This window comes from Brevibacillus brevis (assembly GCF_001039275.2).
GTDB classification, from domain to species: Bacteria; Bacillota; Bacilli; order Brevibacillales; family Brevibacillaceae; genus Brevibacillus; species Brevibacillus brevis_C.
Map to the genome: position 1 here is coordinate 4,372,501 of NZ_CP030117.1, position 57,671 is coordinate 4,430,171.

The 57,671-nt window shown below is 48.3% G+C and carries 57 protein-coding genes (2 of these 57 only partly in view); 20 read left to right on the plus strand and 37 right to left on the minus strand.

Translation table 11 applies throughout. The annotated features are described in order from the left end of the window. Window positions 1–1,044: the 5' portion of a tRNA uracil 4-sulfurtransferase ThiI gene (thiI, locus tag AB432_RS21205; protein ID WP_048033961.1), read on the minus strand. Its footprint begins 156 nt before the window's first position; only the first 1,044 of its 1,200 coding nucleotides appear in the window; the start codon lies at window positions 1,042–1,044; the stop codon falls past the left edge of the window. Window positions 1,045–1,069: 25 nt separating this feature from the next. Then, on the minus strand, window positions 1,070–2,239 hold the full coding sequence (locus AB432_RS21210; protein WP_082195968.1) for a cysteine desulfurase family protein: 1,170 nt from the start codon (window positions 2,237–2,239) through the stop codon (window positions 1,070–1,072). Window positions 2,240–2,515: 276 nt separating this feature from the next. Between AB432_RS21210 and AB432_RS30875 the strand changes: the two genes are divergently transcribed. Then, complete coding sequence (locus AB432_RS30875) at window positions 2,516–2,662, plus strand: hypothetical protein (RefSeq protein ID WP_173630927.1); 147 nt, start codon at window positions 2,516–2,518, stop codon at window positions 2,660–2,662. A 114-nt stretch (window positions 2,663–2,776) separates the two neighbouring features. On the opposite strand, the gene dapF is transcribed toward AB432_RS30875, so the two are convergent. After that, a complete protein-coding gene (gene dapF / locus AB432_RS21215) occupies window positions 2,777–3,637 on the minus strand; it encodes a diaminopimelate epimerase (protein WP_048033962.1) in 861 nt (286 codons plus the stop codon). A gap of 141 nt (window positions 3,638–3,778) precedes the next feature. Here dapF and AB432_RS21220 point away from each other — a divergent pair, with 141 nt between their 5' ends. Then, window positions 3,779–4,309 carry a DUF84 family protein gene (locus AB432_RS21220; protein ID WP_082195969.1) on the plus strand — a complete coding sequence of 177 codons (531 nt, stop codon included), beginning with the start codon at window positions 3,779–3,781 and terminating at the stop codon, window positions 4,307–4,309. Window positions 4,310–4,373: 64 nt separating this feature from the next. Here the strand turns inward: AB432_RS21220 and AB432_RS21225 are convergent, their stop codons facing one another. Beyond that, the gene (locus AB432_RS21225; RefSeq protein WP_048033963.1) at window positions 4,374–4,955 is read right to left on the minus strand and encodes a DUF1700 domain-containing protein; all 582 of its coding nucleotides are present in this window, start codon (window positions 4,953–4,955) and stop codon (window positions 4,374–4,376) included. A 97-nt stretch (window positions 4,956–5,052) separates the two neighbouring features. Here AB432_RS21225 and AB432_RS21230 point away from each other — a divergent pair, with 97 nt between their 5' ends. Then, window positions 5,053–5,643: a 5' nucleotidase, NT5C type gene (locus tag AB432_RS21230; RefSeq protein WP_048033964.1), complete on the plus strand. Its 591-nt coding sequence runs from the start codon at window positions 5,053–5,055 to the stop codon at window positions 5,641–5,643. A 58-nt stretch (window positions 5,644–5,701) separates the two neighbouring features. Here the strand turns inward: AB432_RS21230 and AB432_RS21235 are convergent, their stop codons facing one another. Then, complete coding sequence (locus tag AB432_RS21235) at window positions 5,702–5,926, minus strand: DUF1540 domain-containing protein (RefSeq protein ID WP_048033965.1); 225 nt, start codon at window positions 5,924–5,926, stop codon at window positions 5,702–5,704. A 52-nt stretch (window positions 5,927–5,978) separates the two neighbouring features. Between AB432_RS21235 and AB432_RS21240 the strand changes: the two genes are divergently transcribed. Continuing rightward, window positions 5,979–6,809 carry an SDR family NAD(P)-dependent oxidoreductase gene (locus AB432_RS21240; RefSeq protein WP_082195970.1) on the plus strand — a complete coding sequence of 277 codons (831 nt, stop codon included), beginning with the start codon at window positions 5,979–5,981 and terminating at the stop codon, window positions 6,807–6,809. Here the strand turns inward: AB432_RS21240 and AB432_RS21245 are convergent. Next, a complete protein-coding gene (locus tag AB432_RS21245) occupies window positions 6,786–8,042 on the minus strand; it encodes an MFS transporter (RefSeq protein ID WP_048033966.1) in 1,257 nt (418 codons plus the stop codon). The genes AB432_RS21240 and AB432_RS21245 overlap by 24 nt on opposite strands. Before the next feature lie 121 nt (window positions 8,043–8,163). Continuing rightward, window positions 8,164–9,387 (minus strand): MFS transporter, encoded by a 1,224-nt coding sequence (locus AB432_RS21250; RefSeq protein ID WP_082195971.1) that lies wholly within the window; start codon window positions 9,385–9,387, stop codon window positions 8,164–8,166. Between the two features lie 164 nt (window positions 9,388–9,551). On the opposite strand from AB432_RS21250, the gene AB432_RS21255 reads away from it, so the two are divergent. Together AB432_RS21255 and AB432_RS21260 are read left to right on the plus strand one after the other, a co-directional pair. After that, on the plus strand, window positions 9,552–10,286 hold the full coding sequence (locus AB432_RS21255; RefSeq protein WP_048033967.1) for a transcriptional regulator: 735 nt from the start codon (window positions 9,552–9,554) through the stop codon (window positions 10,284–10,286). Further along, window positions 10,258–11,577 carry an MFS transporter gene (locus AB432_RS21260; RefSeq protein WP_048033968.1) on the plus strand — a complete coding sequence of 440 codons (1,320 nt, stop codon included), beginning with the start codon at window positions 10,258–10,260 and terminating at the stop codon, window positions 11,575–11,577. The genes AB432_RS21255 and AB432_RS21260 overlap by 29 nt, the downstream gene beginning before the upstream one ends. A gap of 68 nt (window positions 11,578–11,645) precedes the next feature. Here AB432_RS21260 and AB432_RS21265 read toward each other — a convergent pair whose 3' ends face one another. The 14 genes from AB432_RS21265 to AB432_RS21330 form a co-directional block, all read right to left on the minus strand. Next, the gene (locus AB432_RS21265; RefSeq protein ID WP_048033969.1) at window positions 11,646–13,082 is read right to left on the minus strand and encodes a serine hydrolase domain-containing protein; all 1,437 of its coding nucleotides are present in this window, start codon (window positions 13,080–13,082) and stop codon (window positions 11,646–11,648) included. A gap of 26 nt (window positions 13,083–13,108) precedes the next feature. Next, the gene (menC, locus tag AB432_RS21270) at window positions 13,109–14,221 is read right to left on the minus strand and encodes an o-succinylbenzoate synthase (protein WP_048033970.1); all 1,113 of its coding nucleotides are present in this window, start codon (window positions 14,219–14,221) and stop codon (window positions 13,109–13,111) included. Further along, window positions 14,202–15,209: an ABC transporter ATP-binding protein gene (locus AB432_RS21275; RefSeq protein WP_048033971.1), complete on the minus strand. Its 1,008-nt coding sequence runs from the start codon at window positions 15,207–15,209 to the stop codon at window positions 14,202–14,204. Before AB432_RS21275 ends, menC begins: the two co-directional genes overlap by 20 nt. Beyond that, entirely contained in the window at window positions 15,206–16,195 is a 990-nt protein-coding gene (locus tag AB432_RS21280) for an ABC transporter ATP-binding protein (protein WP_048033972.1), read from the minus strand. The genes AB432_RS21275 and AB432_RS21280 overlap by 4 nt, the downstream gene beginning before the upstream one ends. Window positions 16,196–16,217: 22 nt before the next feature. After that, the gene (locus AB432_RS21285) at window positions 16,218–17,072 is read right to left on the minus strand and encodes an ABC transporter permease (RefSeq protein WP_048033973.1); all 855 of its coding nucleotides are present in this window, start codon (window positions 17,070–17,072) and stop codon (window positions 16,218–16,220) included. 15 nt (window positions 17,073–17,087) lie between these two features. Further along, window positions 17,088–18,008, minus strand: coding sequence for an ABC transporter permease (locus tag AB432_RS21290; RefSeq protein ID WP_048033974.1), 921 nt, complete (start codon window positions 18,006–18,008; stop codon window positions 17,088–17,090). Between the two features lie 17 nt (window positions 18,009–18,025). Next, complete coding sequence (locus tag AB432_RS21295; RefSeq protein ID WP_048033975.1) at window positions 18,026–19,624, minus strand: ABC transporter substrate-binding protein; 1,599 nt, start codon at window positions 19,622–19,624, stop codon at window positions 18,026–18,028. Window positions 19,625–19,649: 25 nt separating this feature from the next. Next, entirely contained in the window at window positions 19,650–20,528 is an 879-nt protein-coding gene (locus AB432_RS21300) for a MurR/RpiR family transcriptional regulator (RefSeq protein ID WP_053079611.1), read from the minus strand. After that, window positions 20,529–22,022, minus strand: a complete 1,494-nt coding sequence (locus tag AB432_RS21305) for a M81 family metallopeptidase (protein ID WP_048033977.1) — start codon at window positions 22,020–22,022, stop codon at window positions 20,529–20,531. It lies immediately after the preceding gene. A gap of 203 nt (window positions 22,023–22,225) precedes the next feature. Next, complete coding sequence (codY, locus tag AB432_RS21310; RefSeq protein ID WP_048033978.1) at window positions 22,226–23,002, minus strand: GTP-sensing pleiotropic transcriptional regulator CodY; 777 nt, start codon at window positions 23,000–23,002, stop codon at window positions 22,226–22,228. A gap of 235 nt (window positions 23,003–23,237) precedes the next feature. Continuing rightward, window positions 23,238–24,014 carry a sporulation protein gene (locus tag AB432_RS21315; protein WP_048033979.1) on the minus strand — a complete coding sequence of 259 codons (777 nt, stop codon included), beginning with the start codon at window positions 24,012–24,014 and terminating at the stop codon, window positions 23,238–23,240. Window positions 24,015–24,070: 56 nt separating this feature from the next. After that, complete coding sequence (locus AB432_RS21320) at window positions 24,071–24,574, minus strand: sporulation membrane protein YtrI (protein ID WP_235617519.1); 504 nt, start codon at window positions 24,572–24,574, stop codon at window positions 24,071–24,073. A 38-nt stretch (window positions 24,575–24,612) separates the two neighbouring features. Then, entirely contained in the window at window positions 24,613–24,924 is a 312-nt protein-coding gene (locus tag AB432_RS21325; protein WP_007720892.1) for a YtrH family sporulation protein, read from the minus strand. A 132-nt stretch (window positions 24,925–25,056) separates the two neighbouring features. Beyond that, complete coding sequence (locus tag AB432_RS21330) at window positions 25,057–25,281, minus strand: hypothetical protein (RefSeq protein WP_048033980.1); 225 nt, start codon at window positions 25,279–25,281, stop codon at window positions 25,057–25,059. Window positions 25,282–25,613: 332 nt separating this feature from the next. Between AB432_RS21330 and AB432_RS21335 the strand changes: the two genes are divergently transcribed. Genes AB432_RS21335 through AB432_RS30885 form a run of 3 tightly spaced genes read left to right on the plus strand, consistent with a single transcriptional unit; the run spans window position 25,614 to window position 27,162 of the window. Next, a complete protein-coding gene (locus AB432_RS21335; protein ID WP_048033981.1) occupies window positions 25,614–26,861 on the plus strand; it encodes an MFS transporter in 1,248 nt (415 codons plus the stop codon). Then, window positions 26,858–27,028, plus strand: a complete 171-nt coding sequence (locus AB432_RS30575; RefSeq protein WP_162630224.1) for a hypothetical protein — start codon at window positions 26,858–26,860, stop codon at window positions 27,026–27,028. The genes AB432_RS21335 and AB432_RS30575 overlap by 4 nt, the downstream gene beginning before the upstream one ends. Beyond that, the gene (locus AB432_RS30885; RefSeq protein ID WP_173630650.1) at window positions 27,025–27,162 is read left to right on the plus strand and encodes a hypothetical protein; all 138 of its coding nucleotides are present in this window, start codon (window positions 27,025–27,027) and stop codon (window positions 27,160–27,162) included. Before AB432_RS30575 ends, AB432_RS30885 begins: the two co-directional genes overlap by 4 nt. Before the next feature lie 70 nt (window positions 27,163–27,232). Here AB432_RS30885 and AB432_RS21340 read toward each other — a convergent pair whose 3' ends face one another. Together AB432_RS21340 and AB432_RS21345 are read right to left on the minus strand one after the other, a co-directional pair. After that, the gene (locus AB432_RS21340; RefSeq protein ID WP_082196053.1) at window positions 27,233–27,748 is read right to left on the minus strand and encodes a hypothetical protein; all 516 of its coding nucleotides are present in this window, start codon (window positions 27,746–27,748) and stop codon (window positions 27,233–27,235) included. A gap of 41 nt (window positions 27,749–27,789) precedes the next feature. Continuing rightward, entirely contained in the window at window positions 27,790–28,869 is a 1,080-nt protein-coding gene (locus AB432_RS21345) for a M42 family metallopeptidase (RefSeq protein ID WP_048033982.1), read from the minus strand. 153 nt (window positions 28,870–29,022) lie between these two features. On the opposite strand from AB432_RS21345, the gene AB432_RS21350 reads away from it, so the two are divergent. Together AB432_RS21350 and AB432_RS21355 are read left to right on the plus strand one after the other, a co-directional pair. Continuing rightward, window positions 29,023–29,862, plus strand: coding sequence for a GNAT family N-acetyltransferase (locus AB432_RS21350; RefSeq protein WP_048033983.1), 840 nt, complete (start codon window positions 29,023–29,025; stop codon window positions 29,860–29,862). 79 nt (window positions 29,863–29,941) lie between these two features. Further along, complete coding sequence (locus AB432_RS21355; RefSeq protein ID WP_048033984.1) at window positions 29,942–31,243, plus strand: BaiN/RdsA family NAD(P)/FAD-dependent oxidoreductase; 1,302 nt, start codon at window positions 29,942–29,944, stop codon at window positions 31,241–31,243. A 238-nt stretch (window positions 31,244–31,481) separates the two neighbouring features. Here AB432_RS21355 and AB432_RS21360 read toward each other — a convergent pair whose 3' ends face one another. From AB432_RS21360 to AB432_RS21395, 7 genes are all read right to left on the minus strand, one after another. Further along, a complete protein-coding gene (locus AB432_RS21360) occupies window positions 31,482–31,691 on the minus strand; it encodes a hypothetical protein (RefSeq protein ID WP_048033985.1) in 210 nt (69 codons plus the stop codon). Beyond that, complete coding sequence (locus AB432_RS21365; RefSeq protein WP_048033986.1) at window positions 31,688–34,138, minus strand: septation ring formation regulator EzrA; 2,451 nt, start codon at window positions 34,136–34,138, stop codon at window positions 31,688–31,690. The genes AB432_RS21360 and AB432_RS21365 overlap by 4 nt, the downstream gene beginning before the upstream one ends. Before the next feature lie 47 nt (window positions 34,139–34,185). Beyond that, on the minus strand, window positions 34,186–34,788 hold the full coding sequence (gene refZ, locus AB432_RS21370) for a forespore capture DNA-binding protein RefZ (RefSeq protein WP_048033987.1): 603 nt from the start codon (window positions 34,786–34,788) through the stop codon (window positions 34,186–34,188). Window positions 34,789–35,045: 257 nt separating this feature from the next. Continuing rightward, window positions 35,046–35,954, minus strand: a complete 909-nt coding sequence (locus AB432_RS21380) for a DUF6612 family protein (protein WP_048033989.1) — start codon at window positions 35,952–35,954, stop codon at window positions 35,046–35,048. A 127-nt stretch (window positions 35,955–36,081) separates the two neighbouring features. Then, entirely contained in the window at window positions 36,082–37,080 is a 999-nt protein-coding gene (locus tag AB432_RS21385) for an MBL fold metallo-hydrolase (RefSeq protein WP_048033990.1), read from the minus strand. A 66-nt stretch (window positions 37,081–37,146) separates the two neighbouring features. After that, window positions 37,147–39,387 (minus strand): sensor domain-containing diguanylate cyclase, encoded by a 2,241-nt coding sequence (locus AB432_RS21390; RefSeq protein WP_048035910.1) that lies wholly within the window; start codon window positions 39,385–39,387, stop codon window positions 37,147–37,149. A 38-nt stretch (window positions 39,388–39,425) separates the two neighbouring features. Continuing rightward, window positions 39,426–40,007, minus strand: coding sequence for a histidine phosphatase family protein (locus AB432_RS21395; protein ID WP_048033991.1), 582 nt, complete (start codon window positions 40,005–40,007; stop codon window positions 39,426–39,428). A gap of 228 nt (window positions 40,008–40,235) precedes the next feature. On the opposite strand from AB432_RS21395, the gene AB432_RS21400 reads away from it, so the two are divergent. From AB432_RS21400 to AB432_RS21425, 6 genes are all read left to right on the plus strand, one after another. Continuing rightward, entirely contained in the window at window positions 40,236–42,524 is a 2,289-nt protein-coding gene (locus AB432_RS21400; protein ID WP_048033992.1) for a YcdB/YcdC domain-containing protein, read from the plus strand. A 292-nt stretch (window positions 42,525–42,816) separates the two neighbouring features. Next, on the plus strand, window positions 42,817–43,416 hold the full coding sequence (rpsD, locus tag AB432_RS21405; protein WP_048033993.1) for a 30S ribosomal protein S4: 600 nt from the start codon (window positions 42,817–42,819) through the stop codon (window positions 43,414–43,416). A 180-nt stretch (window positions 43,417–43,596) separates the two neighbouring features. Then, window positions 43,597–46,737, plus strand: a complete 3,141-nt coding sequence (locus tag AB432_RS21410) for a penicillin-binding protein 1A (protein WP_048033994.1) — start codon at window positions 43,597–43,599, stop codon at window positions 46,735–46,737. Window positions 46,738–46,808: 71 nt separating this feature from the next. Further along, window positions 46,809–47,441, plus strand: a complete 633-nt coding sequence (locus AB432_RS21415; protein WP_047071930.1) for a hypothetical protein — start codon at window positions 46,809–46,811, stop codon at window positions 47,439–47,441. A 34-nt stretch (window positions 47,442–47,475) separates the two neighbouring features. Then, the gene (locus AB432_RS21420; RefSeq protein WP_048033995.1) at window positions 47,476–48,120 is read left to right on the plus strand and encodes a CBS and ACT domain-containing protein; all 645 of its coding nucleotides are present in this window, start codon (window positions 47,476–47,478) and stop codon (window positions 48,118–48,120) included. Continuing rightward, complete coding sequence (locus AB432_RS21425; RefSeq protein ID WP_048033996.1) at window positions 48,117–49,265, plus strand: acetoin utilization protein AcuC; 1,149 nt, start codon at window positions 48,117–48,119, stop codon at window positions 49,263–49,265. Before AB432_RS21420 ends, AB432_RS21425 begins: the two co-directional genes overlap by 4 nt. A gap of 68 nt (window positions 49,266–49,333) precedes the next feature. On the opposite strand, the gene AB432_RS21430 is transcribed toward AB432_RS21425, so the two are convergent. From AB432_RS21430 to AB432_RS21445, 4 genes are all read right to left on the minus strand, one after another. Then, window positions 49,334–50,266 carry a 5'-methylthioadenosine/adenosylhomocysteine nucleosidase gene (locus AB432_RS21430; protein WP_048033997.1) on the minus strand — a complete coding sequence of 311 codons (933 nt, stop codon included), beginning with the start codon at window positions 50,264–50,266 and terminating at the stop codon, window positions 49,334–49,336. Window positions 50,267–50,310: 44 nt separating this feature from the next. Then, window positions 50,311–51,321, minus strand: coding sequence for a catabolite control protein A (ccpA, locus tag AB432_RS21435; protein ID WP_017250448.1), 1,011 nt, complete (start codon window positions 51,319–51,321; stop codon window positions 50,311–50,313). A gap of 116 nt (window positions 51,322–51,437) precedes the next feature. Next, window positions 51,438–51,746 (minus strand): metal-sensitive transcriptional regulator, encoded by a 309-nt coding sequence (locus AB432_RS21440; protein WP_007720961.1) that lies wholly within the window; start codon window positions 51,744–51,746, stop codon window positions 51,438–51,440. Between the two features lie 126 nt (window positions 51,747–51,872). Continuing rightward, window positions 51,873–52,970, minus strand: coding sequence for a bifunctional 3-deoxy-7-phosphoheptulonate synthase/chorismate mutase (locus AB432_RS21445; RefSeq protein WP_048033998.1), 1,098 nt, complete (start codon window positions 52,968–52,970; stop codon window positions 51,873–51,875). Between the two features lie 314 nt (window positions 52,971–53,284). On the opposite strand from AB432_RS21445, the gene AB432_RS21450 reads away from it, so the two are divergent. Beyond that, entirely contained in the window at window positions 53,285–55,441 is a 2,157-nt protein-coding gene (locus AB432_RS21450) for a cell division protein FtsA (protein WP_048033999.1), read from the plus strand. Window positions 55,442–55,513: 72 nt separating this feature from the next. On the opposite strand, the gene ytxJ is transcribed toward AB432_RS21450, so the two are convergent. From ytxJ to AB432_RS21470, 3 genes are all read right to left on the minus strand, one after another. Then, window positions 55,514–55,840, minus strand: coding sequence for a bacillithiol system redox-active protein YtxJ (ytxJ, locus tag AB432_RS21455; protein WP_048034000.1), 327 nt, complete (start codon window positions 55,838–55,840; stop codon window positions 55,514–55,516). A gap of 123 nt (window positions 55,841–55,963) precedes the next feature. Continuing rightward, window positions 55,964–56,362 (minus strand): hypothetical protein, encoded by a 399-nt coding sequence (locus AB432_RS21460; RefSeq protein ID WP_082195972.1) that lies wholly within the window; start codon window positions 56,360–56,362, stop codon window positions 55,964–55,966. Between the two features lie 471 nt (window positions 56,363–56,833). Next, window positions 56,834–57,067, minus strand: coding sequence for a hypothetical protein (locus AB432_RS21470; protein WP_047071914.1), 234 nt, complete (start codon window positions 57,065–57,067; stop codon window positions 56,834–56,836). A 226-nt stretch (window positions 57,068–57,293) separates the two neighbouring features. Between AB432_RS21470 and AB432_RS21475 the strand changes: the two genes are divergently transcribed. Together AB432_RS21475 and AB432_RS21480 are read left to right on the plus strand one after the other, a co-directional pair. Beyond that, window positions 57,294–57,386 (plus strand): YjcZ family sporulation protein, encoded by a 93-nt coding sequence (locus AB432_RS21475; protein ID WP_017250455.1) that lies wholly within the window; start codon window positions 57,294–57,296, stop codon window positions 57,384–57,386. Between the two features lie 173 nt (window positions 57,387–57,559). After that, on the plus strand, window positions 57,560–57,671 hold the 5' portion of the coding sequence (locus AB432_RS21480) for an aminopeptidase (RefSeq protein ID WP_048034002.1). Its footprint extends 1,001 nt past the window's final position; 112 of the gene's 1,113 nt are visible here — the first part of the coding sequence; it begins with the start codon at window positions 57,560–57,562; its stop codon lies beyond the right edge, outside the window.

Sequence of the window (57,671 nt, forward strand, 5' to 3'; positions counted from 1 at the left end):
AAACACTGTGCAGCAGTCTTCATACGGCAAAATAGACAGCTCGTACGTATCGATTTGGCGAGAAATATCCACAATGTCTACCTTGTCCATGGCGACGAGCGGTCGCAGGATTGGAATCGAAATCACCTTGTTTATCGTGTCCATGCTTTCCAAGGTTTGCGACGCGACTTGACCGAGGCTTTCCCCTGTTGCGAGTGCCTTGGCATTGGTATTTTCCGCAACACGCTCCGAAATGCGCATCATGAAGCGACGCATGATGGTGATCAAATAGTCTTCTGGACATTTTTCACGAATTGCGGTCTGAATTTCTGTAAACGGTACGACATGGAGACGGACAGTTCCTCCCCATTTCGTCAGCTTATGAGCCAAGTCACGTACTTTTTGCAAAGCGCGCTCGCTCGTAAACGGATAGCTGTGGAAATGGATCGCTTCAAGCGTCACACCACGCTTTAACATCATCCAGCCAGCTACAGGACTGTCGATACCCCCAGATAGAAGCAGCAGTACTTTTCCGCTCACCCCAACTGGCAAGCCACCTAGTCCCTGAATGGTTTCACAGCTAATGTAAGTACCCTCCGTGCGAATTTCTACATTCACGATGGTATCTGGCTCGTGCAAGTCTACACTAATCGCTGGCAGTGCGCGCAAGATATGCGTTGCCACCATTCGGTTAACTTCCATAGAAGGAATCGGATAACGCTTATCCGCGCGACGGGAAACCACCCGGAACGTACGTGGCTGTGGATTCAATTGACGAACCAACTCCAGCGCTTTTTCCTTGATCGTTTCAATATCAGGATCTACCTGGATCGTCGGACTAAACGAAGAAATACCAAAAACGCGCTTCAAACGCTCCATAACCGCATAAGCGTCCTCACCGTGCAGCTCCACATACATCCGACCGTAATTGCGTCGAACTTTTACTTTAAAAAACGAGCGCAATACGTTTCTCACACTTTTTACAAGTGTCTCTTCGAATTGATCGCGGTTTTTCCCTTTAAGCGCCAACTCACCATAACGAATTAAAATAACATCGTAGTTCATGTTTATCTCCTTTTAGTTGTCCACACTATTTTCTATGAGCGGGGGCAGGTTGTTGTTTTATATAAGTACGAAGCACACTGACGCATTCCTCTAACGCCTTCACAAACTGCTGAATATCCTCCGCTGTATTTTCCCGGCCCAGACTGACCCGCAGAGACGATAACGCGCAATCCCGCTCGATGCCGATCGCAGTCAGAACTCTGCTCGGCTCATTGACTTTGGATGAGCATGCGGACTTGGTGGATATCAGAAAGCCTTTTTCCTCCAAAGCATGCAACAGGACTTCCGCTTTTACTCCTGGTACTGACAAGTTCATAATATGGGGAGCCGTATTCGCTTCCGGAGTATTCACTATACAGCCTTCAATTGTTGCAATCCCTTCACGAAGCTGTTGATTCAAGGTTTGCAGCCTGATCATCTCGACGCTGCCCAGTTCTTCTAGAATCCGGATTGCTTTTGCCATACCAGCGATGGCTGGGAGGTTTTCCGTTCCTGAGCGAACACCGGCTTCTTGACCTCCACCCATCATCAACGGGTGAATGATCAAGCCTTCCCGTTTATACAAAATACCGACTCCTCTGGGGCCATAAAACTTGTGAGCAGAGACGCTCAACAGATCGATCCCAGAATCCTTGATGCGCAAAGGAACTTTCCCAATTCCTTGGACTGCATCGACGTGAAACAAGACTTTCGGGAATTGCTTCAACCATTGTCCGATTTCCAAGATCGGTTGAATGGTTCCTAGCTCGTTGTTCACATGCATGACCGAAACGAGAATCGTATCCGGACGCATTGCTTTCTGAACAGCTTCTACCGATACGCGGCCTTCACGATCGACCGGCAGATACGTCACAGTAAACCCAAGACCTTCCAACTGTTTGCAAACATCGTAAACAGCCGGATGCTCTACCTGCGTCGTAATAATATGTTTCCCTCTGTTTTGATATTGAAAGGCTATACCCTTGATCGCCGTATTATTGCTTTCCGTGCCACCTGAAGTAAAAATAACTTCACTTTCTTTACAGCCCAAATACTGAGCGGCAACCTTTCGCGCCTGCTTTAGTACATTTTCCGCCTCTACACCTTTTTGATGCAAAGAAGACGGGTTTCCATAGTAGCTTTCCATCGCGCGTCTAACGGTTTCAATCACTTGAGGATGAGGCCGGGTAGTCGCACTGTTGTCCAAGTAAATCACCAGTACACACCTTCCTAAGGGCAAGATGCCCGAATACTACGCTTCATCATAACATGACTTTTCGTAAAGAACATACAAAGTATTACACTTCTCGACCTTATTTTTCCCCGAGTGCGTTGCTCTCAAAAGACCAAATTAGACAATCTGAACAACCGTTCACAGAGTATTCACGGATAAAGCGCTTACATCCAGATATAGGCTATTTACATTGTTTTGGCCTTTCGTTAGAATAGTCAATAAATTTAGATAAAAAACGACAACAAGGAGAGAACCACCATGACAGCACAAGCTATGCAAGAAGAAATCAAGAAGATGGAAGCAGAATTGAAAAGACTGCAAGCGGAACTGGCGAAGATGAGCAAAAATACCCCTCAGTATGATCGCACAGATGTCGCATACCTAAATGAGGTGTACAACGCGTGACACTTATTCGAATTCGATAGCGTGGTGACGGCATGATGGATTCGCCGTGACCACGCTATTTTTTGTAAAAAAATACCGCTCCTGTCGATCTCGACGGAACGGTTTTGGTTTCTGTTATTTAAATGGGATCTCCCCCAAATACTTACCAGAAAAAACTTCAGTAGCCGGCCCCGTCATATAGACGCGGTTATCCGCTTCCTTCCATTCAATAAAGAGATCGCCTCCTGCCAGGTGAACAGTGACTTTTCTACCGGTCTTTCCACTTAAGTGGGAAGCTACTGCAGCAGCGCAAGCTCCTGTCCCACAGGCAAGCGTGACACCTGATCCCCTCTCCCATACACGGAAAAGAATTTCCTCCTGATTCAATATTTGGATAAATTCGACGTTGGTTCGTTCAGGAAACCATTCATGATACTCGATCATCGGTCCGTAGTGACGAACATCTTCTTCCTTCACTTCATCCACGAAAAAGATAGCATGAGGATTACCCATCGAAACAGCAGTCATCGTAAACGCAGTTCCACCAACTTCGATTACCTCTTCTCGCACTTGCTCTTCTGGAATGCCTGTCATCGGAATTGCTGCTCGCTCAAAACGAGGCTCTCCCATATCTATCGTTATTTGATCGACCTTACCGTCTGTTCCAAGCGATACGACAGGAGTAACGTTCCCTCCCAACGTCTCCACGGTAAACGTTGTTTGCTGAGTCAAACCGTGATCGTATACGTACTTACTCACACAACGCAATCCGTTTCCGCAATTTTTTGCTTCGCTGCCATCATTGTTAAATACCCGCATGCGAAAGTCTGCTCGCTCAGATGGCATAATGAGGATCAGTCCATCGCCCCCAATGCCAAAATTCCGATCGCTCACCCTTCTTGCCAATTCGGGTAAATCTACACCCGACAAGTCTTCCTCAAAACAGTTGACGTAAACGTAATCATTACCCAAGCCATGCAGCTTTGTAAATTTCATCGTCCACTCCTCTTTCTCTTTCGTATGCTAGGTCTGACTCTTTTCTATGCATTATCTTATCACAACCTGGAGAATCGCGGTCGAATCAAAAGGTGGTATACTACCACTAGCATTGATGATGGAAAGAGGTGGAACAAACCGTTGGATTATCATATTTTTCGCTATGCACTCGGAACGAAAAATGAAGCAAAACGTCTCGCTGTACAAAAAGCAACCGGAACGGAACCTTTCTGCATATCTGTCCCCTCGGGCGTAGCGGCTCAGCCGATGAGTGAAGAAGAAACGATTACAGGAGCGATCAATCGAGCAAAAGCTGCACGTAGTCAAACCCCAGAAGCAGACATTGGGTTAGGCTTGGAAGGCGGACTGATGTACGATGAGCAGTTTACAAAGCAGTGGTATTTGATTTCTATCTGCACAGCCTGGAATGGAAGTGAGCTATTTATTGGAAAGGGGTTGGCGTTTCCCATCCCGAATCAAGCCGTTCACCGAATCCAGCAGGAGCAAATTGAGCTCAGTACCATCATAGATGAATGGGGGGAAACCGTCGGCAGTAATCATCGCGGCGGCGCCTATTCCCTCTTAACGGATAATCGTGTTCGTCGTTCCGATGTGTTTTGTGACGCCGTTATCGCAGCGATTACGCCTTTCGTCTCCTCCTTGTATAAATAGCAGTGGTGAAAACATAAAAACCTCTCCGGCTGAATGAACCGGAGAGGTTTTGCGGTTTGATGCTTTAGCGAGCCGTATAGTACGGGTAGATGACTAATGCGCCCAAAATGGCAATAGCCCCTACGATCATCGCCCAGGCACCCAGTGTCTTCGAGTTGCGTCGATACGCCAGGTAGCCGAGCACCATACCAATTGGTGCCACCAAGTACGGCATGAGAAACAGGGACAGGATCGATAAGCCCAAGCCAGTCATCCCAATACCGGTGGCCCCGTTTTCCCGGCTGTCCTCGTCTGTGTCGATCTCACTGGCAGCACGACTTGTCGGAAACGGCTCGGCGATTTCCGCCGCTGCCTCAATGTCGTCATCTCTGACTTTGGCGACCGGAGAACGATCCTCTTTTGTCAGGACAACGCCATCCAAACGCTCCGAAAAGTCGTTTCTCTCCTCATCCAGTTCGCCTGTATAGCGCTCTGTCAAGGAATGGGGGTCATAGTGAATCCTGCGCCTCGACCGCTCTTCCTCTTCGTCAAAGACGGCCTGTGTCCAAGTATTCGCTGCAAACTCCCTGTCGTGCTGATCAACCGTCTCGGAAAAACCGGTATCTTCCTTCCGCTTCGCATCATTACGTTCGCGTCGATCCAACATAGCATGCTCAGCCCCTTTTTTGGTAAAGGATTAATTAAGTGAAGGAAGTAGCCTTATTGTCTGCCTACGTTGTACAATTTAAACGGGAGGCGAGAGAATGAAACCAGACAAAATCCTAACCATTGGCATTGATATTGACGGTACAGTCACATCACCTAGCAGTATTGTTCCGTTGATGAATGAAAGCTTTGGAAGAGATTTACGATATGAAGATTGTGTGGAGTACAATTTAGCCAACGTGTATCAAATCACGGAGGCAGAGTTTGAAATGTGGCTGGATCAAAACGGGGAGCGCCTTTATGATGGTGCGCCTGTTCACGGAATTGCCGATCAGGTTTTGCGCGATTGGTTTACCTCCCACAAGCTGGTATATATAAGTGCTCGTGAGGATCGTCACCGCAATGTGACCTTGCAATGGTTTGCTCGCTACAATATCCCTCATCATGAAGTGGATTTGATTGGGAGCCACGACAAACTGTCAGCTGCTCGCAAATGGGGCGTGGACCTTTTTTTGGAGGATCGTTTGGAGAACGCTTTGCAATTGTCAGAAGCGCTGCAAATTCCTGTGTTCTTGTTTGACACTCCGTACAATCAAGCTTCCCTTCCCCCGCTTGTTCATCGTGTCACTTCTTGGGAAGAGGTTGCCCAAAAAGTCAACGAGCTTTTTCCGGCCACGACAAGCGTATAGGTCAAATAGCAAAAAGACGTATCACCATTGAGGGATACGTCCTTTTTGCGCCGAAGCGTTATTTCTTTTCGGAGGTCTTCGGCTTGAACGTCAGACAACAGGTCTCAGAAGATGTCTTCGCCTGATCCTGATGCTGCGTGTTTTGACCGTACTCACCTGCGAATTCTTCTTTCAGGTTTACGGTAGCATGTGCGTCAATCTCTACCATGATCTCTTCGGCGCTGCAAAGGTTGCCCTGCGCCCAGTACTCACAGTTTGCTACAGAACATTTTACTGCTGGCATGTGCATTCACCCCCTAGAGGCTAGCCTTCACAACAACTCGGGGGCTTATACTTTGCCATTCACAGTGGAAATCAATACTCTACACAAGAAAGAAGTGGATGACATGCCGACTCCCCGTATTGTCGTCATCACCGGGGCTTCTGGTGGCCTTGGTCTAGCTTTGACACGACTTCATCTGGAAAAAGGAGATTGTGTCATTGCCACGAGTCGCAAAGCCATCAACGAGGAACTCGTTTTGTTACAAAACGCTTATCCGAATCATCTCCATTATTACCCGGTAGACGTCAGCAGCAACGAAGACATTCGGCAGTTCGCTGCATGGGTACATATCCGTTTTGAACGTTGCGATTTTCTTTACAACAATGCCGGGATGGCCATCTTTGAACCGCTGATTGAAATGCGCGTAGAGGAGCTGGAAGAAACACTGCGAACAAATATTTCCGGCGTTCTCTACACGACCCGTGCCTTTTTGCCGATGATGCTTCAACAAAAGCAAGGTCGTATTATCACGGTTGCCTCACTTGCCGGTCAGGTCGCAACAGCGAAAGCTGCTGTATATGCAGCCAGCAAAGCAGCCGTCATCCGCTTTAGTGAAGGGTTGCGCCACGAACTGCAAGGCACTGGAATTGCTGTGACGTGTGCAATGCCTGGGCCGATCGACACACCCTTTTTGGATAAGGCAGACAAAACGGGTAGCTATCGCAGCAAAGTGAGTCGGTATTTGTTGACACCGGAACAAACGGCAAGGGCTATTTATCGAGCGGCGGAAGCAAAGCGTCCAGAGGTTGCCATGCCATTCCGTTTGCATGCGCTCTCCCGCATTTACTTCCTATTGCCTCAGTGGCTAAAACACCTCATCTCACCTCTCCTCAATCGGAAGTGATGAGGAATCCTCCAAGTTTTTCAATGCTCCGAATGCAAGGAGACCGAAAATGATACATACGGCTGCTCCGGCTCCAATGATCCCTTGAACGCCCAAGAAGGGTATGAGGAAGCCAGAGACAGCCGCTCCCGCGGGCATTCCTGTCCCCGTAATCGTGCGAACACTGGTCAATACCCGCCCCAAGAGAGCATCGGGCACCTGCTTTTGCAGATAGCTTCTATACATGATGTTATAAGGAGCGAAGCAAAAGCCTGCCACAACCATCGAAGCCATTGCGATCTCCAACCTCGAGAATAATGCGATCGGCAATGTGGTCAATCCCCACGCCACGATAATCCCCGCTAGCGTCGAACCCAATGGAAGTTTCCACGTAACCGTCGAGAAAAAGAGAGAGCCCAGTAATGCCCCAACTGCCAAAGAAGACCACAGCATTCCTAACGCAACAGATCCTCCTGCCAAATCCTGATTCGCATACAGGGGTAGTGCAATTTCAATGGGGCCGTACGACATGTTAAACAAAAACGTAAAGAAAACCAAAATAATCAATTGCTTTCGTCCAAATATGTAGCGATACCCTGTCCGCATGTCACTCAAGAGAGAACGAAAGAACGCTCCCATTTGACCTTTTGCAATCGTTGTAGGATTCGCACTTTTCGTAAGCTCTCGAGGCAGCCGGGAGAAGCAAAAAGCACATACAAAAAAGCTGGCCGCATCGATCAACAGAACATAAGCTTCCCCAATCAATCCGATTAAAACACCCGCGAGTGCCGGTCCAAACATATAAACAATTTGCCATTGCGTTTCCATCACGCCATTCGCTTTGACCAATTGATTTTTGTCCGAGACGATTCTCGGCAACAAAGTCTGCGCCCCAGCTGTGCTCAACGGAGAAAGGATTCCTGCAATCACAATCAGCACGTATATCACAAATAGCGGAACTTGATCGATCTGCAATAATACGATCAACGCTATAAAAATGACTCCTCTCGCCACATTGTCCATCATGATGAGCTTGCGTCGATCAAACCGATCCAGCAAAACTCCCGCTACTAAACCAGCAAAAACAGCAGGGAGCATATACGCAAGAACGACGCCCCCCATCGCAGCAGGTGAGCCTGTTTTATTCATGACAAACCATGTCAAGCCCATCCAGCCAAACTGATCCCCCAGACTAGACAAGAACATCCCCAGCCAATACCAGCGAAATGATCGCTGCCGCCATAATTCCTTCATGCTGCATCTTCCTTTTTCTCTTTTTTCCATTCATTGTATAATTGGATTCATACTTTTTCAACAATTATATTTATTATATCTAAAAGTTTCATTTTGTATAAAAAAAGAACCTCTGCTCCCATTAAGCAGAGGAATCTATCCTGACGTCTACGATCCTTTGCAACTTGCGACGGCTCCAAAGCCACAGGAGTCCTGCTGCAACCCCAAAGAAACCAAGCCACACGGAGACAGCAGCACTCCCGGCCTGCTCCGCACTGAAACCGAGAATCAAGCAGCTCGCAGAAAAGCTTCCCATGGTCGCCATTTCCCGAATGGAAAAAACGCGAGCCAAATAAGCAGGATCAGACAGTCGCTGAAGCTTTGTCACAGACAATATCGATGAGCTAAACTGAGCCGTTGATGCAAAGAGGATAGCGATTGCCAGTCCAAGTAGTGGTTTCGTATGAAACACGGCGATAATCGAGCATCCCATCGCTACGAGTGCCCATCCTTGGACACGCCACGTTGCTTTTTCGCTCAGGTTGTCAGACAGCTTGTTCACGGCAATCCCAGCGATCACACCTCCGAGGCCCAGCGGAATATCCAAGAGTCCAAATACATACAAGCCCTCTCCCCGTTCCGTAAGAACATAGTACATCAGCATAATGTAATAGGCGCCACATACCCGTTCCGCCATCTGATAGCTGATCACACTGCCAATTTCGCGATGTTTGCCGATGTAACGGAAGCCCTCTTTTAGCCTTTCCATAAAAGGTACAGCCGCATTCGATGTAACAGAGTTGGCGATATGCGGGAGCGGAAGCAAGATGAATAGCGACAACAAATAACAGGCGGCATCAAGCAAAAAGTTGTAACGGTAAGAGAACAAGTAAACCAGAACTGCTGCCACACCCTGGCAAACAATAATAAGAAACGAAGTCGTCCCCTGCAAAAGGGAATTGGCAGCCAGTCTATCCTTTTCCTCCACGGATTGTACGATCGCGACTTGCATGGCTGGTTGGAAAAAAGCACTGCAAATATTGACCAGAATCAATAACAAAAAAGCCACCCATAAGTAGGTCGCAGATGTGATGAAGAAAAACAAACTGACGAGAATGCCGCGAAGCAGATTGACGACAATCATGACCCGCCGTTTATCCCAATTCTCCACAAGCGTCCCTGCAAAAAAGCTGGCAAATACATAAGGGATCATGCGAAACACAGTCCCTGCCGCAAAAGAAAGACCCGATCCACTTAAATCATGTAAAAGTCCAACGACCGCAATAAATGTAAATTCATTTCCGATGATGTGTACAATGTGGGCCGTATACAAACGGCGAAAGACGGGATGTTGCAAGATCGCCACAGGAATGCACCCTCTCACCGTTTTCAATATTGTAGCATTTGTCGAAAAATAAGCGCAAATCCATCTTGCGAAACGGATCGTTTTGTTGTTACAATACGTTCAAATAAAACTGAACGTCTAAAAATAAGAAAACATTCACGTTCAGCGAAACGAGGTTGATCGACTTGAAACGATACGTAGTTGTGGAAACTTTGGATCAATTAAAAGCTGTCAGCGATTCCTTGCGCCTACAGATCATCACGATGCTGGTCAAGGAGGAGTACACAGGCAAGCAGCTCGCGACCCTTCTCTCCCTTTCTCCCTCTAAAGTGCATTATCACCTGAAGGAATTGGAAAGCCACGGCTTCGTTGAGGTCGTGCGTACGGAAGAAAAGAACGGGATCGTGCAAAAGTTTTATCGGGCTGTTGCTTACGATTTCAAGGTTAGTGAAGATTTGCTGCCCTCCCTGCGCGAAGACAGTATCCTGTTGCAGGAAACGATGCTAAATCACCTGCGCTCCAGTATGAATCGCCTCTATAACGCACCAGACGAGTCATTCATGCTCTTTTCGGATCAAGAGGATCGCCCTCCTGCCATTGCAGTTAACTCTGAAGTGAAAGCACCTCGGAAAGAAATAGTTGCTTGGCTCAATAAATATAAGGCTTTACTTGAGGAGCTGTCCGAAATGGAAGATCGCTACTTAGAGAGGATTGCTGCTGGAGAAGCGGAGGATACGGTTGAAAACTTTTACATGGTCACGGTCGGGTTCATGACGAATGAACGTTTCTACGTCGCAGAAGACGATTCCTTGCCAGATAACTACGAGCACCAACAGTCTGAATTCAAGCATTTCACCGGCAAGATTGTGGTGAAGAAAAAGAAGGAGGAAAATGGAGATGAGCACGCTGGCGACAAATAATTCCCTTTGGAAAAACCGATCGTTTGTCCGGTTATGGTGCGGCACTTTATTTTCGGCAATGGCTGACGGAGCTTTCTTCATCCTGCTCAACTGGTATATCGTGAATGCCATGGGCTCAGGAGCAATCCTCGGCACGACTTTGATTTGTCTGTCCATCCCCCGTCTCCTCTTTATGCTGGCAGGTGGGGTGGCTGCTGATCGCTTCAATCGAAAATGGATTATGTTTTCCTCCCTTTTGGTTAGGGGAATTATTTTAGCCTGCTTCAGTTTGCTTATGCTTCAAGGAAATGGCACCTGGTTCCCAGTGAGCCTGTACGTCATGGCAGCTTTATTCGGAACAGTCGATGCATTTTTTTGGCCAGCACGCAGCTCGATTCTGCCCTCTCTTGTCTCTCGAGAACAACTTGCGCCAGCTAACAGCTTAATGGAACTATGCCATCAGATTAGTTTGGTTGCCGGACCGATAATTACGGCCTTATTCATTGGAACCGTTAGTTACCCGATCATGTTTATGATCTTGGCATGCACCTTCTTCGTAGGAACACTCTTTGTACTCTCTCTCCATTCACACTCAAACAGCAAAGACACGACTTCAGAGTCTACAACAGATTCAAAGGCACGCTCATATTTCAAGGATATCGTCGGAGGAATTCGTTTTACGTATTCAATCCCGATCCTTGCGATTATTTTAACAACATCCCTATTCACCAACATGATGTTCTCCGGCCCAGTTAACATGATCATTCCCATTCATGTAAATGACCTCGGATGGGACGGGAGTGCTTTTAGTTCACTCATTACCTCACTCGGAGTCGGCATGATTGTCGGCGGTATGTTGACTGGATTGTTTAAAGGATTCCGTGGAAAATTTATGTTACTCCCTGTCATTCTCGGATGTATGGGAGTTGGAATCAGCTCGTATTATTTCATTGAGGAGCTTTCCTTTGGACTTGTCTCTCATTTTCTCATCGGAATGGCACTCAGTATGACGAATATTCCGTTTATCACCTATATTCAAAGTATCGTCCCTGCCAACATGCTCGGTCGTGTCATGTCATTGCTTTCCTTGATGTCCGTCGGCTTCGGGCCAGTCAGCTACGCACTGTGCTCCTTTCTTCTCGCCAAAAACATCGCAACACCGGGGCTTCTATTATTCTTTGGCGGTATCATATTTGCTACTATCAGCCTTACCCTGTTCTTTTTCCGCTCGTTCCGGCAAATGGAGCAGCATCCGAACTGGAGGAAACCCGCAATGGAAGAGGAGCGGCTTCCTGCAACCCTTTCTTCTTAGTTTCTCCTATAAATAGAAAGAACGCGTACCACGCAAGCATGAGCTCTTGCAGGTACGCGTTTTGCTTTTTATACGGTTTGTTCTTTTTCGGCAAGGACCTTTATCAGCTGACGAGCCCCGAAGCCCATCCTCGTAACTACTCCTGCCTCATCGCGGACGAAGCGGATAAACATATCCGTTTCTCCCCGCTTCATGACGAAGCTGTCTTCTCCCACTGAACGAAGCGGAATATTCGTTCCATTACTCTTCGCTACCAGCTCGTTCTCTTCGATTTCTACCGATACAGTAGCCCCTTCGGACGAGCGGTACTCCCCTGTAAATGTAGCGAGTGCATCTACAGAAATTTCATAATCCGGATATTGGAACGGCACTGTATTCGGAGAGCGCCCATTGGTTGCGTTTAAAATGCCATGCATCAAATCTGCCATTGGCCCGCCATCCGTGTTCATCAGTACGGCTCCTGTCAGGCCCCGCTCCGGTAAAACAAAAATTTGTGCCGCAACTCCCTTGATCGCTCCACCGTGCTCGACGAGTGTTCCATCATGGCAATTGGCTACAAACAATCCGTAGCCGTATGCTTGAAACGGCGAAATCGAGAAATGAGGTGTCATCATGGCCTGCACACTCTCCGGTGAGAGCAAGCGATTCTCGCCCACCATTCCACCCGTTCTGAATATTTCCGTGTAACGCAATAGATCGTGAATCGTCGATTTCAGAAAACCAGCTGCACGCATCGATGGTGAATCCCACCATGAAGGGGAACGGTATACCTCACCGCCATCTTTTGGGCTTTTTCGGGTGAATAACGTAGCCACCTCTGCTTCCTCTGGCAAATCCTCGACGAGAAAGGCACTGTTTTTCATCCCGGCAGGCACCAAAATATGATCCTGCACAAACTGCTCGTAAGATATCCCGCTCACTCGTTCAATAATCAGACCGAGCATGGCATAACTGTCGTTGGAGTAGCTAAACTCCGTTCCAGGCGCACCTAGAAACTCATAGTTCAGCTTGCCAATGTAGGCCATAAATTCTTCTTTTGTATTGATCTCTTCCGCTTTATCGAGATCAAACTCAAGACCGGAGCTAAAGGACTTTATGTCCTCTCCCTCCACTATACTTCTTTTCATTGCACCCACTAATGTATCCAAAGGGGGAAAGCCGGCGGTATGTGTCATCAGATGATGGATGGTCATCTCGCGAGTATAAGCTTCATTAGGTGTGCGTAGCTCTGGGAGATACTTGATGACCGGATCATGAACGGATAGCTTTCCGGCGTCCTGAAGCTGCATAATAGCCACACATGTAAAAGACTTGGTCACCGAACCGATGCCAAACACCATATCAGGGGTTAATGCTTTTGCATCCTCTGTGTTATCAGCCAAACCGAAGCCATGGAAATACCTCAGCTCTCCTTGCTCTGCCAATCCGACTGCTGTTCCTGTTACTTTTGCCTCTGCAAGCAGCTTTTGCGCGTATTCCTCAAACGACTGAACCCAATCCGCCATGCTCCTTCTCCCCTTTGCATTTTTTGTTAAGGCCGGAAGTTTGCCGTACGAATCACATAATTGCCGATCGCCTTTTGGTTCAGGGTATAACCGATGCCCGGGGTATCTGGAACTGCCAATTGGCCGGGAGCCATCAGCTCTACACCATTCTCCACGATGTCTTCCTCCCAGTAACGGCTGGAGGCGGCAGTATCACCTGGGATCGTAAAATTCGGCAAAGACGTAATCGCAATGTTGTGTGCGCGGCCAACACCTGACTCAATCATGCCTCCGCACCAAACCGGAATGTCGTGTGCCTGACACAAGTCGTGAATGCGTTTGGACTCTGTTAATCCACCGACCCTCCCCACCTTGATATTAATAATGCCGCAACTGCCTAACTCTATCGCTTTTCTGGCATCATCCACATTGTGAATACTTTCATCGAGGCAGATAGGAGTGGACAACTCCCTTTGCAGCTTGGCATGATCAATAATGTCGTCATGGGCGAGTGGTTGTTCGATCATCATCAGCCCATATTGATCCAGCTCCTTCATTACATCCAAATGCTCCATCGTGTAAGCGGAGTTTGCATCCGCCATCAGCGGGACACCCTCGCCAAAGCGTTCGCGGATTGCTCGAATCACCTCTACGTCAAAGCCCGGCTTGATCTTTACCTTGATCTTCTTGTAGCCCTCACCAAGATGGCGCTCTACTTTTGCCAAAACCTGATCGACAGTCGGTTCAATACCGATGCTAATCCCTACATCGATGACAGATTTCTCTCCTCCTAATGCTTTGGCGAGAGAGATTCCTTTTTGCTTGCTGTAGAGATCCCAGATTGCGCCTTCTAAAGCCGCCTTCGCCATGTTATTGCGGCGAATGGGGGCAAACAGCCGATCCACATCCTCCGGGGTCTCGATCACACTCGTGAACAGCTTCGGAATCATAAACTTTTCCATCATGTGCCATGCTGTTTCTGTCGTTTCTTCACTATAATAAGGGGCGGACATTGCCACACTTTCCGCGTGCCCGACCTCTCCCTCTCCATACACACTGACCAGAATGAGCTCCTTGATGGTCGTATGTCCAAAACTCGTTTCGAAACGGAAACGAAGTGGCATGTGTAGTTGCTGCAATTCAATTCGTTCGATTTTCAATGTACTTCATCCCTTCTGTTCCATATAAATGACAAGCAACATAATGTTGTGGCGAAGCAAGTGTAGCGACAGGACGCACTGTGCGGCAAACATCCGTAGCATATGAGCACCTGGTATGAAACGCACATCCAACTGGAACATTTGCTGGCGAGGGAACATCCCCTGAAAGAACGATTCGCTCCTTCTTCCGAAACGGATTGGCTTTGGGAACTGCTGACATCAGCGCTTCCGTGTACGGATGCAACGGTCGCGTAAACAAATCCTTTTTGCTGGCGATTTCGACGATTCGTCCGAGATACATGACCGCAATTCGGTCGCTGATGTGGCGAACGACACCGAGATCGTGTGAAATAAACAGATAGCTTAAGCCTAGACGTTGCTGCAAATCCTGCAAAAGATTCACAATCTGCGCCTGAATGGAAACGTCAAGTGCTGAAACCGGCTCATCTGCTACGATCAATGAAGGTTCTACCGCCAGTGCGCGAGCGATCCCGATCCGCTGCCGCTGCCCTCCGCTAAACTCATGAGGAAAACGAGTAGCGTATTGAGTATTCAGTCCGACCATCTGAAGCAGTTCTTTTACTTGATCGCGCCTTTCTTTCACAGACATCTGCGGATCTTTGACGCCTAACGCTTCCTCCAATGCCCCTTGCACAGTCATCCGTGGATTTAACGAAGCATACGGGTCCTGAAACACGATTTGCATTCGTTTGCGGAGTGGACGAAAACGTGCAGCCGACATATCCAAAATGTTTTGCCCCTCAAATTCAATCGTTCCACCCGTCGGCTCAATGAGTCGCATGATGCTGCGACCAGTCGTTGACTTGCCACAACCGCTCTCTCCTACCAACCCAAGCGTTTCGCCTTTTCGCAACTGGAAAGAGACTCCATCGACTGCCTTGATCATTTCGTCACTATTGCGAAACAGTCCTTTACTAATAGGAAAATACGTCTTTAAATCGTTTACCGATAACAAGATATCCTTCATACCGCCATCTCCTTGTTCTCGTACAGCCAGCATCGAACGGCCTGTGTGCCTGTGCCCGTTGCCTTAAGCGGCGGTTTTTCTTGGTAACATCGCTCCTCGGCCTGCGAGCAGCGGAAGCGGAATGCACACCCTTGTGTCACTTCACCCAGGAGCGGGACACTGCCTTCGATCGGATCGAGGCGAACCTTCTCTTCCTCATCCAGATCGGGGATACAGCGCAAAAGCCCAATCGTATACGGATGCTTCGGATGCGAAAACAGACTGGCGACATCAGCTTCCTCTACGATCTCCCCGTAGTACATCACAAGAACACGATCTGCCATTTCAGCGACGACTCCCAAGTCATGCGTAATGAGTAGCAAGGAGGTATGATCGTTCTCCTTCAGATCGTTCATCAGTTCCAAAATTTGCGCTTGAATGGTCACATCCAGTGCAGTCGTCGGCTCGTCCGCGATCAGTAAATCCGGGTTGCAAGCCATCGCCATCGCAATCATGACACGCTGCTTCATCCCACCTGATAGCTGATGGGGATATTCCCGCATGATGTCTTCTGCCCGCGGCACGCCCACTTTTTTGAGCATCTCAATTGCTTTTGCTTGGCGTTCCTTTTTCGATAAATCCGTATGAAGCTGATACACTTCCTCCAGCTGTCGTCCGATCGTATGGACCGGATTGAGTGACGTCATCGGTTCCTGAAAAATCATCGCGATATCTTTTCCACGAATGTTGCGAAGTTCACTGGCACTCAACTGGTTCAATAAGGTATCACGAAACCGAATGCTTCCCTCCATCTGCGCATTCGCCCGGGACAAGAGCCCCATGATTGCCAAGGACGTCACGCTTTTTCCGCAGCCAGACTCGCCTACCAGCGCGACCGTCTCACCTTTTTTCAGTTGAAAAGAAATGCCTTGCAGCGCTGGCAGCTCGCCCTTATCCGTCTTAAACTGCAAGCGTAAATCAACTACTTCCAAGAGTACCTCTTTCATCAGCTCGTGCCCCCTTCATCCATTACCTCGTTTTCGGGTCGAATGCATCCCGTAATCCGTCACCTAACAGATTGAAGTCAAGGACAACCAGCATAATGGCCAATCCAGGAAAAATAGACATCCACCAGGCCTGACTCAAGAATGCCTTGCCGACAAACACCATGGCTCCCCACTCTGGCATCGGCGGTTGCGCACCCAGTCCGAGAAAGCTCAAGGCCGCTGCCGCCAAAATACTCACACCGAATTGAATGGTGGAAAGCACGATGATTGGGGAGAGAATATTGGGTAAAACATGTTTCAGCATAATCTGCCAATCCCTGATCCCCAGAGCGCGAACAGCCTCAATGTACTCTTTTTCCCGTATGGATAAGACCGCAGAGCGAACGACCCGCACATAAGACGGAATAACGGCAATGACTACCGCGATCATGGCATTCGTTAAACCGGGACCCAAGACCGCAATGACAGCGATCGCCAGAAGCAGTGCGGGAAGTGACATGAGAATATCCATGCCCTGCATGATAAACAGATCCACGCGACGATAATAGCCAGCGATAATACCGAGCGTTACACCTATCAGGGTAGAAAGCACAACCGTTATCAAGCCCATCAGCAAGGAGATTCGCCCCCCGTGCAACAAACGGGAAAAAATATCTCTGCCAAAATCATCCGTTCCGAGAAGATGAGTCAGACTCGGAGCGCTTAATCGGCTGTTAAAGTTCATTTGTTCGACAGGATGAGGGGCAATGACTGGAGCAAGAAGCGAACCCAGTGTAAAGACGATCAGGATGACCACACCCGCCATTGCTGTCTTATTGCGTCTCAGCCGTTTGCCCATCCCTCCCCAATACGACTCCGGACGATTACTGTTCACCATCCATCTGCTCCTTCCTTAGTCGAAATGGATACGCGGATCAATCCGGCTGTAAATGAGATCCACGATCAAATTGGTTAAGGCAAAAATCAACGCCATGAAAAACACCATGCCCTGTATGGTCGGCATATCCCGTTTACTGATCGCCTCAATCGCCATGCTGCCGATCCCTTGCAGAGAAAATACGGTTTCCACCACCACAGCGCCAGCCATGAGCGAACCGAACTGCAAGCCTAACATCGTGACAACAGGAATTATGGCGTTCGGCAGACCGTGGCTCACTATGATTCGGAAAAGCGCCGCCCCCTTGGCCTCGGCTGTCCGCATGTAATCCTGCTTGATGACTTCCAGCATGCTGGATCGGGTCATACGGGCGATCATCCCCGCTTCCGCCATACCCAAGGTGATCGCTGGCAGTAGCAGGGAGTGAACCCCCTCATAGCCGGAAATCGGAAACAAGGCCAGCTTGTAAGCAAAAATCCAGATGAGAAACAAGGCAATCCAGAAGCCGGGTGCTGAAATACCGAGTAACGAGGTAAGCACCACAAGTCGATCGACGAAGGTGTTTTGCTTAACGGCAGCAATCGTGCCCAACAAGATGCCGAATATTGCGGCAATAATGACACTAAGGATGGCAAGCTGCATGGTAATTGGGAAACGGTTCATAATCTGATCCCATACCTTTTCGCCAGTGAATAACGATGTTCCCAAATCGCCAGCGAACAGATTTCCGACAAACCGCATGTATTGCTGCCACAGTGGTTGATCAAGACCTAGCTTCGCTCTCATTTGACTGATGGCCTCTGGTGTTGCAAACTGTCCGAGTATTTGTGTTGCGGGATCGCCCGGAATGAGGTGCACCATCAAGAAGATCAGGACGGATACGCCAAGCAGTGTCCCCACCAGGGAAAGTAATCTTTTTATTACATATCGGCGCATGCCTTCACCTCCGTTGTCTATTTTTCGAGCGTGACATCATGCAACGTAATGCCCTGCGTGTACGGGTTGACCGTAAAGCCTTTGACACCACGTGTCGCTACCACTGTCTCGCTCACCCATAACGGAACCCACGGCAGGTCATTCAGCAAAATCTCCTGTGCATCTTCGTAAATCTTGAGACGCGCCTGCTCATTCATTTCCAGACGTCCTTTGTTCAGTAAAACATCCAACTCAGGGTTCGTGTAATGAGTACGGCTTGTTGAATTGCTCTTTTCAAAGATGAGGTACAAGATATCTGCATCAAACCAGCCGTAGTACATCAAAGCCATGTCATACGACTTTTTCGAAATGCGATCTTTTATAGTCGTCATTTCTTGTACGCTGATTTTCATATCAATACCTGCTTCTTTCAACTGGCTCTGCAAAATCTGCACCGCTCGCTGAAACGCTGGCTCTTGAGAGACGAGCATTTCTACAGACAACGGTTTTCCGTCCTTATCTACGATGCCATCCCCATTCCTGTCCGTCCAGCCTGCTTCCGCCAGCAACTGCTTGGCTTTGCCTAAATCTCTCGTATACAACTGCTTCGCCTTGCTTTCAATCGCTTCACTGTAGCCATAAATCGTGGGTGCCAATGGACCATAGACCGGCTTGCCAAATCCGTTCAACGCTACCTGAACAAGTGGATCGCGATCTACGGAGAGGGCTACTGCTTTGCGCAGACGGACATCTGAAAACAACGGGTGCTTGTTGTTAAAAGCGATGTATTTGTTTCCAACGTCCATCACTTTCTCAATATTGACTCCGGGCAGTGTCTCAAGCTCCGCAACCGAGTTCGGCGGCGCATCATATAACACATGGACCGTACCCTTTTTGAATTCCATCAGCCGCGTATCGTCGTCTTTCATAAGTCGAAACATCATGCTGTCAAACTGCAGAGGGCCTTTGTTGGCAGCGTACTCCGGTCCCCAGTTATAATCAGGATTTTTCTTGTAGGTGAGCGATGCACCTCGCTCGCGTTTGTCAAAGATAATCGGCCCCGTTGCAGATGGATTATCTGAGAAGCCATCTCCTAATTCTTTTGCCTTTTTGGCGTCAAGAGGCGAGACTAATCCGCCGACAATGACGTTAACAAATGGGGCAAACGGTTGGCTAAAATGCACCTTGAGCGTGTACTCGTCTGCTGCTTCCACTTTTTCAATCGGACCTGCAAGCCCCTTCACAGGCGAAATGGCGAGCAAACGGTCAAACGAATCCTTTACGGATGCTGCCGTCATTGGATCGCCAGAGTGATAGCGGACATCTTTGCGGAGGATAAATGTCCACACCTTGCCGTCCTTCGAGATTTCGTACTTCTCTGCCAAACCCGGATGGAGTTTGCCTGTTGCATCACGGGTCAATAGAGGCTCGTATATTAAACTGTTTTCCATGCTCAGCCAGCTCGTTTTGTGCATATCAAGCGAGTCTGGGTCCGTCAAGGAAGCGATGACTAATGTGTTACCTTTGGCCGACGTGTCATTCCCCGCCTGATTGCTCGGCTGTGAGGAGCAGCCTGCAATCAACGCCGTTGCCACAAATACACTCAAGGCCCCTTGCTTCCACTTGTGAATCTTCATGTCCCGTCCCCCTTATCAATTGCCGTTACACTTCTGTCCCTTCCACAAACGGGTATATTTGTCGACTTGTCTCTTCGTATTCTTTCAGTCTTTGTTGTACCTGTTCGCCATCAGCTTGAACCACACCACTGATCAAAATATTCAGCATGGAAAAGATCGCCGTCATTCCTTTTAAGGCAGTAGGAGCAGGTGCGGTGACTTTCAAAATTTGGTCGGCTACCGGCCCAATCGGAGATAGCTCATCGTCTGTAATCCCGATGATTTTGGCGCCTCTCTCTTTGGCTGCTTTTGCAAAAAGGATCGTTTCACTCGTATAACGGGGGAAGGAGAGTGCGATCACGAGCCACTCCTGATTGATCTGGGTCAACAGATAGTTGACGTCATCAACTGGCCCATTGTACAGATGTGCGTTTCCTCTGACGACATTCAGCGTAAAGGCGAGCCAATGGGCTGGAGCATAGGAGCTGCGAAACCCTACAACGAGAATGTGTTTGGCTGCCATAATACTTAAAACCGCTTGCAAAAGATGGTCCTTTTGCAGCTCCCCTAACGTTTGCCGAATATACGCAACATCCTGCTCCATGTTATAAGAAATCAGGTCTTGTTTTCCCTTCATCTCCACAGCCGCTGTTCGGAAACTGTGGATGGCATCAGCTTTTGGAACCTTTTCCAATAAGGAGCTGCGTATCTCATTTTGCAATTCGCTGTACCCGGAGTAGGCGAGAGCGTAAGATAGTCGGATGATTGTCGTTTCGCTTGTGCCGCTCAATGCCCCGACAACTTTGGCTGGTTGCAGTGCAACGGTTTTCGGCTCGGCGAGAATGTATTTGGCTGCGAGTTTTTGTTGGTTGGTCAATTCCGGATAATGCTTGCGGATGCGCTCCTGTACGGATTCCATGATCATCTACTTCCTTGTCAATTGATGTAGGTTCCACTCTGTGGCTGGGTCTAACGGATAAATCGGACGAATGGCGCGCTCGTATTTGAAGAAGCGGAAGTTGAGCGTCGTCAGTCCCGGCGAATCGACGGTAATGACGCGTGCGCTGATCGGTTCGAAGGATGCCCGGAAATGTGTGCTTGATTTCAAAGCAACGATCTTGTATTTGGTCACATCAATTCCGTGCAACAGAAAAATTTGCTCATCCAGCACTTGCGATTTCACGGAGCAAACCAGTACATCAACCCCGTTAATTTGCAAACGAACGGACTTGCCAAAATTCTCATGACCCCCTTGGCCCATCGGCGTCGTCGCAATGAATTTTCCATCGGTCAAAGCTTTGATGTAGGCTGTTACTTCAAGTGGTTCTCCATGCAAGTAGTCTGTCTTTCCACCCAGTGATAGTTGGATGGTAGCGCCTACTCCAGCCTGATGGGCAATCTGGACCACTTCGGGATCGTAAATAAAACCAAAGCATGCATTTGTCAGCTGGGCATCCAGCATGGCCCGCAGTAAATGCGTTCCGTCTCCGGGTGTGCCTCCGCCTGGATTATCTGAGGTCTCATTGATGACGATGGGCATGCCTTCCGTTTCCAGTGCCATCGCAATTCCCTCGGCAGGAGTGGGCATGTTCAGCTCGAATTCATCCCGCTTTTCCCAAATCAGACTGGCGACATCCTCGCTCACTTTTTTGGCGAGCTCCTGATCGTTATTCGTCACGCTCAAAACTGAAACGCCCAGCTCTGGAATGTCCGTGTACGGAAATCCGTGGAAGAATGCACAGTCGATGACGCCTTCTTCCTTTTCCCATGCCCAGCAGGCTTCGTTAATTTCGCGTGCCGGGGAATGGTGAGTAGCTGATGTCGGAATCAAGAGTGGCAGTCGGGTCAAATGCATGGTCGGCTTGATACCTTCCGTAACCATCTTGTGCGCAAGATCGATCGCTTCCATTCCGCGTTCATAGCAATCCACATGCGGGTAGAGGTGAACACCCAGGAGCGCGTCGGCCTCATCCACCATTTTTTGTGTCATGTTTGCATGGAGGTCGAGCGTAACAATTAAGGGAATGTCATAACCGACCAACTGACGCACTGATGCCAGAATGTCGCCTTCCAGGTCATCCATTCCTTCTACGACCCCTGCTCCGTGAAGCCCCAGACAAATGGCATCTGCCCCTTCTGTCGCAGCAATCGTGTCAAGAAGCTCCTTTTTAATCCGGTCATACGCTTCCCGCAAAATCGTCCCGGCTGGATACGTAAAGGTGAGAAAGGTCGGAAGTAGCTCGATGCCCAGCTCTTCGGCGCGATCCACCATCCCACCCGGAAAGTTGCGAACGCCCCGATTGCGATTCACAATCGTTTCATGATAATCCCACTCATAGCTTTGAAACATCTCGAGCGTCGTAGGCACATTGGAAAACGTATTCGTTTCATGCGCAATCCCACCAATAATCACCTTCATTCTTAGACCCTCCATTCGTTATTGAAGTATGGACTTTAATTTTTGAATTTTTTGAAGTTTAAACCTTTGTGGACATTATAAAGGGAAGAAAATCATTTATTCAATCGCTAAATCATGAACGTTTTATCGCTTCTGCTATACTTGTTGAATCATAAACAAAAGCCCTCCCCGTACAGGGAGAGCTTCTGTGTGGCTCATGCCATTTATGAGGTTTTCCATTTCGCCAATTCAGATGGGAATTTGTCATTCAACACTTTGATATATGTACCCTTCATCCCTAACGAACGGGATTCCAGCACACCCGCGCTTGCCAGCTTGCGAAGAGCGTTCACGATGACAGAACGTGTCAGACCTGCTTGATCTGCAAGCTGACTCGCTACCAGCAAGCCTTCACGTGCATCCAATTGCTCCATAATTTTTTCAATCGCGATCTGTTCGCTATAGGACAGCGAAGAGAGTGCGATTTTCGCAAATGTTTTGTCGCGCACTTCATTTTCAATCTGTTCTGTGCGCTGACGAACGATTTTCATACCGATCACGGTAGCACCGATCTCACCCAAAATCAGATCCTCTGTTTCAAACTGACCGTAAGCACGCAGCAGGACTAATGTGCCAAGACGGCTTCCCCCTGCATTGATAGGAACAATCGTCGTCATCATTTGCGGGAAGATCGAATTCAACTCTTTTGGAACCAGGCTGTACGGACTGGTAATCGACTCGTTCGCCAAGGTTTGTGTAACTTCCAGCAGCTTCTGATGTACACCTTCCTGTAGTTGCGTGGATGAACGACCTTCTTCTTGCAGGGAAATCTCCTGATTCATTCCACTTCCCAGGATCGAACCATCTGCGGTAATGATGTAAACATTTGCAGAAATCACTTCAGATAAAAGCCTTGCGAGATCTTGGAAGCCTACACCGCTGCCACCCATTGTTTTTTGAAGCATCACATTAATTTTTCGCGTTTTTTCTAACAAATTCATAATAATATCCTCCTCTGGATTCTTCATGCTCACAGTATTGTCAGAAAAATCCAGCCCTATACATGCAAATCGAAAAATTAGAAAGAGAGTTGTGTACAGGAATTTAGGGAGAGGCCTCTACACCAATTGATAGATCAGTGACTATCCACTAGGGCGATGATTACGATCTTCATAAAGAAAAAAGGCTGACAGAGTGGTCAATTTCACCCCGTCATGCCTTTTTTTGTATTACTCTCTAGCGAAGCTGCTGCTTAATGAGTGCTTCAATCGCTTCTGCAATGACATGCGTATGTTTGTTCACGTCTGCATTCGTTAAGCGGAAACGAATATAGCGTTCATCGAGATTAAACGCTTCTTCAAATGCTCCCATAAAGCCTCGTGCACGTTTATCCAGTTCCAATAAAACTTCCAATTCGCCATCGCGGAGGTAGAAGACAACTTCGAGCTCCTCCAATTGGCTACGGTATGGCCCTGTCGGACGGAATTCAAATTCCTGTATAAACGGATGATTGCGACCAAGGTGACGATTGTATTCGCAGTCTACCTTATATAGCTGGAATCCGATCTGTTGAACAGCATCCAACACTTTGGACATTAACGGATGTGGGCGAACCTCGATGAAATCGGAATCCCCCGGGTCAATCGCATTTTTAATATCAAGACCTGTCCGCAAGTAAACGGGTTGACGCCCCATCGTCAATGGCGTCTCATACGGCAATTGAAAAGCGAATGGCAGAACGGTTTCTTCTTTCGGTTTCAATTGTACCCGCTCAGACAGACGATATTTTACAAGTGTGCATTCTTCCTTCGTCTTAGAGTCGTTGATTTCTCTTTCATAGTGTGTGACGACATACATGTAGATTTCGTCGATTTCCTGGGCGACATCTCCTCCCTTGATATGGACCTCACCTCTGACCATATCTCCGGGAATGAGTGAATCCTGCTCAAGACGTGCATCTACTTGCGCAGAGCCAATACCTACACTAGCCAATAATTTTTTGAACATGGACATGTGTTCGCCTCTCCTTTATACCGACCCAGACCTACCTGATCTGGCTATCAGATATTCTATATTGAAATATACGGCGGAAGAAATAGAAAGTTTCGCGCAATCTTTTGCCAAACATCATCGGGTATAACGTCCGCTGTCACGAACACATGCAGCGTTCTACTGATCACCACCGTTTTGATTCGTACCTCCACGGTCGTTCGATCAGACAAAATATATTCGCGGCGCCGCAGCATTTCATGCAAGACCTGATGGACCTCCGCAACCTGCTCAACCTTCTTCCCTTTTAACGAAGCGAGATCCTTTTCCACGCGGTCGACTACTTGTACCACAATAGTGGCATGAAGCGGCTGCTTCTGATCCGCTGTGAGTACGGAAGCGCGTACGTCTTCGATGACAGTCTCTTGCTTTTTGCGATAGACCCGCTGATTTTGCTTCAGCTCCAGATTTTCCTCGTACAGTTTTTTGTTTTGCAGCTCCAAGCTTTTCTTGATCAGCATCATCTGCTCCATTTCGCGTCCGTATGTAAATAAAATCACGGTTCCGCCCAACACGCACCCCATGAGCAAAAGAGCGAGGTAACGTTTCCAAAGAATCACCTTCATGAGCGCACCTGTACCAGCCAATGCACACAAATCGTTCCGATATGGGCACCCAAGAATGCGACGACGATCATCACAAGCTGTTTAAAGACAGGTGTCAAATTTCCCATCAGTATTTTTTCGATCTGCAAAAACGAATCGAAGGTTCCACCCAATGCCCCAACCAATCCCCATATTTTGAGCTGGTCAGCCAATTGGGCCATAGATAGCAGCGGAGGCTTTTCTGTGAGAAATGCACCCACCCCACCTGAAAGAGCGCCGCCGACCACAATGCCATAAGCCACGAAAAACGTCAAAATGACTTGTGCCATGTTGTGCTTCATCCTTTCTTCGAACAAGCAGCATATGCTTATCCCTACGCTCGTCATCCCGGTTTTATAACAGAACTGGTCAGCGTTCCAAATAAAAAGCGGCATGCTCTATTTGGCAGCATGCCGGATCGATCAGCGTTGGTTCCTTCTCCATTTCTTCAGTTTCTTTTCAATGCGCGGCGAGTTCATGATCATGAGATCCGTAAACAAGTTAACCATTTTCGGATTGCGCAGCATCTGGTTAAAAATTTCTGGATTTTGCTTGAACCATTGCTCATTGGCCTTTATCCATTTCTTGAAAGCGTCGTTTGTTTTGTAATAGTGATTCAATTGCCGAACCGGCCTATTTCCACTCATCTTAATCTATCCCTTCGTCAAAAAATATAACGAGGAGAAAAACGATCACGATGATCCAGATGATCACTTCGAAACCTTCCTCGTTGAAGAAACCAAATCCTCTCACGTCAGATCCCCCCTTCATCCTGCCGCGCTCCTCGCACCATTCCATACCGCCCATGGTACCTTTCCCTATAGGTATATGTGGTTCCACGTTTGTTGGATTGGACGCTTGCCTGCCCTCATATCGATTTTGTGTGGTGGCCTACTTTGGGTTTGTGAAAAACGACTAGACGTTTTTCATAAAGCAGGATGAGCATACTAGAGAGGAATGAATCAAAGAGGAGCCGAACATGACAGCCTCTACTGGATCTCTGTTACGCAACAAGCCTTACTTGCTGTTACTGATAGTCGTCTTTTTCATGCACATGACCTCTTATCTGGTCATTCCCGTCTTCCCAGTCTTTTTGCAAAAGGTACGGGTTCTTTCTCTCTCCCAAGTCGGCATCATTTTGGCTGTGGGAAGCATCACATACCAAATCGGAAGCCTGGCAGGCGGCTTGATGTCCGATCGCTGGGGCAGACGCTCCATCCTAGCCTTGGGGGCATTTCTTCAAGGCTGTGCCATGGCAGGCTATCACTTCAGCCATTCTTATGGTCTCTTCTTGTTATTCTCCTCTGTCAACGGTTTGGGTCTTGGCCTGCTCGCTCCTACCATTAAAGCCATGATCGCGGATGAAGTGGATGAGAGCCAAAGAACCACTGCCTTCTCGTGGAGAGGGATACTCGCTCACAGCGGGATCATTGTCGCGGGCTTGGTCATTACGTGGATGACAGCGGGTGGGAAACAGCCATTTCTCGTTGCAGCCTTTGTGTACGGAGCACTTGCTGTCTTTTCTCGCTTCATCCTTCCCGATGATCGCTGTGTGGGAACAGATTGCAAGCAAACCCCGATCAAGGAGTATCGTCACATCTTGACCCATCGCAGCTTTCTGCTTTTTTCCGTGATCTCACTCTTAATCTGGGCGGTCTACGCTCAATTCGCTATGATCCTGCCACTGCGGGGAGAGCATGTCCTGCATTCTGCTACGATGATTGGTCTCATCTGGACGATTAACTCGCTCAGTGTCGTCGTCTTGCAAGGGTTGATCTCACGCTTTGTTCTACAGCGCATCAATCCGTACTTGTCTGTCACGATGGGAACGATCTTGTTGGGTACAGGGCTTACGCTCATGGGATGGGCGAACCATTTTCTCACATTGTGCGGGGCAGCGCTTCTTTTCATTTTGGGTGAGATGCTGTTTATGCCGATGCTGGACAGTCTCGTCACTCATTTCGCAAAAGAAGAATGGCTCGGAGCATACTTCGGCTTTTCCAATTTCGTATCTGGTCTTGGGACGGCTCTTGGGACGGGATTGGGTGGAGCAATGGTTGAAAAGCTAGGGGGCGTCGGCAGTAAATATCCGTGGATTGGCTATGGAGTGATTACGCTGTTTTTGGCGGCCATTCTTGGTCTGTTTGCCGTATATGCAATTCCCCGCCACAAAAACAATGTGCTTGACTCACCCTCAAAAAATCGCAGAAAGGAGGGGGCCACATGAACGCAGAGGAACACACGCAGCATCAACCCGAAAAGCAAATGGAAGTGCTTAGGCGAGTGCCGCTCACCTCCCTGTTCATCCAATTGGAGGACCATGTATCCTCCCGCATCGCCAAAAAACAAATTCGACTTGGCAGCCATGGTTCTGAGAAAGGGGTAGTTATATGACCAAGCAAAACAAGAATTCCTCTGTACAGCAAAATCGACCAGACGAGCGCAATCGCCAGCCCAAAAGCGTTCAAAACGATGCACCGGGCTATGGAGACAAAAAACTGGAGGGGCCAAATCGTCCTTCCACCTAGCCTCAGGCAATCAATAAAAAAAGTCATTTTGCGCCTTCATGCAAGGGCAAAATGACTTTTTTCGTTTCCTTTACGCAATCGGTACGAGCTTGTAGGGTAGTGAAAATTCTTCCAATCTGTCCAAAAATGCTTGGCGAGACTTTTCATCAGGCACAATCAGTTGGAGATAGCGTGTGAAATAAAACACGATGCGATCTTCTTTGCCCTCTTTCAAGCGATAGTGTGACAGTTGTGCGATGTCCGTCAAGTTGTAGAAGTATTCATAGCGCTCCTGTGTAAAAGGCGCTTGAAAGGTCCGGCTGACGACTACACCATTGCTCAGATTTTCCCGCATGTTCTCTTTGGTTGCACCTAGAAAACGAAGCAGCTCCCCGGCACGCTTCGCCCCGACCTTTTCCACCAGTATGCTGTCGTTGTACTCCACTTCCAGATCGGTCAAGTTGTTGGAAACGGCTGCAAGCATTGCCATCAGCACCTTGCGCACTGCCAGATTCTCCGTAGCGAATTGATTGTCAAACACATTAAATTCAAAGGACGTCGCTTCGCCCTGACGCCGTGTATACAATATGATCGCGTTCAAAAGCACTCCTCCGCTTTCTCTTTCCTCGACGATTTTCTCCAGACCATTTATCTCGGCAAAATGGATTCCCACGTCGCACGGTCCAGCTTGCGAATGACACTGAACAAGAGACGCTTGGCTGCCTCGTAATCCTCGCGATCAATGATCGAAGCATGGCTGTGAATGTATCGGGAAGGAATTCCAATAACGGCAGACGGCACTCCCTTGCCATGGTACTGTACGACCCCTGCATCCGTCCCACCTTTTGCCACATAAATCTGGTACGGAATGTTCTCTTCTTCACACGTGGAGATAAGAAGCTCACGCAATCCTACCGGCATGACGTACATCGGATCGTAGATGCGCATCAAAAGTCCACCGCCGAGCTTGCCACCGTCATCTTTTACACCTGGTATGTCTGTGGCTGGACTCGCATCCAATGCCAAGAACAAATCTGGATCAATGGACGCAGCGGCAGTTTTCGCGCCGCGCTGCCCGGACAATTCTTCCTGTACAGTGGCCCCGACGTAGACGACATTCGGATGATCGGGTTTTTCGTGCAACTCTTTTGCGAGCTCCACTGCCAAACTGCAACCATAGCGATTATCCCATGCTTTAGCCATGATGCGGCGCGGATTGGCCATGACCTGCAACGGACAAACCGGAACGATTTGCTGGCCAGCCCGTATCCCTACCTGTTCTGCTTCCTCACGTGAATCCACGCCGATATCAATGTACATGTTGCGTATATCCATCGGGCGATTGCGCTGATCGTCGCTCAAGACATGCGGCGGGATCGAGCTGATTACGCCTTCGACCGGTCCATTGTCCGTAATAATTTGTACACGTTGCGCGAGCAGGACCTGCCCCCACCAGCCTCCCAACGTCTGGAATGAAATAAATCCTTTATCAGAAATTCGAGTAACCATGAAGCCGACTTCGTCCATGTGACCCGCTACCATAATTTTCGGACCGTTCTCGTTACCACGCATCACACCAAAAATACTGCCCAAATTGTCGTACATGAGTTCACTCGTATAGCTGCTTATGTATTCCCGCATAATCTCGCGTACCGGACCTTCGAAGCCAGGCGCTCCTGGTGCTTGCGTCAAACGGTTCCACAGTTCAACCTGAAATTTATTTTCCATCGCCAAAAATCCTCCTCGACCCTAGTTTCATGCCTGTTATCCTTCTCTATTATCAGCGAGAGAGAATGCAGACGCAACTACTCCCAAGCAGGAATGCGAGAGCTTGTCCCGAATGAAGAAAAAAACACGAATCGTTTGAGGAGGAAATCGTAGATGGCAATCACGTTACGAAAGTTGGCCGAAATCAGTGAAATTGAGCAATTAGAAGCAATGGAGGGGCAAATATGGGACCCATCTACTGCTATTCCCCACCATATGACACTCACCATGCAAAAGTTTGGCGGTCTGTTTTTAGGGGCGTTCGATGGCGAGGAAATGATCGGCTTTTTGTACAGCTTCCCGGGCTTCACCAACGGAGAGCCCCATCTTTGTTCGCACATGCTCGGCTTTTTGCCAGAGTATCGCAAGCAAGGGCTGGGCGTACAAATGAAATGGCTGCAAAAAGATGAAGCGGCGGCAGCAGGCTATTCCAAAATAACATGGACGTACGATCCGCTTGAAACCGTAAACGGTGTTCTGAACATAGCCAAGCTCGGCGGTATCGTTCGCACTTACTTGCCAAACTGCTACGGACAGCTCGATGACGACTTCAATCGTGGACTGCCAACAGACCGTTTCCTCGTGGAATGGTTTATCGGAAGCGATCGTGTGGAATCGCGTCAGGCAGGGAAGAACTCTACTCCCTCTTTTGAACAGGCGCCTGACCTGTTGCGTTTAGAAATCAAGGATGGTATTCCACATCCCATCGAAATAGATTTGTCATGCGAAGAGCCTATTGTACTGCTCCCTGTCCCTGCCTTCTTCCAGGATGTAAAACGAGCAGATATGGCCGTCGCTTCCTTGTGGAGAGAGATGACGCGAGAATTGTTCACTTCGTATTTTGCCAAAGGATATGTCGTCTCGAATATCCTCCGTGGTCAATCCACCGTACGTTACGTCTTAGAAAAGCAGCCATTGACTGATATTTTAGGTGCCTCGTCCTCTCGATCCTAACTAGAATTGCGCGCCCCGTGAGCAGGTTGTGGTAAAATGGTGGTTGCCCCAACCCTATACAACAAAGGACGAGAATGAAATGAATCGATCACAATACAATTATGACGTTATCATCATAGGCGGCGGCCCCTCTGGGCTGATGTCTGCTATTGCTGCTTCTGGTCAAGGAGCAAGAGTTTGTCTCGTGGAAAAAGGCTCGAAACTCGGACGCAAGCTCATCATTTCTGGTGGCGGTCGCTGTAATGTAACCAATGCCAAGGAGCAAGATGAATTAATCAAACAAATGCCGGGAAATGGCCGCTTCATGTACAGTGCTCTCACCCAATTCGGCAACCGGGAGATCATCCAGTTTTTTGAGGAGATAGGTGTCGCGTTAAAAGAAGAGGATCGGGGCCGTATGTTTCCCGTCACAGATAAAGCTGTGACAGTCGCTCAAGCGTTGATTGATTTATTGAAGCGCCAAAGTGCCACCATCCATTTAAATGCCGCTGTAAAAGAAGTTCTCTATTCGGAAGGGAGAGTCGGCGGCATCATGCTTCAGTCCGGTGAGAAAATCACCGCGCCTTGTGTGATTATTGCTGTCGGAGGCTGTTCTGTACCACAGACAGGGTCTACAGGCGATGGCTATGCATGGGCGAAAGCAGCCGGGCACACGATCACAGAGCTGTATCCTACTGAAGTACCGCTTACAGCCAATGACTCTTTTATTCGCGATAAATCCATTCAGGGTCTGTCGCTGCGTGATATCACGATGACCTTGTATGCGCCCAATGGGAAAAAGATCAACACTCAAGAAGGCGATATGATCTTCACTCATTTCGGAATATCAGGACCCGCCTCCCTGCGAATGGGGCACTATGTCTCTGTGTCGCAACGAAAATACGGAGCGGTACCTCTATCTCTGACGATCGATCTCATGCCTGACAGAACGGCCGAGGAAATCATGGCAGAAAGCTGGCAACTGATTGAGGAGCAGCCAAAAAAGGCAGTAAAAAATGCAATCAAAGGCTTCCTCCCCGAACGGATTATTCCCCTCTTGCTTACGATGGCAGGAATTTCGGAAGAAACGACCTACAGCCATATGAAGAAACAAGAGTGGAGCACGTTCACGAGCTTGATCAAAACTTTTCCACTCACGATTACGGGAACGCTCTCTCTTGAGGAAGCGTTCATTACAGGTGGCGGCGTGAGCGTGAAAGAGATCGATCCACGTTCGATGAGATCCAAGCTCATGGATGGGCTGTATTTTGCTGGTGAGGTTATGGACGTCCACGCCCATACCGGTGGCTACAACATCACTATCGCCTTTTCGTCCGGCCATTCTGCGGGTACACATAGTGCGCAGGAAGCATTTGAATTTTTTTACGAGAATGACGTTTAGACCAAGAGGGATTGGGGAAACTATGAATCAGGTTCTCTTTTCATGAAAAGAGAAATCAGCACATTACTCCCCCCTAGTTGTAATGTGCTGGTTTAACAGACCTTACTCCCTTTATCTTCCTAGATGGGGCATCGCCTGCGTGAGCGATGCTTCTTTTTTTTGCCCAACAAAAAGCACCTGCTACAAAAGAAGGCACGTCCATCTTTTCCTAGCAGGTGCTTTACTATTCATTATTGGTTTATCCGACAAGGCGGAACAAATACGCAAATCCAGCGAACAAAAAGGCTAAGCCCAACAGAAAAAACGTGTTGGCACGCTGCTTGATGCGCCTTTTGTCTCCTTGAAAATAGGCGTTCATCCGCGATTGCCAGCGTTTTGTCCGTGGCTGTACCATGACGATAATGCCAACTACCAGTAAGAACAGAGGAAAGATCATCATCGGACTCATCCCTTTTTCTTACGGCGGAGAAGCCAACGGTTGTCCTCTTCGGCTGGTGCGCCTTCGATTACCAGACGGGCCTCCTCGGCAAGCTGATAGGCTTCTGCGAAAGCCAGTTGTCGAAATGATATCTCTGCCTTTGTCAACAACTCATTCACCTGACGATTTTGGCGACGGTAACGGTTTGTATACTGAATGGCACCCTCTGCCATCTGACAAGTTGTAATAATACGTTCTGCCATCCGCTCTGTTTCGTCGACCAAATCACTCGCGTCCTGAACCAGCATGGCCACCTCTTCCAGATCATAGCGGTACTGCTCCATGATCGTTTGCACGCGGCCCAACGTTTGCACGACTTCTTCAAACATGTATTTCAATTGATCCGGAATCCCCGGCAAGTAGCTGCGCTTGATTTGCTGACGGACGCGGACTAATGTGTTAGAAATTCGCTCCAGTTCATCCAGCGCATCGTCTTCCGTTTCGATGACCAAATATGTTTGCTCTTCTTCTTCCGGAATTACCTCTTCCTGTTCAGGCTGACTCTTCGGCATGACCAGTTCATACTCTTCTTCTTCTACGTAAGCAGGCTCCTCAGCTTTAACTGCTGGAGCAGGCTTTTGTGCTTTTTTATTGAAAAGCTGAGGAATTGCTTGCAACAAAACAGAACGTTCAGCTTCACTCAGCTCTGAGGATTTTCCTCGCACCGTTCGCTCTTCTTCTACTTTCGACTGCTGGAGAGGAGTCGGCTTTTCAGAATCTGCCTCGCTGGTAGAATGCTCGGTCTCGCTAGCTGGAGTCGGCTCAGGTATACGAATCTCCCGCTCCACAGCCGCGGATGTCGCAGCTACTTGCTGTAGCGAATCATCCTGTTCCACCTCTGCTACTTCGGCTCTCTTTTCGACCTGTATAAATTCTGCTTCATCTTTGTCTTGATTCACTTCTGCTTGCGGTTCCACTTCTGTATATACCGTCGCTGCTGCTTCTTCACGGGCAAGAACGCCATCTTCTATTGCTTGATACGTCGCATCAAGGAGTACTTCGAACGCTTTGACATGAGTCAACACCATTTCCAGGCTGCCCTCTTCCAAAGCGCTTTTCGCGGACATGACCAATTGCTTCGCCTGCAAGAGGGCATTGTCCAAGGAATCCTGTTTTAAATCAAAGCCGTCACGAACGGCCTGCTCGATTCCTTCTTCCAGATGCTTGAATTCTTCCGGCAATTCTTTTTTCACGCGTTGCACAAGCTTCGGAATGAGCTCCATCGCTTGTCCCACCTGCTCTAGCACTTGCTGAGCTTTTTGTGTGGTTTCGTACGCCGCAATGTCGTCCCCTGCCGCCCGCGAAGTTTTCACGAGTTTTCGCATCGTATCTACTTCATCGAGCGATGCTTTCAGCTCATGGAAAGACAATCCGTACTCCAGACGCAAATCGGACAAGCGTCGTTCCATCTGCTCCACTTGCTTTCCGATCTCAGGAACAACAACCTTGTTTTCTTGCTTGGTAACTGCCACGTTGGAAGTGTCTGTTTTTAGCTCATTCAGCTCTTCCTCGATTTTTGAAATGGCCTCTCTCGCCTCATTTAGCATGCCAAGTGCCAAAGTAAAACGGAAGCGATCGCAAGCCTCTTCTGCATCGAGAATCATCATTTCCACATCAGGGATGCGAATGCGCAACAGATTTTCTTTTTTGTCAGCCAAGTGGTGATAACGTACTTCTGTCATGCCGCTGGAACGACGAAGCGGTTTTTCTACCTCGATGACATTGATTTTTTCAACGAGCTCTTCCTTCCAATCCTCTACATCATCTACTTGGGCAAAAATAGCACGGCGTCTGATCATCGCGTAAATCAAGCCGATCGATAGCCCAGCAAATACTGCTCCAACCAGATAGATCCACCATGGAATACCTCCGAGTGCGCTACTGCTTTCGCTTTCTTCCGCTTTACTAGCGTCGGTCGCACCCGGTTTTGCTGTTGCTTGCTTGCTTTCAATACGGCTAAGCTCTTGGTTTACTTCCGCAATTAACGTCTGAATCCCGGTCAAATACTGCTTTTGTGTACGGAATGGTTCATAGAAAGACGCGACCTTGTCATGCAGCAATGCCATCGTGGCACCTTTTGCCTGCAAATTAGGACCAGCATAAATCCCCAACTGCTCGGTGTTCATGTCGAGTACGATCATGAGTGCATCGTCGGCTAAATTGTAATTGTCAAACAGCTTTTGCGCGTAGATATCTGGAGATTCGGCTTCTGGTGCCGTGCTTTCCACGACCACGACTTTGTAGCTGCCCGGTATGCCGTTCAATGAATTTGCAAAGGCCGTCCTGTCTTCTTTTTTCAAATAGTTGTCAGCGTCCTGAACAACTTCGTCTTTTTTATCTGGAAACGGCGTCGCATAAGCCGGATTCGTATATAGCAACATGCCTGCCAAACAGAGCATGAATAGTTTTCGTTTCACTTGTCATACATCCCCTTACTAGAATCATTCATTGGGAGAGGCCACGCCTAAGCAGGCAGCAAAGAACCTCGCAGATAACACATAATCGAGGTCTGCAGCCATTGGACGAACTCCTCGGAAGATGGTTCCAGATCATAGACCTGGCGAACCATTTGTGGTTGCAAAAATGGATATATCATCTGGCTCGTCATAGCCAGTACTGTACGATCAATAGAGACGGGCAAAAACTCACCCGAGACGACACCGCCCTCGATGACGCGCGAAAGCCCGTGTTTCCATCGGCTCATATATAGTGTCATCACTTCACGTGCAAGCATGGATTCTACGCTCAGCTCACGATGAATCAAACGCGTGATAGGCGCATGCTCACATTGAAATTGCAAATACAGGTGCACAACTTGTTCCAATCGTTGATAGGCAGGGATGTTTTCCTGCTCGTTTTCCAGTTCTTCCAAAAGGCGAAACATCGTCTCAAAGTAAGAAGCAATCAACGTCTCCAGGACTCCTTGCTTCCCTTCAAAGTGATAGGAAATCAGCGCGGAATTTACTTGAGCAACAGAGGCAATTTGTCTTACGGAGGTTCCTTTGTAGCCATGAACATCAAAAAGCTTCGCTGCTGCGGATAAAATACGCATTTTCGTCTGATCCATCAGGCATCTTTCCTATTGTACAGATTATTCGACGAAAAAAGATAGTCTTGTTGTATGTTCGACAATGTTTTCCAGTATTCCTTCTCGAAATGCTGATTCCATCGAAAAAAACCGCTATCGCATAGTTTTTCTTTCACATAAGAAGTACGTAAAAAGCATCGAGCACGTTACCTCAATTTTTCAATTTTCCCTGACAGAAAAAAAGACGCTCCTGTCTGCTTTGCAAGAGGAACGTCTCACTTGATTACTCCTACTCCCTATTTGCTTTTTTCCTCTGGAGTTGTGATGGGGGCTACTGTTCCATATTGCTGCAAATATGTTTCTACCTGCGTATGCTCTTTTACACGCTGATCGTTCAAATCGTACGCAGATCGAATGGACATCGTCATGTTTGTGGGGAGCATCGTTTTTTTATTGTAGTGAATCGTGTACTCTGCCTCTACTTCCATTTGGTTCACGAGCTCGTTTACGTCCACCTTTTTCTTGGACTGAATTGTGGGTCCAGAATGATGGGCAGGAGTCCCCCTCCAATTGCCTTCCGAGAGAGACATCGCTAGCTTTAGCTTCGGTATGTAGGGTTTCTCTCGCCCTGCTATCGATTGGACTTTTGCTCCGGATCTTGTTTGCTCTTGCATTTGGGTAACAAGCCAGCTCTTTAGTTTGGCAGAATCCAATACGACTCCGAACGCCTCAAAATCGTCTTTTGGATTCTCATCAGGCAGCATCCGGACGTTTCTTTTCATGTTGTCGATTTGCTGAAAGGAAGCGATGGGGTTCCAGTTGTTCATTTCTTGATGCAGGGCCGGGCTATCCCCTGCGACATGTTTCCAGCTTTCGTTTTGATCATGCTTGGTATACAGCTTGTTCCCATGGCTGAGCAAGGATAAGTTGTCCACTCTGTTTTCTTCCGGGACAGAGAGCTTCACGTTCATGTAAACAGCCTCTCCGTCCTTTCTGCCTGAAAAGTTAACCATGTTCGCATTGGCACTATTCGCCGTCAACAGCTTGGTTTGGCCGTAGAACGCATACGATTTCTGCGCTTCGAACTTGTCACGTACCTGTTCAAACGTTGTATTCGCATCCTGCTTCACACTCATTTGATTACAGCCACCTACAACAACTGTACACACAAGAGCCATCACGCAAATGGGCAAATACTTCTGCATAGATGCTACCCTCCCTCAGCTACCCTGGGTTAGCCGCATGTGGGGTCCCAGGGTAATAGTCCCTTTTAGCGTTTCCGGGGAGGAATAGGCTTATTCTACTTGCAAGCTTCTCTTGCACGATCAGGTTTTACAAGTGGTAATACAAGACTTGACCCTGCTCTCTCACTTCAATCTGATGGAGAATCATCAATAAATCAATGTGCCCTAATGTCTCGGATAGCGTCAATGGTAATTCTTTTTTGTACAAGTTTGGGAATAAGAGAGCATTCAATTCAAAAGCTGTCTTTTCTCCATCTGCAAGAAGCCTACGGAGTGTGTCTGTCCTCTCCCAGTTCTTTTGCAGACGGGCGAGTATGAGCTCTCGATGATTGTAAACCGGTTGACCGTGTCCACTGAGGACTTGTTCGATCTCCATGTCCGCACACATTTGCAACGCTGTGCGGTATTGGATCAAGGTCAGTGGTCTTGTACTCGAACGATTCCGGGGTGGTTCAATGAAGGCATTGGATGAAATTCGCTTGATGATATGGTCTCCACCAATCATGACATGATCCTTTGCCCGATACAACGACAGATGGCTTTGGCTATGTCCTGGTGTATACAGTACTTGCCAGTCCTCCAAGTACGGAACCTTTTGCTCATGCTTCAGATGAAAGTCAATCTGGCTTGGCGCAGAAAACGTCTTCATCAGCTTGTGAAATTTCGAGATAATGACCATCATTTTTTCCGGTACACCGCTCTGGATGTACAGCTCTTCGAAAAACTGATCATGAAAAGTCATAAACTGCTCATCCTGCTGTACATAAGGGGTTGCCTGTGGATGGGCAAACGTCTTCGCTCCCGATGTTTCTCGTATTTTTTCTAACTGCCCGCAGTGATCCACATGATGATGCGTTAGTATGACTTGCTCGATATCTTGCACGCTTACCCCAATCGATTCTAAGCCTTCTGTCAAGGCCGCCCACGCATCGTCGGTCAATGGCCCCACATCAACTAAGGTCAAGCGTTCCCCTTTTAACAAGTAGACGTTTACTGCCCCCACATCAAAAGGCGTAGGTATTTCCAGACAAAAAATATCAGGTGCTACTTGCGTTGCGATCCTTTGTTTGTCATCGTTTTTTGTCATTTTTTATCTACCTCTCAAGTTTTTTGCCTTTTTTTCCGAAAAGAGAAAAGAGCCATTGTTTTGGCTCTAGGCGAGAACAACTTGATTTCTACCTGAATTTTTGGCTTCATACAAAGCAATGTCTGCTTGATGGAACAGCGCTTCTACACTCAGGTTTACATCCATCTCCCTGCTCCATTTCGCTAGTCCACACGAGATCGTGACCTGTGGAGACGTCTCCTGCTCGACGCATTCCCGTATGCGCTCTGCCACGGAATGCGCGGTGTTTTTGTCCACACGCGGCAAATAAACAGCGAGTTCCTCTCCACCCCATCTTGCTGCGATATCACTGTCTCGGATGCTATGTCGAATCAGATTGGAGACCTGAATCAATACCTCGTCCCCTACCTGATGGCCAAATGTATCATTCACAGTTTTAAAATAATCAATATCGATCAAGATCAACGAGCCATAGTTGTCTTTTTGTAATGATCCTCTTACTCGTTCATTCAAATGTTTTCTCGTGTATAGACCTGTCAAATTATCCGTAATGACCATTCGTTCCATTTCATTATGCAGGACGGCGTTGGTCATTGCCAAGCTCGCATGTTGTCCAAATATTTCGAGGAGTTTGTAGTCGTCAAAACTAAAAAAATGATAACGGGAATCTGCGACTAAAAGGACTCCACTAATCTCACCCTCAACAACGAGCGGAACCCCCATGAAGGAACAGCACGTGAAGAGCGAAAAAGGAAGTGGTCCTGCCCCCGGTTGAGCCAGCAACAACGCCTGCTTGTTTTGCAAGATTTGCTGAAATGGCTTTTCTGTTGAATCGATAGCCATGCCATTGAACGCTGGAATGGAGGAAGAAAGTACATCGAAGCAATCCTCGCCCGGCGTTTTTCGCAAGATGGCACAAAACTCCGCATCAAAGGTAGCCCGCATCATTGTCGTAACAAAATCGAGAATTTCCTTTAAATCAAGACTTCTGTTCAACTGGCGCGCCATCTCATTAATCAAACGTAATTCTCGAATCAAATTGCGCGATTGCTGATAGAGCTGAGCGTTTTCAAACGCAGTCCCAGCAGTATCCGCCAAGATGGAGATGTAGTCCTTCTCATGCTGATTCAGGGTGATTCGCTGATCGGACGTCACTTGCAATACACCGTAGATGCCCTGCTTGCCCAAGAGTGGCGCTGCGATCACCGTCACCTGTTGCTCCCCTTCCCCCACTTCTTCGGCAATGAGACGTCCTTCCAAATAGGCCTTGGTACTGGTAGACGGCTCTACTTCTTGAAAAGAAAGCTGTTTGACCGGGGTGGTTGCATTGGGTTCAACCGTCAGGAAAAGCTCTGCCGACAAGTACGGATAAAGACTGGGAATGCTCGTCACGATTTCATGCAAAACATCATTCACATCAATGGATGCCTGAATCTTTGACATCAATTGATACAACAAATCTTTTTTGCTCGCTTCACGACGCAGGTCGTCCGACATGATCGAACGCCAAAGCGCACAGCTTGCCTTCGCGCCTATTTCTTGCAAAAAAGCAACATCCCGTTCATCGTACACGCAATCTGTCTCTTCGGGTGGCAGATGCAAAAACAATGCGTAGAGCGGTGTTTGGTTCAAGGAGACAGGAACGACCACAAGCCTGTGGTCATCCAAAATGGAAGGCATGATTTGCGTCGTGCCGAATCTCGAAACCAGTTGAGCAATGTGGGTTTGTCCAACTTCCGCCTCTTGTGTTGTTACGTTCTCCTGCGGAATCAACGTGGCATTGTCCGCGAGCTTTACGGCCGAACAATAGCCTTTTTGGATAATGTCACTGACCTGACCCGTCAAGCTTTGCAGCAGCTCTTTGGTCGTATCATGCAACGTCAAATCCATGACAATCTGGCTGGTGACGTGTTGAATATACGCATCATATCCCATGCGAATCAACGGCTCTAGCCCGCGCATGTAGGATGACAAATCGAAATGGATTTGGTCTTCGGGCGCTATCATGCCAATGACAGCTCGAACCCTTCCATCTTCTTCACACAAAGGAAAGGCTCCACATACGTTGTTCATTTCACTTCTCGTTTTAACTACGATCTCTTTGGAGGAAAGTGCCTCTTCAATAAAATCAAAGACTTTGCCAATCGATACATCGTGTTGCAGGGTAAGCCCTTGAGAATTCCGAGATGGACCAACCTGCATTTCCATGAAGTTGATTACGCGGCCCCCGGAATCTGTCAAGAAAAGGATGCCTGGGCGCTTTTCCGGCCAAGATTGTAAGATAAAATGGGCCGTGTAGGAAAAGACCGTCTCTAACTTCCCCAACATTTTGCTTGACACGAGAAACTCCCTCTCTCAGCATTTTCTCAAGCTTTCAAATGGTCTGTATCATTAACGGATAGAACTTCCCACCTGCGATCTACATACCGAAATATCGTAATACCGGTATTATCAATACGTGTGATACCCGTTCCTTGTTCTCCTACCGTCACATAATGCAAGAAGCTATTAATGAGACCGCCATGCGAGACAACGACAATCGCCTCACCTGGATGACTCCCTGCTATTTCTGTCATGGCAGCTACAGCTCGACGCTGCATGTCTTCGAATGTCTCAATTCCACAGGAGGCTTCATCCTGATTTTCAAACCGCTCACGTATTTCTTCATAGGTGAGCCCCTCCCACTCCCCATAGCAGCGCTCCCGCAAGGTTGTCCGCGTAGAAACAGAGGATTGGAAATTGCCAGCAATCTTGGCAGCCGTATCGTGTGCCCGACTGAGATCACTCGAATAAAAAGCGTGAATCGTCTCGCCTTGGAATCTGCCTGCTACTTGCTCGGCCTGACGTACCCCGAGCTCGTTCAATGCGATGTCACTGTGGCCTTGTATACGACGAACCTGATTCCACTCCGTCTCTCCATGACGAATGAGATACATAATGGTTTCCAAAACGAATTATCTCCTTACCGTTCTGTATTCTATGGATAGTATTTCTTATTATATAAGATGCATGTTCACAATTCTAGATTGATAAAAAAACATTTGGTACAAAATTCCTATATTTCATTCCTTTCTGCAAATGCCGGGTGCTTTTTTCGTGAATTTGAACTGAAACGAACTTTTACTTCCTCTCGTCAGAGGTGATAAGAAGAATATGACATCGTTGGAGGGGTTCCTATGAAACCGTGGATCATTCGGTCCAGCTCATTTGTTCTATCTGCCAGTCTGTTGCTGCCTGTGGCTCAAGCGCATGCACAGTCACCTCATGTAAGTACCAATAAAATGGCGACTACTGTGGCACAAGCAGACTCCGTGGCACAGGCCAAAGCAAAGCTGTCCAAGGAAGCAGCCTTGGCACTCGCTACCAAAATAGTACCCACCGCAGGAATGACGGTGCAGAATGTGTCATTTCGTTCAGCGGATAGCTGGCGCCCATTTCCAGAATGGTCGTTTAGTTGGGTGAAGAAAGATCCGGAAAACGGAAAAGTCCTTCTATCTTATAGCGCAAGTATCCACGCTAATACAGGCGAGCTGACTTCCTATTCGCGTCAAGAGCAGGAAGCCTCCTCGCTTCCTTATGCAAAACGAATTTCCTATACAGAGGCGCAAGAGCAGGCGAAGCGCTTTTTCGAGAAAAACAATGCAGGAAAAGCAGCGGAAACAAGACTGTATACGCGCGATATGCCAGAGCCAAAAACTCCCCTGAACTCGGAAGTCTACTATAATTTCCGCTTTGTTCGTGACGTGGACGGCATTCTCTTTCCTGATAACGGCGCAGATATCACGGTAGATGCTTCCGGCACAGTGACCAACTATTCTCTGTCGTGGAACGACGTGACTTTCGAGGACACGGATACGACAATCTCGGAAGAAGAAGCTGAGAAACTGTTTAAAGAACAAGCGCATCCAAAACCAGTTTACCTGCTGCCGTGGGAACGGATGGAGACGCAAAATAACAAGCCGTCTCTCGGGTATACGAATCCTTTCACCTTCTACATTGATGCGGAGACCGGGAAAGCATTGACACAATCGTTAACTCCGTATCAACCAGCGAAAGATCCTGAGCCTGTCAGCAGCAAAGTCCTATCTGCACGCCGCAGCGGACAACCGCTCTCCCAAGAGGAAGCTGTACAATGGGCATCGAAAGCATTGAAGTTGTCCAACTACGAGCTTCGTTCTGCCAATTACAATGAAAGAGACTACCGTGGCAATCGTCCTGTCTGGGATCTCGAATTCGGCGAAAAGGGCAATAGCGAAGACGGATTTGCGTATGTCTCCGTGGATGCTGTAACCGGGGATATCTACCGATTGGACAAGGACTTCCGTGGCCGTAAAGAAAAAACAAGCGCTTCTAAAAAGCCAGACATGGAAAAATTCAAGGCAAAAGCGATGGAAACGATTCGTGATTTGGCGCCAACCATGGCCCACCAGCTTTACTGGACAGAGCGTTTTGAAGAGGAAATCCAAAACCAACCCGTTGATTCCGAGCGGACGCAGATCCGATTTGAGCGTTTTATCAATGGAATAGCTGCAGCTAGCGGCTCTGCCTACTTCACGTTTGACACAGAAACAGGCGATCTAATGAGTTACAGTACTGAATTGGGCAGCGAAACATACCCGACACAAGTTCCCAAGCATCTGCCTGCTGCCGAAGCGAGCGAAAAATGGTGGACAGAGACAAAAGCAGAGGAAGTATACGCCCTCGTCCCTCTTACTCCTGAGGATGCCAAACGCGCGAAAGAGCAGCCTTCCTACACACCGAAGCGAACTGCCAAGATCGTCTATCGCGCGACAATGACGCCGTTTGAGCAGCCGTATTACCTTGATGCTGTAACAGGCGAGTGGAGCTCTACCTCTACTGGCAAAACGATTGCGCTTCATCGTCCGGCTCCTGCCGATTTGGAGGGTCATCCGGCGGAAAAGGAACTCTTGTTGATGTATGAATACGACGCACTCACGCTTGAAAACGGCAAAATTATGCCGCAAAAACCGATCACACGTGGCGAAATGATTGAAATGCTCATGATCAGTCTCAACCAAGGCAATCACTATCCACAGTACTCTCTGGAACGCAAGGCCACTTATAGCGATGTGGCAAATGGTTCGCGCTTCTTCTCAGCCGTAGAAGGAGCTGTTGATCGCGGTCTTCTCGATAAAAATGCTTCCAAGCTGAACCCAAATGAGACGATTACACGTGAAGAACTCGCTGATATGATTGTTCGTGCACTCGGTTACAAAAAACTGACGGACTTCCCTGGCATGTTCCAGTCCCAGCTCTCAGACATTGCCAATTCGAAGTACCGCGGTTCGATCATCATCGCGACTACACTCGGTATCGTGCCAACTGACAAGCAGAAGTTTCAGCCACAAAGCCTCGTCCCTCGTGCCGATGCAGCCATTACCTTTACCCGTTTCCTCGAAAAACGGGATAATCCAGACGGTCCCGTTACTTTGTTGCGAAAATAAAACCCAAAAAGCGCCATCCATCCCACTTCTTGCGGCGGATGGCGCGCTTCTTTTCCCTTGACTTTACTATATCGCGCCTAGTATTATTGAATGTATGTGTACAGGGTAGCATTGATTGTAGGTAAAAACGGAAGGATGTACCCTCTTAGTTCCCTCCCTTTACAGACTGCGGCTGATCATCTGTGAGGAGCACGATGCGGAAACGCTACCGTCCGAAGTTCGTGTAGATAAAGTAGGAACTAACCTGCCGGAAGTAAACACCTGCGAATCCATATTAAAGGAGAATGAAAACATGTCACGTTACACAGGACCTCGTCACAAACTGGCTCGTCGTCTGGGTATCTCCCTCGATGGTACAGGAAAAGACATCAAACGCAACTTCCCTCCAGGTCAACACGGTCACAACAACCGTCGTAAACTGAGCGAGTACGGAATCCAGTTGCAAGAAAAGCAAAAACTGCGCCACATGTTTGGCCTTAACGAAAAACAATTCCGCCGCACTTTCGACAATGCTAGCAAAATGGCTGGCGTAGTGGGCGAAAACTTCATGAAATTGCTGGAATCCCGCCTGGACAACCTGGTATACCGCATGGGCTTTGCTCCAACTCGCCCAGCTGCTCGTCAGTTGGTAAACCATGGTCACTTCCTGGTAAACGGCAAAAAAGTAAACATCCCATCCTACCGCGTACAACCGGGTGATGTAATCTCCATTCGTGAAAAGTCCCGTGGTCTGCAACTGATCAAGGACTCTCTGGAAGGTCGCACTTTCCTGCCGAACTACGTTACATTCAACGATGCTGCTGCTGAAGGTACCTTCACTCGTCTGCCAGACCGTGAAGAAATGCCAGCTGAAATCAACGAAGTTCTGATCGTTGAGTTCTACAGCCGTTAATCGTCTGAGGATAAATAAAAAAAGAGCAGTGCCGCTTGTCGGCCTGCTCTTTTTTTATTGCTTTCATACACCCGACAACTTTCAACGGTATTTGACACATTTTGCTAATTCCTACGCATTTTCTATCCTCTAGGTTCCTCGTATGGTATAATCAGGGGGTATGCTAGGGGGTCGTAGATTATGTCGAATAACCACACATCTTCCTCTGAACCGACGAAGAAAAAGCGACGCAGAAGCCGTGGTAGAACGTTCTGGATCATCTTCCAAATCGTCTTCGTACTCGGGCTAATGGGAGCTGCAGTCGCAGGAGGAATCGTGACAGGTTATGTTGCCGCACTCGTGAAGGACGAGCCTGTGCGCAGCAAGGAGGAACTGGAGAATAAAATCTTCACTAACTATCTGACTGGATTCGCCTACTACAACGACGGCTCTCTGATCGGCCAATTGCGGGCCGAAGAAGGCGATCGACGTTTGGTGAAGAAAGCAGACGTTTCTCCCTATTTAATTAATGCCATCATCGCAACTGAAGACAAAACCTACTACCACCACTCCGGAGTTTCGCTTCAATCTACCATGCGCGGAGCGATTCAGGAAATTACCAACCAGCCCGTCGTAACAGGTGGTAGTACGATTACACAGCAGCTTGTAAAAAATACAATCCTTTCTGCTGAAGTTAGCCACACCCGTAAGGCACGTGAAATTTTTACCGCGATTCGAATCGAGCGCATGTTTTCCAAAGATCAGATTCTGGAAGCCTACATGAACGAAATTTACTTTGGAAAAAACGCCAACGGTTCAAACGTATACGGCGTTCAGGCTGCCGCGAAAGGGATTTTTGGCAAAGATGTAAAAGAGCTCGGGCTCGCTGAGGGCTCCTATCTTGCGGGCATGATTCAAAATCCAGGTGCCTACTCTCCATTCCGTGCAGAAAGCTATCAGCGCGGGAAGGAACGCCAAAAAATGGTGCTGGATCGGATGCTGGAAAATGGCTACATCACACAAACTCAATACGATGGAGCTCTCGCCAGTGATTTAAAGGCACAGCTAGCAAAACCGACACAGCAAGCTTATCGAGAAGTGCCTTTCTTGATGATGGAAATTGAAGATCGTGCCGCACGTCAACTTGTGGATGCAGACCTCTTGGAAAAAGGACGAGACAAATCAACCATCGGCCGCAACGAATACCGACAGCTGGTTGAAGAGAAACGTCGCGACATACTGCGAAAAGGGTACAAGATACATACCACGATCGACAAGAGCGTATATGACATCATGCAGGCTGTTGCAGCCGACCCGAAAAACTTCGGTAAGAATCGTACCTATACGATTCGTCGCTCAAACGGCAAAACAGAGAAAATCGAAAATGCTCTGGAAGAAGTCGGCGCAATGCTGATTCACAACAAAACAGGAGCTATCCTCGGCATGATCGGGGGACGTGACTTCAAGGTGGAACAGACGAACCACGCCACCGTACCACGCCAGCCTGGTTCGGCCATGAAGCCACTTGCAGCTTATGCTCCTGCTTTTGAACTGGGATTGCTCCAGCCAGCATCCCCAATCGATGACGCTCCGGTGCTACTCGCTGACGGCCAGAACGGTTCCCATTTACCTAAGAACTGGAACAACAAATGGCAAGGGATGATGAGTGCCCGTGAAGCACTGCGTATGTCCTGGAACATTCCGGCGATCAAGACGTATTTGAAAGTTGGCATTCCAACGGCTCTCGAATACGTGAAGAAAATGGGAATTACAACATTGGTGGATGCTGACAACTATGCAGCCACTGGCGTAATTGGCGGTCTCACCTACGGAACAACTGTTGAGGAAATTACAAACGCCTATGGGACATTCGCAAATCACGGTTCTTTCGTTGATGCCTATCTGATTGACCGAATTGAAGATAACACCGGAAAAGTAATTTACCGTCATGAGACTAAACCAGTGCAAGTGTACAGCGAGCAAACAGCATACTTGATCACTGATATGATGCGTTCCGTTGTCAATAACGGTACGGGTACACACATCCGCAAATACGTGCCGCGCAAAGTCGATGTGGCAGGTAAAACCGGAACAACGAACAACAGCAACGACCTCTATTTCGTCGGTTACACGCCAGAGCTGTCCATGGGGGTATGGGTTGGCTTTGACGAGCCATATCCAATGCCAGACGCCGACAAATATGTTCCGATGGTCGTATGGGGTAAAGTCATGAAGGATGTCATTGCGAAGCATCCGAACCTTTCACCTCCTGATTCCACCTTTAAAAAGCCGGCAGGAATTGTCAGCGCGACTGTTGACTCGAAATCAGGTCTTTTGCCAAGTGAGCTTTCAAAGGAAGCTGGCCATTTGATCACTGATATTTTCAACAGCAAGTTCGTTCCGACGAAGGTAGACGACTCCCACCAAAAAGCACGTGTCATTACGTATAATGGCGAACGTTATTTGGCGAAGGAAGGAACACCTGAGGATTTTGTTACCGAAGGCGTCTTCTACCGCTCACCTGATCCGCTGCCTACCAAGGAGCAAATTCAAGCGAAAAACAGTAGGGTCGCCACCCAACCACCAGATTGGGAGCAACGCCTGCCTGACAAGGAAGACCCTCGTACAGAGGCAGGTGGAGCGCCATCTTCTCCAAGCGGTGTAACGGCTACAGGCTCAGGTAAGCAAATTACGCTTACGTGGCAATCAGCCAAAGAAGCTGACTTGGTCGGTTATCGCATCTACCGCGCTGATGTGCAGAACGGCTTTGTCAAAGTAGCGACTGTGAAAGATCCGTCGGAATTGACTTTTGCCGATACGACTGCACACCATGGAGATTTAGGCTATTATGTCACTTCGGTGGATATCGCTGGTAATGAATCGCAGCCTTCCGCAATCGCTTCTGTCGGATCTACACAGACATGGCAGTTGCCTGATCCAAATCAAGGTACCGAAACAGGCATCCCGAATCCGATGGACAATAACGGGAATGGTCAAACAGATCCAGATGGAACTGTGACGAACCCAGCAGATGGATCAGGAGGCACGAATACAAACACAGATTCCGCTTCACCACCTGCTGCTCCGAAATCCTTGTCTATCAAAAACACGCCTAACGGTTGGCAGCTAAAGTGGAAAGGAAGCAGCTCGTCTGAGCAGATGTACAACGTATATTTTAGCCCAGACTCAGCAAGCGGCTATTTGTTACTCGGTACTGTCTCTAGCACAAGCTTTACACACGCAGCAGAAGTACCGAATGGCAGTAACTACTACATTACCGCAGTCAACAGTTACGGAGAATCGCCACATTCTAACATCGTAACTGCCAACACCACAGAATAAACTGGAATGACAACTGACAGAGATGGTTAGACGCCATCTCTGTTTTTCTACAAACGTAAGGGGGGGAACTGATGGAGCACGTCAAACGCTATCATTCATTGAGCTTAATGGTGAACAACAAGGAACTGCTCGTCGAAGGACCGATTACAGGAAGTTATCTGGCCTCATTACGCTTTGATGAAGGACTGAAAGCTTTTCGTATCCCTGAACAGCAGCATGAAGCTCTCATCGAAATCGCGGATTTGCCTGAAGGGCGCATTATTATTGCACGCGAAGGAGACCTCGTCCTCGGCTACGTGACCTTTCTGCACCCCGATCCACTGGAGCGATGGTCACAAGCCCAACTGCCCGATTTGCTGGAGCTGGGCGCGATTGAAATCAGTCATAAAGTGAGAGCGGGTGGCGTAGGCAAAAAGCTGCTGGAAGTCGCCTTCTTGGACGACGCCATGGAAGACTACGTCATTATTACAACGGAGTATTATTGGCATTGGGACCTGAAAGGAACAGGACTCGATGTATGGCAATACAGAAAGGTCATGGAAAAGGTCATGGGTAGCGCAGGCCTGAGCTGGATGGCGACAGACGATCCGGAAATATGCTCACATCCCGCCAACTGTCTCATGGCAAAAATCGGCAAGCGTGTACCGCCAGAAACAGTCGTTGCCTTTGATGCTATGCGGTTTCAAAATCGTTTTCTTTACTAGTTTGGATGCCTTTTGATTCCAGGAGGTCACTCTTATGCGTATTGAAGAGATTATGCGAAAAAAAATTGTCACGATCCAGCCATCCACTACAATCGGAGAAGCGCTTCTTCTCCTCCGTGCAAACAGAATCAGGCATTTGCCCGTCATTAAAAACGACTCACTCGTAGGTATTGTCTCGGACCGTGACCTGCGAGACGCCCTCCCCTCTCGCCTGCTGACACATGACGATGACGACACCGTCCTGCACAAGCCTGTAGCCGATATCATGAATCAACAAGTCATCACTGCCCACCCACTGGATTTCATCGAAGACGCAGCCCTCCAACTATACGAGCACAAAATCGGCTCACTACCCATCGTCGAAGGGAATCGGCTCGTAGGATTAATCACAGAATCGGATCTTTTCTCTAGCCTGATCGAACTTTTCGGCGTTAACAAGCCCAGCTCCCATATCGAAGTCGAAGTAGATGACCGCGTTGGCATGCTGGCAGAAGTCAGTCAAGTCTTTCGCGATGCACAAGTAAATGTCACGAGCGTCGTGGTTTTTCCTGGGAAACAGCACGCAAAAAAGAACCTTGTTTTTCGGGTACAGACAATTGATCCTCGTATCGTGACGCAATTGCTCCTTGAAAAGGGCTTTTCCGTAATCGGACCTACGGAAGGAGGGATACCCCAGTGAGCCGAAATGCTCGTCTGATCTACTCTCCAGACTACACGCAATATTATTTTCATGATGATCATCCGTTCAACCAGCGTCGTCTGCTCCTTACACATGATCTGATGAGCAGTTACGGAATACTCAAAGACTCAGACATCCTGACTCCCCGACCGGCGACAGATGAAGAACTCGCCCTGGTGCATGACCCGCGTTATATCCAATTTGTTCGCGATCAGGGCCATAGTGAACACGAGCTTCCGCAGGCAGCCAGTTATGGCTTGGGGACAGAGGATGTTCCCTGTTTTTCGAACATGCATGAAGCGTCCTCGCTGATCGTCGGAGGTACGTTAAACGCAGTGGACGCGGTTATGAGTGGACAGGCAGAACACGCCTTCAATCCCGCTGGTGGACTGCATCATGCCTTTCGTGGACGCGCCTCTGGCTTTTGTATCTACAACGATTGCTCCGTCGCGATCGCTTATTTGCGAAAAAACTGGAATGCGCGCGTGCTGTATATCGACACAGATGCCCATCATGGAGATGGGGTACAGTGGGCGTTTTACGATGACCCTCATGTACTGACTGTATCCATTCACGAAACGGGTAAGTATCTCTTCCCAGGAACAGGGAATTTGTCTGAACGTGGAGATGGAAGCGGTTACGGTTATTCTGTCAACGTTCCGCTCGATGCCTTCACAGAAGACGCTTCTTTTCTGGAAGTATATGAAGAGTTGGTATCAAAGCTAGCGGCTGGCTTCAAACCGGATGTCATCCTGACCCAAAATGGTTGTGACGCTCATGCGTACGATCCCCTCACCCATTTGTCTTGCTCAATGAAGATTTATCAGGCGATTCCTCGTCTTGCTCACCGTCTCGCTCATGAATATTGTGACGGTCGCTGGATTGCTGTAGGCGGCGGGGGCTACGATATTTGGCGGGTGGTGCCGCGGGCATGGACCCTGGTCTGGAGTGAGATGAGCGATCAGCCTCTTACGGACGGTGATCTTCCCGAAGCCTGGCTCAAGCGCTGGCAACCTGAGACGGATTTGCCCTTGCCATCTCGGCTTTTTGACGAACCATTCCCAACAATCCCACGACGAGCAGAGATCACGGAAAAAAATCGTCTTACGTTAGAACGTGCGATGCTGAACGCACCTATTGGATGAAAAGTAAAAAAAGCGTGCTGCCCTCGTACCTTTGGGTACTGGTCAGCACGCTTTTTCTATTCGAAACCCTATTTCACTAGCTCTTCCAGCTCAGCTGGTGCAAAGCCTTTTACCGCTTTATCGCCCACGACTGTTACAGGCACACCCATGAAGCCAAAGCGCTCCACTTCCTCTTGATAGGCACGACTCGTCATGACATCGCGCACTTCAAAGGAAACGCCTTTTGCTGTCAGCCAATTTTTAACCATGTCGCAATCCACACAGTTTTTCGTCGAGTAGACGATCACTCCCGCAGCTGTCGATGCTGCTGAAGCTGTCAACATGTTACGGACAATCGCATAGGAGCGTTGGGAAGCCAGCTTGGTAAATTCCACGAAGTTTATATGCGCGGAGCCGTCTGCTTTATCCGACATCGAGCGAACCACGACAAACGGCACGCCATTCATCGCACATACTTGTCCTACAGATGCCCCTTCCATTTCCGTACAATGTGCTGCAAATTGCTCATACAGCCATTGCACCTTTTCCCGACTGGCAACGAACTGGTCGCCGGACAAGATACGCCCGCTCACTACTTGAACGCCCGCTTCCAGCTCCTGGCCCGCATCGATCGCTTGCTGCATCAGCTCAGCATCCGCTTGCCAGGTCCATCGCTCTGTAAACGGAATCTGTCCTGGCTCAAAGCCAAGTGGTGTCACATCAATGTCATGTTGGATGCAATCCGTCGAAACCACAATGTCACCAATATTTAATTCAGGGTGAACAGCTCCTGCCACACCTGTGAAAATGACACGTTCTACTTGGAAGGAATCGATGAGGATTTGTGTCGTCACGGCAGCATTCACCTTTCCGACACCTGATTTGCACAGCACGACATCTTTGCCTTCCATTTTACCTGTGTAATAGGTAATGCCTGCTTTGGTGGCAGTAGTCGTCTCTTGCATCGCTTCCAAGTAAAGCGCGATTTCTTCATCCATCGCGCCGATAATTCCGTAACGCATTTCCCATCCCCCTCTTGCTGTCAATTGCCTACGTCCCTTTATGATCAAGCTTGCTCGGGCTTTGTGCTCTCTCGATACTCAATTCGATGCGGTAGCAGCACAACATGCTCTTCGACATTTTCGTTATTCATGTATTTGGTCAACAGGCGCATTGCCACCGCACCAATATCATACATTGGCTGTACGACAGAAGTTAGTCGTGGACGTACCATTTCAACCAGACGAATATTATCGTGACCAATGACTTCGATGTCACCTGGCACGTTCAGGCCAGAATCTTGAATGGCGTGAATCGCACCAATGGCCATCTCATCGTTTGCTGCGAAAATCGCCGTCGGCGGATTTTTAAGGGCAAGGAACGCTTTTGTAGTGGACAAGCCAGATTCATAAAAGTAGTTGCCTGTCGCAATCAGCTCTTCATCCAGCTCGATACCCGCATCTTTCAATGCCTTTTTATAACCTTCATAGCGCATCAACCCTGCCAATGGATCGTTTGCAGGACCCGCGATCATTGCAATCCGCTTGTGCCCGCGTGCAACCAATGCTTCTGTCGCATCGTATGCCGCTTGGAAATGGTCAATGCTAACCGACGGAAGTACGTTGTCCGCATCGCGAGTCGCCGCGAGTACAGTCGGTACAGAGGTGCTTGTTAATGCCTGCAAATGATCTTCTTTGATTTCTGCACCCAGAAACAGAAGCCCGTCCACCTGCTTTTCGAGCAAAGTATTAATGAGCTGCAATTCCTTTTCCATCCGTTGGTCAGAGTTACACAGGATGATATTGTATTTGTACATGGTAGCGATATCTTCAATTCCTCGGGCCAATTCGGAGAAAAACAAACTGGAGATATCCGGGATGATGACACCAACTGTTGTCGTTTTTTTGCTGGCGAGTCCACGAGCAACCGCATTTGGTCGATATCCCAAGCGCTCAATCGCAGCCAATACCTTTTTTCGGGTCAAAGGCTTTACGTTGGGATTCCCGTTGACTACGCGGGAAACTGTCGCCATCGACACCCCCGCTTCTCTTGCTACGTCGTATATAGTAACCGGCATCATGCACCCTCACTTTCCCTATTTTTTGGTTTTCATAAACGTTTTCATAAATATATGCACCTATGATACGACAAGCCGTATGCCGATGCAATCGTTTTTGACGGCTTGTGCACCCGTTACTTCATGAGTTTGTTCATCGTTTTCAAAAGCTCATCAATCACTTCATGATCACCTTGCTGAATGCGATCCATCACGCAGCTTTTCATATGTCCTTCGAGAAGCATTTTCCCAACCGCATTCAGGGCAGACTGCACAGCCGCAATTTGATTGAGAATGTCGTCGCAGTAGACATCTTTTTCTACCATTCCGCGAATTCCGCGAACTTGTCCCTCTACCCGATTCAGACGGGAGATGAGATTAGACTTGATTTTATCCGGCCTTTCGGTGGACCGATCAGTCGAGCAGCATTGATGGTTGTCTTCCATATGTCCTCTCCTCCTTCATCAATATCAGCACGTAATTCTAGCTTACTTGGTCGCCAATGGTTCGTCAAATGAGAAAGGTCCTTCCGCGCGCAGGAAGGACCCTCAAATCGTATTCGAAAGGTATTCTTATGCTCTCGTTGCCACAATCTCGCCTTTGTACAAACCAGAAGTGAGCAGCTCATCAACGAACTCGTTGAACTGTGGAATGTTCAACTGTTGCTTCGCATCAGACAATGCTACATCTGGATCTGGGTGAACCTCTACCATGATTCCGTCAGAACCGACTGCGAAACCTGCTTTCGCGCAAGGCAAGAGCAGATCACGACGACCTGTAGAGTGCGTCACGTCTACAAACACTGGCAAGTGCGTCTCCTGCTTGAGGAGTGGTACTGCAGAAATATCGAGCGTATTGCGTGTCGCTTTTTCATACGTGCGGATTCCACGCTCGCACAGCATGACCTGCGTGTTACCTTCGGACAGGATGTACTCTGCCGCGTAGATGAACTCTTCAATCGTAGCAGAGAGGCCACGCTTCAAGAGGATCGGCTTGTTCACACGACCTGCCGCCTTCAGCAGCTCGAAGTTTTGCATATTGCGAGCACCGATTTGGATGACATCGATGTATTTCGTCGCCATCTCAAGATCTGCTGGCGTTACGATTTCACTGATCGTTACGAGGTTGAACTCATCCCCGATACGCTTGAGGATTTGCAAGCCCTCTTCACCCAGTCCTTGGAAGTCGTATGGCGAAGTACGAGGCTTGTATGCGCCACCGCGCAGTGTGCGCAGTCCGCGTTTTGCGTGGTTTTCTGCTACTGCTCTTACCTGCTCGTAGCTTTCCACAGAGCAAGGGCCTGCGATGAGAATCGGATTTTTTCCACCGAACTCTACGCCTTTTACAGTGATAACCGTATCCTCTGCCTGTTTCTTACGGCTAACGAGGAGTACTTTTTTCTTATCGTCGTCTTGCAGATCTAAGGAAACCTGGAAAATTTGCTTGAACAAATGACGAATAGCATTGTCATTGAAAGGACCTTTATTGTTTTCAACGAGCAGATTGAGCATTTGGCGCTCACGCTCTGGGTCAAAACGGTTGCTGCCCTGTTTTTCTTTTTCTTTGCCGAGCTCTTGAACCAAGGTAGCTCGTTTGTTGACCAATTCAAGAATTTGCAGGTTGATCTCGTCTATCTGCTTGCGCATGGTTTCGATCTGATCGTGTGCCATCTCTCTCCACTCTCCTCTTTTTATATAGGGATTTATCGATAAATTAGGGTAATTATAATCGATTCAAACACCCTTGTCAGCAGTTTAGCGCCAAAAAGCGCGAAAGTAAATTTTTTCTGTTTTTTTATCTTTTCAAATTATTCGTCAAACCGAAGAAGATTCCTTGCTTCGACAGGATTCTTTCCCTTTTAAATCGAATAGTTTTGGATATATGTTCTAGCTAAAAGTGAATGTTCCTTTCCATTTCAGTCCAAAAACACCGATAAGTATTGTAAAGACTTTTTGAACAACCTCTTACAAGGAGTGACCTACTTTTGTCTGACATCATAGCCCCTGAGCTTATTTTTTCATTAGATATTGGAACGCGCAGCGTCGTCGGCCTGATCGTGGAAACGACCGGCGATCAGTACCGCGTATTGGACTGCGCAATTCGAGAGCACGATGAACGCTCCATGCTCGATGGGCAAATTCACGATATTGTCGCCGTAGCTAAGGTGATTCAACAAATAAAAGAGGAGCTGGAAGGAAAATACGGCAAACTTCATCAGGTAGCGGTCGCTGCTGCTGGTCGGTCATTGCGCACCCGCCGCGTTCGTGTGGACATGCCGTTAGCCAGACATGCCTTCATCTCGCGTGATGATGTTGTCGCTTTGGAGTTTTCCGCTGTACAGGAGGCCCAAGCCGCATTAGCCCAAGAACTAAAGGATCAAGACGTCACCCGCTATTATTGCGTCGGTTACAGCGTCGTCAACTACCATCTGGATGGAGAGTTGATCGGGAGTCTGATTGACCAGCGGGGTGACATAGCAAGCGCAGATGTGATCGCAACTTTCCTTCCACGCGTGGTTGTCGACTCGCTGATCGCTGCTCTGAAACGATGCGATCTAGAAATGCAGGCATTGACACTTGAGCCTATTGCGGCGATTAATGTCCTGATTCCTGTGACTATGCGCCGACTGAATATTGCATTGGTGGACATTGGGGCAGGTACTTCTGATGTAGCGCTGACTGAGGAAGGGGCCATTACTGCCTACGGCATGGTGCCTGTTGCAGGAGATGAAATCACGGATGCGCTCATGAACGCCTTTCTCATGGATTTTCCGATGGCAGAAGAAGTGAAGCGTGTCTTATCCACCGAGGAGTCCGTCACCTTCACCGACATTCTCGGCATGGAGCATACGATGAGCGCGGCCGAGGTAACAAGTGCGATTGAAGCAGACATCCAGCAGCTCGCAGATAAAATTGCCTTCAAAATATTGGAGCTCAACGGAAAAGCTCCGCAAGCGGTCATGTTGATCGGCGGCGGTAGCCTCACCCCTGGGCTTACTGGAAAAGTCGCTCAGGTCTTGAATATTCCTGCCGCCCGTGTTGCTGTCAGAGGTGGCGATGCGATCAAACAGTACGTCGGAGAAAATCCTGCGCTCAGTGGGCCTGAGTTCGTAACGCCAGTCGGTATTGCTGTTGCTGCGCGCCGTCATCCGTTGCGCTATGTAACCGTTACAGTCAATGACTCTCCTGTACGCATTTTCGATTTGCGAAAAATGACGTTGGGTGATGCGCTCATTGCATCTGGACTGGATATCCGCCGTCTGTATGGTCGCCCCGGAATGGCAATGACCGTTACCGTAAACGGACGTATGAAAATGATTCCGGGTGGTCATGGTACGGCGCCGGTAATTGAGCGCAACAAAGAGAGCGTCAGTCTCGACACGCCAATCAATGACGGGGACCAAATCACCGTAGTAGCAGGTACAAATGGCGAGGATGCGCGTGTGTTTGCCAAAGATTTATTCGCTGAGCTGGACACGCTTGAAGTGATCTGCAATGACCGTCCCTACTCACTCGGTCCAATCGTACATGTTAACGGAGTGGTTGCTACTCTCGATACTTTAATTACTGATCGTGCCGAGGTGGACATCCGTCTCCCCCGCACAGTATATGAGGTATTAGAGCTCGCCGAACTAAAAGCATCAGTGGAGTCAGGCTTGCATTTTTCTGTGAATGGACAAGATTACACGATTCCGTCCCATATCGAGGTGATTGAGCTGAACGGAAGGCAAGCTGCCTTGACAGATGTCGTCCGGCAAGGCGATGTCCTCGTATACCGGCAAGATGAAGTCCCCGCCCCTTCCATTCAGGATGTCATCCCCTTGGAAGAATGGGTACAGGAGACAATGACCGTCCACTTCAATGGTGAACGAGTCGTATTGCCTGTCGCACAGGTAACGATTACGGTAGACGGAAAGGCGGCGAATGCCTCCGATCCCGTGAGCGAAGGTGCCAACATCACGGTAAAATCCTCACCTGCGTCTTCACCAGTGTTTAGCGACGTCTTCCGTTTTGTCGATGTGTCCTTGGAAAAGCCCGACCGTGAGAGCATCTCCGGATTCGTCATGCTTGTCAACGGAGAGCAAGCCAACTTCCAGACAGAATTGAAAAGTGGAGACAAGTTGGAGCTATTCTGGGAATAGTTTCTCCAGCGCTCTTTTTCTCCATGCAAAAAGCCGGATTCACCTCGCTTATAAGGTGTTCCGGCTTTTTGATTACACGTTGAGCGCCTGACCAATCGCGTCCTTTGTAATTTTCCAGTGAGACGTGTGCCATTTTACTTCGCCGTCTTCCAGCAAAAAGATTTGCGGGGATTCGTGCTTGATGGAAAAACGATCCGCTACGGCGTTGGAGACAGGGCGATCCTCCCGTACCAGAATGACCGCAGATTCCACTTGATTGTCCTGCAAATACGCCTGAAACTCTTCATAAGCGGACGTACTGATTGGGCAGATCGTGCTATGCTTAAACAAAAGCCTTTTCCCATTTTTCGCTACGAACTCATCCAGTTCTTCTATGGAGTGAAGTTGTTTTTGTGACATCGTTCATCTCTCCTTATCTTATGTGCCTATCAGTATACATAAGTCCAAGCGGCAAAGTCTACATTTGCGGTGCAGGGGAGCAATGAAAAAAGAGATACCTTTCTTCTAGGCATCTCTTTATCCTTACACCATAATTTTTGTTAGACGCTCGCGTAGCTCCAGCATCCATTTTTCATCGCCAAGGGACTGCGCCAACAAAAACAGATCCAATAGCTCGTTGACTTTTTCACCAAGTAGTTCTCTTACGGTCGAATTCACCTTCTCATTAGCAATCAATACCAATAAGTTGGATAACTCTGACATCTCTTCGAATTCGATTGCCTGGCGCTGCGGATGTTGGCCCAGTTCCTCCATGAGTGACTTCAAATCATTCTTAATCACATCTACCACTTGGGAATGGTCACAGTCTTCGTCCACGCATACGTGTACAGGTACATTCATGATTTTAACCCGTTTTCGGTACACGACGTTGCGCAGCTCGATCTCCATTTCGTTCCCGCAGCGGTTGCATCTCTTTTGCACGGTGTTCACCCCTACCTATCTACTTATGTATGTCTCTCATACTATTCGAGAAGCCTCCTTTCAATCCTGCTAAAGAGCAGGTGGTACTTGGTGGATATAGAGTCAGATATAGACTAAGAAGGACGCGGTCTATTTGGTTTGAGTCAACATAGTGGAGGAGAAGAAAAAGCACAGTTCTCTTCGACTCTGACACGCCAGCATGGGAGATTCACTGGCCGTCTCCACTAAAAAAAGGGGACCGTCGAGCCAAAGCCACCCTACGGGCGGATGTATCTCAGGGAAGAAGTGTTCGACTACCAGGTCCCCTTTTTGAAGTTCCGACTGGGTAGGCGTTGTCAAGGTCTGCGAGCCCTGTGCTTTTTCTTCTCACGAGTTGTGGGCGTTCATCGGTACCTTCCAAAACTTGAAAGAACGCAAAAAAGACGATGCTTGCAAGAAACATCGTCTTTTCTTTGCCATCAAACTTCAATCTTACGCGTAGATAGCGTTTACTTTTTCACAATGCGGACAAACGGCGACTTTCCCCGCTTTTCCGTCTTCGTCTTCTACACGGTAGCCGGTAATTTGCTCGGAGAAACAAAAGAGACATTCTGTATTGAAGTCCATGTCGTATTGCGCTTTCCACACAATGGATTTAAAGTCTTCTCCAACATTAATCGTAATTTGTACCAGATCATGCTGCATGCTAGATAATGATCTTTGCATCACATAAACATCCTTTCATACTTGCAAAGTCTTTTGGTATCCTCTAGCTTTTCCTGCTTTTCAGAATAATAAACATCGAGAACTGCAAGAGTATGAAAAATGAGAGATTCCCCAAACAATTTTCTCAAAAATGGGCGGATGCCCGGTTCGGTCCTATGCGATCACCCATATGTTGTAGATGTAAGCACAAGAGGCTTAACACACATATGAGGAGGATGTTTATTCGATGAGCGGCATCTTTAATGGAGAATTCGACGGCTTCACTCTGGTTTTGATTCTTTTCATCCTGCTGGTTATTATCGGGTGCAGCTGCGACTAATCTTTCTTCCCCGAAGATATAGCCATATTTAGCAGGTCGTTGCATATACATGAAGTACCGAATCCTTCAAGCGCGTTTCCTCCGCAAGCTACCCTCGTCAGTGGGTAGCTTTTTTCTGTTTGAGTTGTGTACAATGGATAAGAATGATATGGAAAGCGAGGGATCCCCTTCCTATGAAAGATTCACGAATTGAAAAACTGGCTGACGTCCTCGTCAATTATTCGGTGACTGTCAAGCCTGGTGAAAACGTTTTAATTTACTCCATTGGCAACGTTACCGATCTGA

Excerpts from the sequence above, each read along its gene's own strand:
- AB432_RS30875 (WP_173630927.1), top strand. The coding sequence starts at position 2,516 with ATGACAGCACAAGCTATGCAAGAAGAAATCAAGAAGATGGAAGCAGAA.
- AB432_RS21290 (WP_048033974.1), bottom strand. The coding sequence starts at position 18,008 with ATGCGCCGATATGTAATAAAAAGATTACTTTCCCTGGTGGGGACACTG.
- ccpA (WP_017250448.1), bottom strand. The coding sequence starts at position 51,321 with ATGCCGGTTACTATATACGACGTAGCAAGAGAAGCGGGGGTGTCGATG.
- dapF (WP_048033962.1), bottom strand. The coding sequence starts at position 3,637 with ATGAAATTTACAAAGCTGCATGGCTTGGGTAATGATTACGTTTACGTC.
- AB432_RS21410 (WP_048033994.1), top strand. The coding sequence starts at position 43,597 with ATGTCGAATAACCACACATCTTCCTCTGAACCGACGAAGAAAAAGCGA.
- AB432_RS21380 (WP_048033989.1), bottom strand. The coding sequence starts at position 35,954 with ATGCAGAAGTATTTGCCCATTTGCGTGATGGCTCTTGTGTGTACAGTT.
- AB432_RS21445 (WP_048033998.1), bottom strand. The coding sequence starts at position 52,970 with ATGGCACACGATCAGATCGAAACCATGCGCAAGCAGATAGACGAGATC.
- AB432_RS21265 (WP_048033969.1), bottom strand. The coding sequence starts at position 13,082 with ATGGCGGATTGGGTTCAGTCGTTTGAGGAATACGCGCAAAAGCTGCTT.
- AB432_RS21475 (WP_017250455.1), top strand. The coding sequence starts at position 57,294 with ATGAGCGGCATCTTTAATGGAGAATTCGACGGCTTCACTCTGGTTTTG.
- AB432_RS30575 (WP_162630224.1), top strand. The coding sequence starts at position 26,858 with ATGAACGCAGAGGAACACACGCAGCATCAACCCGAAAAGCAAATGGAA.
- AB432_RS21280 (WP_048033972.1), bottom strand. The coding sequence starts at position 16,195 with ATGAAAGAGGTACTCTTGGAAGTAGTTGATTTACGCTTGCAGTTTAAG.
- AB432_RS30885 (WP_173630650.1), top strand. The coding sequence starts at position 27,025 with ATGACCAAGCAAAACAAGAATTCCTCTGTACAGCAAAATCGACCAGAC.
- AB432_RS21420 (WP_048033995.1), top strand. The coding sequence starts at position 47,476 with ATGCGTATTGAAGAGATTATGCGAAAAAAAATTGTCACGATCCAGCCA.
- rpsD (WP_048033993.1), top strand. The coding sequence starts at position 42,817 with ATGTCACGTTACACAGGACCTCGTCACAAACTGGCTCGTCGTCTGGGT.
- AB432_RS21245 (WP_048033966.1), bottom strand. The coding sequence starts at position 8,042 with ATGAAGGAATTATGGCGGCAGCGATCATTTCGCTGGTATTGGCTGGGG.
- AB432_RS21275 (WP_048033971.1), bottom strand. The coding sequence starts at position 15,209 with ATGAAGGATATCTTGTTATCGGTAAACGATTTAAAGACGTATTTTCCT.
- AB432_RS21230 (WP_048033964.1), top strand. The coding sequence starts at position 5,053 with ATGAAACCAGACAAAATCCTAACCATTGGCATTGATATTGACGGTACA.
- AB432_RS21440 (WP_007720961.1), bottom strand. The coding sequence starts at position 51,746 with ATGGAAGACAACCATCAATGCTGCTCGACTGATCGGTCCACCGAAAGG.
- AB432_RS21315 (WP_048033979.1), bottom strand. The coding sequence starts at position 24,014 with ATGTCCATGTTCAAAAAATTATTGGCTAGTGTAGGTATTGGCTCTGCG.
- AB432_RS21385 (WP_048033990.1), bottom strand. The coding sequence starts at position 37,080 with ATGACAAAAAACGATGACAAACAAAGGATCGCAACGCAAGTAGCACCT.
- AB432_RS21415 (WP_047071930.1), top strand. The coding sequence starts at position 46,809 with ATGGAGCACGTCAAACGCTATCATTCATTGAGCTTAATGGTGAACAAC.
- AB432_RS21325 (WP_007720892.1), bottom strand. The coding sequence starts at position 24,924 with ATGGCACAAGTCATTTTGACGTTTTTCGTGGCTTATGGCATTGTGGTC.
- AB432_RS21350 (WP_048033983.1), top strand. The coding sequence starts at position 29,023 with ATGGCAATCACGTTACGAAAGTTGGCCGAAATCAGTGAAATTGAGCAA.
- AB432_RS21320 (WP_235617519.1), bottom strand. The coding sequence starts at position 24,574 with ATGGGGTGCGTGTTGGGCGGAACCGTGATTTTATTTACATACGGACGC.
- AB432_RS21235 (WP_048033965.1), bottom strand. The coding sequence starts at position 5,926 with ATGCCAGCAGTAAAATGTTCTGTAGCAAACTGTGAGTACTGGGCGCAG.
- AB432_RS21335 (WP_048033981.1), top strand. The coding sequence starts at position 25,614 with ATGACAGCCTCTACTGGATCTCTGTTACGCAACAAGCCTTACTTGCTG.
- AB432_RS21355 (WP_048033984.1), top strand. The coding sequence starts at position 29,942 with ATGAATCGATCACAATACAATTATGACGTTATCATCATAGGCGGCGGC.
- refZ (WP_048033987.1), bottom strand. The coding sequence starts at position 34,788 with ATGGATCAGACGAAAATGCGTATTTTATCCGCAGCAGCGAAGCTTTTT.
- AB432_RS21225 (WP_048033963.1), bottom strand. The coding sequence starts at position 4,955 with ATGTTGGATCGACGCGAACGTAATGATGCGAAGCGGAAGGAAGATACC.
- AB432_RS21300 (WP_053079611.1), bottom strand. The coding sequence starts at position 20,528 with ATGATCATGGAATCCGTACAGGAGCGCATCCGCAAGCATTATCCGGAA.
- codY (WP_048033978.1), bottom strand. The coding sequence starts at position 23,002 with ATGAATTTGTTAGAAAAAACGCGAAAAATTAATGTGATGCTTCAAAAA.
- AB432_RS21305 (WP_048033977.1), bottom strand. The coding sequence starts at position 22,022 with ATGAAGGTGATTATTGGTGGGATTGCGCATGAAACGAATACGTTTTCC.
- AB432_RS21390 (WP_048035910.1), bottom strand. The coding sequence starts at position 39,387 with ATGTTGGGGAAGTTAGAGACGGTCTTTTCCTACACGGCCCATTTTATC.
- AB432_RS21400 (WP_048033992.1), top strand. The coding sequence starts at position 40,236 with ATGAAACCGTGGATCATTCGGTCCAGCTCATTTGTTCTATCTGCCAGT.
- AB432_RS21345 (WP_048033982.1), bottom strand. The coding sequence starts at position 28,869 with ATGGAAAATAAATTTCAGGTTGAACTGTGGAACCGTTTGACGCAAGCA.
- AB432_RS21430 (WP_048033997.1), bottom strand. The coding sequence starts at position 50,266 with ATGCGTTACGGAATTATCGGCGCGATGGATGAAGAAATCGCGCTTTAC.
- AB432_RS21470 (WP_047071914.1), bottom strand. The coding sequence starts at position 57,067 with ATGCAAAGATCATTATCTAGCATGCAGCATGATCTGGTACAAATTACG.
- AB432_RS21295 (WP_048033975.1), bottom strand. The coding sequence starts at position 19,624 with ATGAAGATTCACAAGTGGAAGCAAGGGGCCTTGAGTGTATTTGTGGCA.
- AB432_RS21360 (WP_048033985.1), bottom strand. The coding sequence starts at position 31,691 with ATGAGTCCGATGATGATCTTTCCTCTGTTCTTACTGGTAGTTGGCATT.
- ytxJ (WP_048034000.1), bottom strand. The coding sequence starts at position 55,840 with ATGTCACAAAAACAACTTCACTCCATAGAAGAACTGGATGAGTTCGTA.
- AB432_RS21285 (WP_048033973.1), bottom strand. The coding sequence starts at position 17,072 with ATGGTGAACAGTAATCGTCCGGAGTCGTATTGGGGAGGGATGGGCAAA.
- AB432_RS21260 (WP_048033968.1), top strand. The coding sequence starts at position 10,258 with ATGGAGATGAGCACGCTGGCGACAAATAATTCCCTTTGGAAAAACCGA.
- AB432_RS21330 (WP_048033980.1), bottom strand. The coding sequence starts at position 25,281 with ATGAGTGGAAATAGGCCGGTTCGGCAATTGAATCACTATTACAAAACA.